Genomic DNA, 55,014 nt, shown 5'->3' with positions numbered 1-55,014 from the left:
CCACCGGTCCGGCATCGCCACACCTCTGCGCATTTTGTTTTCAAGCAGAATACGGCATACGAGTTCGGGGTCCGTCTCGTGGGCGTGGAGATGAGTCGGCGGCCGGGGTGGTGGTCTGCTCGGTGGCGGCCGGGGTGGCGGCGGCGTCGGCAGCCGGGGTGGCTTCGTCGGCCGGCTTGGAGCAGGCGGCGATCGCCAGGGTCAGGGCCAGCGGAAGCAGCAGCTTGGTGGTCTTGGTCATGTTCAGGACTCTCTCGATTTCAGTAAGGGAATGGACTGCAAACATCGACCCGTCCAAGCGGGACCGGCCGATTCAAACACAAACCCGGTTCAGACGATGCGAGCGGCTTCGTCGAAGGACAGGCGCGGCGAACGCGGGAACAGACCGGCGGTGTCGCCGTAGCCCAGGTTGACCAGGAAGTTGCTGCGCAGCGAGGTGCCGGCGAAGAACGCTTCATCCACCTTGGCCGGATCGAAGCCGGTCATCGGGCCGGCGTCCAGGCCCAGCGCGCGTGCGGCCAGGATCAGGTACGCGCCCTGCAGGCTGCCGTTGAGGAAGGCCGGCTTCTGGCGGTTTTCCTGCGGGCCGTCGAACCACGCCTTGGCATCGCTGTGCGGGAACAGGTAGGGCAGCTTTTCGTGGAAGTCCAGGTCGTGGGCGATGATCACCGTGACCGGTGCCGCCATGGTCTTGGCCAGGTTGCCTTCGGACAGTGCCGGGGCCAGCTTGGCCTTGCCTTCTTCGGAAGTGACGAACACGAAGCGTGCCGGGCTGGAATTGGCCGAGGTCGGGCCGAACTTCACCAGGTCGTACAGCGCGCGCAGCGTGGCCTCGTCCACCGGCTTGTCGTGGAAGTCATTCGCGGTGCGGGCAGTGCGGAACAACTGGTCAAGTGCGGCAGCGTCGAGTTCGTGCGACATGCATCCTCCAGGTAAAGAGCGTCAGCCCGTGCTGCCTGCCAACAGGCCTGCAGCCGGGTCCATGCGGGGCAGTGTAGAGTGTCGCGTCTGTTGCAACACCCAGCAGGGCTGAAACGAATTAATGCCAATCGTGAAACGATCGAGTGCGCCCTCGACGATTACCGATGGCCGCGCCGGCAACGTCCGGCAGGCCGTGGCGCTGGCCGGCGCGCTGCGTCTGGGCACGCACCAACCCCTGACGCTGGTGCCGCGTGCACCGTGGCGCTGGCTGTCGCCACGACGCCTGGCTGGTGACATCCGGTACGGTTACGGCGAGGCATTCGCGGCACTGTCGACGTCGCCTCCGTCACTGGCAATAGGCTGTGGACGACAGGCCGCCGGGGCATTGCGGGCACTGCGTGCGCGGGGAAGCCGGGTGGTGCAGATCCTGGATCCGCGCATCAGCGCGCGCCACTGGGACCTGGTGGTCGTGCCCGAACACGACCGCCTGCGCGGCGGCAACGTGCTGACCCTGCTCGGCAGCCTGAACCCGGTGGACGATGACTGGCTGTCGCTGGGGCGAGCCGCCTTTGCCGATTTCCGTGGCCTGCCGGGCCCACGTACCGCGCTGCTGGTCGGCGGGCCGACCGCCCACGCGGCATGGGACGAACAGGCCATGCGCGGGGTGTTCGAGCAGCTGGCCGCGCAGATCCGCGAACAGGGTGGCAGCCTGCTGGCGACCACCTCGCGGCGCACCCCGCCGGCACTGGCAGACGCGCTGCGTGACACGTTTGCCGATATCCCGAACGTGATCTGGGGCGATGGCGGTGACGGGGTGAATCCGTATGCCGGGCTGCTGGGCTGGGCCGACCGGGTGGTGGTATCGCCGGATTCGGTGAACCTGCTGTCCGAAGCCAGTGCCACGCGTGCACCGGTGATGGTGGCGCTGGCGGCCAGTGCACAGGGCCGCATGCAGCACTTCCAGCAGGCACTGCACGAACGCGGCCGGCTGCAGCCGCGCTGGCTGGACTGGGACCACGGGCCCATCGCGCCGCTGCGCGAAACCGGACGCATCGCCGCCGAAGTGAAACAGCGCCTGGCCCTGTAGTGACGGCCGCTGGCCGTCATCCCCCGCTGTGGTGGGTGACGACCGTTGGTCGTCATCCTCCGCCGTGGTGGGTGACGACCGTTGGTCGTCACGCTGTCCGCGCTGCACCCGCCGACCCTGCATCGGCACTACCGGTCTATGATGGCCGCGACATGGACCGTCCTTTCTTATCCCTCGCCCTGCTCCTGCTGCTGGCCCCGGCCACCGCCTGGGCCGACAGTGGCACCTGCCGCGAACGCTATCCCAGCCCGGCCGCCGAAGCGGCGATGTTCGACGTGGCGTGGACCACTGCCGAGCGCCTCGACGCCCTGCCCGACGTGGATGTGGTGATCGCCGCGCGCGGCGGCCAGGACCTCAGCCGCTACGGCCTGCGCCACAGCCACCTGGCCTTCCTGCTGCGCGACGACGACGGACGCTGGCGCGCGGTGCACCTGCTCAACCGCTGCAAGACCGACCGTTCGCTTCTGTATTACGAAGGCTTGGCCAACTTCATCGGTGAAACCGGCGGCCATACCGATCTGCGCATCGGCCTGCTCGAACCTGCGTTGGCCGCCCGCCTGAAGGCGATGCTGCAGTCGCCGGCCACGGCCGCGCACGCACTGCACGAACCCCGCTACAACGTGGTGGCCTATCCGTACCGCACCGATTTCCAGAACTCCAACGGCTGGGTGCTGGAAGTGCTGGCCGCGGCGATGGCCAGTGCCGATGGCGCCGCGCCCCTGCAGGACCGCGCCCAGGTGCAGCAGTGGCTGCGCGCCAACGGCTACCTGCCCAGCGTGCTGCATATCAGCCTGGGCAAGCGCGTGGGTGCGCGCGTGGCGGTGGCCAATGCCACCACGACCGACCACCCGGTGGCCGAGCGCGTGTCCGGCAACTATTCGGTGGTGAGCGTGGAATCGGTGTTCGATTTCCTGCGCGCCCGCCAGCAGCTGCCGCAGGAGCTTTCCATTCCGCATGTCCCCGTGGCCGGTGCCACGGCCGCTACGCCCTGACCCCCATTCCGCAGGAGACACGCATGTCCCGTTCCTTCGCCACGCCGGCACTCGCCCTGATCCTCGCCTCCTCCCTGCTGGCACCGCCTGCACGCGCCGGCGAGCTCAACAGCAGCGAAGCGACGGTGTTCATCTCCGTCGCGTTGACCCTGTCGATCCCGCTGGCCGCGTCGGCCGGGCTGGCGGGCCTGTCCGCGGCACCGTTCAAGGCCAGCGACCGGCACAAGGCCGCCAAGCGGGTGCCGGCCACGCCGCTGCCGGAAATGGAGGTGAAGGAGGTCACCCCCCTGCCCGACGGCGGCCGCCGCGTGCAGCTGCAGGTGCCGGGCAAGGATGACCAGACGGCCACCCTGGAATGGCCGGCGCGCGCGGATGATCCCGCCGCCGGTTTCGTGGTCGGGCAGACGGTGGCGTTCGTGCCTACCCCGGCCGGCGCCGGCTGGAACGTGCACGATGCCGCGGGCCGCCAGCTGGCCTACGTGCCCACCGCCTACGCCGCAGCCGACAGCAGCAGCACCACCTGGTGATGGCTGTCGGCTGAACGTCCCGGCTGGCCGCGTGCCCTGCCGGGGCGGATAATGCGCGCCTTCCTTTGAACTCCCTGGCTCGCCATGTCCGTGCGCCCTGTCCCTGTGTTTGCCCCGATGACCCTGCGCGCGCTGCTGCTGGCTGTGCTGGCGATGGGCGCGGTGGTGCTGGGTTCGAACGTACTGGTGCAGTACCCGATCAACGACTGGCTGACCTGGGGCGCCTTCAGCTATCCGGTCGCGTTCCTGGTCAGCAACCTGATCAACCGCCGCTTCGGCCCGGGCCCGGCCCGTCGGGTGGCATGGGCCGGCTTCGCGCTGGCGGTGGTGCTGTCGTTCTGGGTGGCCACGCCGCGTATCGCGGTGGCGTCCTGTTCGGCGTTCATCGTGGCGCAGTTGCTGGACATCACGGTGTTCGACCGGCTGCGTCGGGGCAGCTGGTGGCGCGCGCCGATGGTGGCCACTACCTGCAGTGCCACGGTGGATACCGCGATCTTCTGGAGCATCGCGTTTGCCGGTTCTTCGCTGCCGTGGATGAGCTGGGCATTGGGCGATCTGGCGGTGAAGCTGGCGATCGGCGTGTGCCTGCTGGCGCCGTTCCGCGCGTTGTTGTGGAAGATGGCGCCGGTGAAGAGCGCGGGTTGACGGCGAAGGCATGACGGCCAGCGGCCGTCACTACCGGAGGCGGGACCGGTAGCGCCGAAGGCAGCGGCAAGCAACGGCGTGACGACCAACGGTCGTCACCCACCAACGCCCGAGTCACCCACCAACGCCTGGGGCCCCCACGGCAAAGGCATGACGGCCAGCGGCCGTCACTACCGGGGTCACGTGTCGAACGGGAGCTTGGCGTCCACGCAGGCGGCGCTGATCGTGGCGCGTGCGTGTTCCAGTGTGTCGCTTGGCGCGGCCATGCGCGGGCGGCGGTCGAGCGTGCATGCCAGCCCCAGTTCCAACAGCGTGGCGTGCGCGGCCTGCAGTGCGCTGGCGCGTTCCGGCGGCAGCCAACCGCTCGCCGCCAGTGCGGCGATCAGCCCCGGCGTATCACGCGGTCCAAGCAGCGCCGGATGAGCGGACGCCGTGCCCAGTACACCCGCCTGCAGCAGGAACTCCAGGTCCGCCACGCCACCCGCGCCCTGCTTGAGGTCCATCCGCGCGGCATCGCTGCGGTCCAGTTCCGCGCGCATGCGCTGGCGCATCTTGACGATGTCCGCGTGCAACACCTCGCCGTCCCGCGGGCGGCCCACGGTCTGCGCGCGCACGTCTTCGAACGCCTCCAGCAGCCCGGGATCACCGGCCACGCCGCGTGCGCGGACCAGTGCCTGGTGTTCCCAGGTCCACGCACGTTCGCGCTGGTATTCACGGTAGCTGGCCAGCGATGACACCAGCGCGCCCTTGCCCCCATCCGGGCGCAGCCGCACGTCGATGTCATACAGCCGTCCGGCGGCGGTCACTGCGCCCAGCAAGGCCATCACCTTCTGCGCAAGCCGGGCGTACCAGCGCGCGGGTTCCAGCGGACGCGCGCCATCGCTGGCGTCCACCTCCGCCGGATTGTCGTGCAGGAACACCAGGTCCAGGTCCGAGCCGAAGCCCAGTTCCAGCCCGCCCAGACTGCCGTAGCCGATGATCGCAAAGCGCCCGTCCGGGATGTCGCCGTGCGCGGCGCGCATGTCCGCCTGTGCCAGCTGCAGCACCACATCCACCACCACCTGCGCCAGTTCGGCCAGCTGGCGCGTCGTCTCCACCGCGCCCTGGCGGCCATCCAGGCTGGCCATGGCCATGCGGAAGCTCAGGGCCAGGCGGATCTCGTTGAGCCAGCGCAGCGCCGATTCGGGGTCTTCCACCGCCAGCACCTGCGCGCACTCGGCCTGCATTTCCTCGCGGCTGGGCAGCGGCCCGGACACGCGCACGTCCAGCAGTTCGTCCAGCAGCAGCGGATAGGCTTCCAGCCGTTCGGCCAGCAGCGCGCTGCGTGCCAGCACGTCCACCAGCCGCGCCATGGAACTGGGCTGTTCGTCCAGCAGCGCCAGGTAGCTGGTGCGCCGCAGGATCGCCTGCAGCAGGCCCAGCACGCGCTTGAGCGCGGCATCGGGCTGCGGCGACCGCGTGGCGGCGTGCAGCAGCGCCGGCAGCACGCGATCCAACCGTGTGCGCGCCCCATCGGACAGCGACTTCACCCCGGACGACTGGGCGAAGTCGCGCAGCATCTGGTCGGCGCCGTGGGCATCGGCGAAGCCGGCATCCACCAGCAGCTGCGCATCGCCATGTGCGGGCAGCCCGCGCCAGTAACTGGCCACGGCATCCGGCGCGGCCTTGCCTTTACGCGGGGCCAGCAGCGCGCCGAATTCGGTACTGACGCGCTGCTGCTGCACGGCCAACGCATCGCGCAGGCTGTCGAAGTCCGGGTAGCCCAGGCCGATCGCGATGCGCAGCCGTTCCAGTGGATCGGCCGGCAAGGTGTGGGTCTGCGCGTCGCGCAGCATCTGCAGCCGGTTTTCCAGCCGGCGCAGGAACAGGTAGGCCTCGCGCAGCGCCGCGCCGTCTTCAGCGGCGATCTGCCCGGCGTCCACCAGCGCGGCCATCGCGTGCAGCAGGCGGCGCTCGCGCAGCACCGGTTCGCGACCGGCGCGGATCAACTGCAGCGACTGGCACAGGAACTCGATTTCGCGGATGCCGCCGGCACCGCGCTTGATGTCTTCGTGCATGTCACGCCGCGCCACTTCGGCGGTGATCGCCGCCTTCATGTCGCGCAGTCCATCCAGCGCGGTGAAGTCCAGGTAGCGTCGGTACACGAACGGGCGCAGCGACTTCAGCCACTCCTCGCCGGCATCGATGTCACCGGCCACGGTGCGGGCCTTCAGCCAGGCGTAGCGCTCCCAGTCGCGGCCTTCGCGCTGGAAATACTGGTCCATCGCCGCGAACGACATCGCCACCCGGCCGGCGCGGCCGAACGGACGCAGGCGCAGGTCCACGCGGTGGCTGAAACCATCGGCGGTGGTGTCATCGAGCAGCTTGGCCAGGCGCTGACCGACGCGTGCGAAGTACTCATCGGCATCCAGCGGCCGCGCGCCATCGGATTCACCGCGCTGGGCGAAGGCGTACACCAGGTCCACGTCGGAACTGAAATTCAGTTCACCGCCCCCCAGCTTGCCCAGCCCGAACACCACCAGCCGTTGCGCCTTGCCGGCATCGTCGCGGACCACGCCGTGGCGGCTGGCGAACTCGATTTCCAGCGCGCCCAGCGCCAGCTGCAGGCACTGTTCGGCCAGCTCGGTGGACCCGGCCAGGGTCTGCTGCACGCTGTCCATCCCGGCCAGGTCGCGCCATACCAGGCGGGTCGACATCGCCGCGCGGTAGCGCCGCAGCAGGCCGGGCCATTCGGCGGGCTGCTGCGGGGTGAGCTCCGGCAACGGCAACGGCGGGCAGTCGGGCTGGGTCAGGTGGGCGAGCAGCGCCGGCTGCCGGCACAGGGTATCGATGGCGAAGTCGCTGGCGACCGCCAGCTGGCGCAGGAAGGGTTCAAGCGGAGCGTCCGGCGCGCTGCCGAGGGCAATGGTCAGGCGTGCGAGGGCACGGTCGGCCAGCGGGACGAGGGCGTCGGGGAGCGGCGCGTAGGGTTGGGTCATGGGAGGATTGTAGGACGGTGCGGCGTGTTGACGGCCAGCGGCCGTCACTACCGGAGCGGGGCCGGTAGCGCCGAAGGCAGCGGCAGGAGCCGCTGCCAACGTCGTCTGCGACGGCCCGCAGGGTGCCGGTCAGGAGACCGGCATAGCCACGCTCGGCGAGCGCAGCGGCGGGCGACGGCGTGACGACCAACGGTCGTCACCCACCGGCGGCACGCGTCGTCACCCCACCGACGGCACGCGTCGTGACCCACCGACGGCACGCGTTGACGGCCAGCAGCCGTCACTACCGGTGCGTATTCAGCTGCGCGCTGCAGGCGTAAAAAAGCCCGCTTGCAGCGAACTGCCAGCGGGCTCTGCTCCCTCCCCCACGTCGGGATGCAGGGCCATCGTGCCGACTGCAAAAGCACATTGCACGCTGCACTGCAAAACAATACCGGAGGGTACAGAAGCCTTCACGCCGGAAGCGCCATCCCACCAAGGTCGCAGGCCCCGTACGGGTAGGTTTGGCCGATAATCGATCTTTCCCCCACGAAACATCGTCGTCATGCCTGCAGATCGCATCGCCAACGCGCGTCTCCGTGACCGCGTGGTCTCCGCCGAGGCCGCAGCCGCGCTCATCCAGCCCGGTGAAACCGTGGCCATGAGCGGTTTCACCGGATCGGGTTACCCCAAGGCCGTGCCGGTGGAACTGGCCCGCCGCATCGAAGCGGTGCACGCCCAGGGCCTGCCGTTCCAGATCAGCCTGATGACCGGCGCCTCCACCGCCCCGGAACTGGATGGCGCGCTGGCCAAGGCCGATGGCATCGCCATGCGCATGCCGTTCCAGAGCGACCCGGATGCGCGCAATCGCATCAACGAAGGCAAGCTGGATTACATCGACATCCACCTCAGCCACGTCGCCCAGCACGTGTGGTTCGGCTTCTATGGCGATATCGATACGGCGGTGATCGAAGTGTCGGCGATCCGCGAGGACGGCGCGCTGGTGCCGTCCACCTCGGTGGGCAACAACAAGACCTGGCTGGACCTGGCCAAGAAGGTGATCGTCGAGGTCAACGAGTGGCAGCCGGCCGGCGTGGATGGCATGCATGACATCTACTACGGCACCGCGCTGCCGCCGCATCGCAAGCCGATTCCGCTGGTGCACGCCAATGACCGCATCGGCGAAACCACGCTGCGTTGCGACCCGGACAAGATCGTGGCGGTGGTGCGCACCAACGGCCCGGACCGCAACAGTCCGTTCAGCCCGATCGACAGCACCAGCGAGCAGATCGCCGCGCACCTGATCGAGTTTCTCAAGCACGAGGTGGCCAAGGGCCGCCTGCCGGCCAACCTGCTGCCGCTGCAGTCGGGCGTGGGCAACATTCCCAACGCGGTGCTGGCCGGCCTGGCCAAGAGCGGCTTCCGCGACCTGGCCGCGTTCACCGAAGTGATCCAGGACGGCATGCTCGACCTGCTGCGCGACGGCGTGCTGAGCTATGCCTCGTGCACCGGCTTCGCGCTGAGCCCGCAGGCCAACGAGACGTTCAAGGAAAACATCGATTTCTACCGCGAGCGCATCATCATGCGCACGCAGGAAATATCCAACCATCCCGAGCTGGTGCGGCGCCTGGGCTGCATCGGCATGAACGGCATGATCGAAGCGGACCTGTACGGCAACGTCAATTCGACCCACGTGATGGGCACGCGGATCATGAACGGCATCGGCGGTTCCGGTGACTTCGCGCGCAACGGTTTCCTGTCGGCGTTCCTCAGCCCGTCCACGGCGAAGAACGGCAGCATTTCGGCCATCGTGCCGATGGTCAGCCATGTCGACCACACCGAGCACGACGTATCGGTGATCGTCACCGAACAGGGCCTGGCCGACCTGCGCGGGCTGACCCCGCGCAAGCGCGCGCAGGTGGTGATCGACAACTGTGCGCACCCGGATTTCCGCGCGCAGCTGCAGGATTACTTCGACCGCGCCAGCCGGGACAGCTATGGCAAGCACACCCCGCACCTGTTGCCGGAGGCGCTGAGCTGGCACCAACGGTGGCTGGATACGGGCAGCATGAAGGCCTGAGCCGCACTGCTGGCATCGCGGCACGTCACCGTGCCTGCCGCGTTGCACCAGCGGTGACCGCAACGTCCAGGCACCCGCACGCTGCCCGGCATGAACGCAAACTGCAAGCGGGTGGCGATGCCATCCGCTTTGATAGCGGCATGGACATCCCCTCCCCGCTTGGTTCCAGTCAACGTTCCGCCTTTGCAGTGATAACACCTGCAACATCGTCATCCCGGCAACCCGCCCTCACCGGCATCCGCAGCGTCAGCAACAGCAACAGCGCGGATACGCCTGCCACCCTGCCGCCCTTGCTCAAGCTGGACGACAGCGAGAAAGGCAGCGACCTGCTGGGCAGCCTGCGTCGGCGTTGCATGATCTACAGCGCACCGCGCGTGATCGACGCGGCGCTGGAGTTCGCCGGCTCGCTGCCGACGGAACAAGCCAGTGTGTTCCTGCGCACGGTGACCCTGGCACTGGCCGATGACAACCGCCTGTGCCTCGCACTCGCGGCGCAGCGGCAGCAGGGCGCAGGGCCGGCACCTGATGCCTCTGCGGCGGTACTGCCGCCGTTGCTGCAGGAGTACGTCACCGCACTGGGTGCATTGCTGCGTGCGGTAGCGGTGAATGGCAGGGTGATGGACGGTACGTACGGGTTCACGACCTATGTGTCGTACTGCCTGCACCGGATCGCCACCGCACCGGCACTGTATGTCGCCGAGACCGTGCTGAACGAAGCGCTGCACTGGCAACGTGGGGCACGGCTGGCCATCGGCGGAACCGACCTCAACATGGTCCCGCGCGCCGGAGACGATCCACTGGGTCCGGTGCTGCGGGCGTTTGCCCTGCGCGACCCGACGCCGGATGCGGCTGCCACGCTGGCCGAACTGCGGCAGTTTCATCCCGCGCCGTCGCCCGACCCGGCGCTGCCCGACGTGCGCTGACCCAGCCTGGCCAAGGCCAGCAGAGGCGCCTGTGCAGCCGCCAGTCGCGTTCTGTCATCAACTTCGAGACCCGCATGCTTCCCGTTTCATCGCAGCCCACGTCCACCCCATCCCACATCCCACCAACCCGCACCGTCAGTCCCCCGCAGCTGCACGCTGTTGGCAATGCCTGCCTTCCACCCGCGCCCTGCGCCTCACGCCCAGCGCCGGCGAGCGCAGCGCCCGCATTGCTTGGGCGGGCGCGACGGCTGTGCGTCACTGAAGGGTTGCCTTCAGCAATGACATGGCTTTCAGACACGCCTGCTGCACACGCGGCCGATGTGCATGGAAGGGTGCTGCAGACGATCATTCTTGCACTGGGAGACGATCGTCGATGGAAGGGGCTGTCCGCCTCGATCTCGTACCTGCGCAACCCTGGTGGGCTCAAGGATCCCGCACCGTTGAACCAGTACCGCGAGGCGCTCACGCAGTTGCACGACAAGGTCAGCCAGCTGGACCGGCGCGACCTTGCCGGGCTGGCAGCCTTTGAACATTGCAGCAGCACGGCGCTGGCAGTATCAGCTGGGTCGGCTGACAGCGATGACGCGCAGGCCCGCGCCGTGGTGCGCTGCATGGGCTGGCAGGAGGCCGCCTTCGAGCGGATTGCCGGTGCCCTGCAGGATGGTGGCCATGGCGAGGTGCGGACGCTATGGCACGCGCATGCACTGGATGCAGGGGGTCACATTGCCAACATCCAGGCCCTGCGCAGCTGGAAGCTGCTGGTTATCGGCGACTGGGTCAGGGGGCCCAACTCCAGCCACTACGTGGAACCCACGGCCGACCACTACGACGGTGTGCTGGTCCGCCAACTGCGCGCGGGCACGCCGGCAGCGACGTTGTTCAGCGACTACCCGCTGGACAATGCCGTGCTGCGGGAGTGGCTGGTTGAAAAGGCACCGGCCCTGCATCGTGGCAGCCGCCTGCTGCCTGCAGATTCGATCGACTGGAAAGCGGTCGGCGTACAGAAGTGGCAGGCAGGCCAGCGCGACGCCGGAACCTGAGGCCTGCGCGGCGTACCGTCAGCCGCGCAACGCCACCAGCGAGTCCTGCTGCAGCTGTTCGTACAACGCGAACTCGTCATGCACCCGCGCGCCCAGCGCGGTTTCAAAGGCATCGCGGTTGGCATGCGCCGCATACGCGCGCTGTTCGCCGCCGCCCAGGTTGGACTGGAAAATGCCTGCGGCGCTGACCGGCAGGAAGTCTTCGTAGATGATCGGATCGGCGGTCGCCAGGCCGTCGGCGATCAGCACTTCAGCCGGCAGTTCGGCCACGCGCTGCCGGGCTGCACGGCCGGCCTCGGTCAGCTGGTAACGGTAGTAGCCCAGGCCTTCGCTGCGCAGCGTGGCGTGGTCGTCCGGGAAGCCGGCAAACGCCGCCTGCAAGCGCTGGCCATAGTCACCGCCGGTGCTGCCGGCGCCCTCGGTTTCGCGCGCCTGCGCCAGCAACTGGTCGTACAGCGCGCGGCCCTTCGGGGTCAGCGCCAGACCGCGCTGTTCGATCTCGCCGAAGCGTGCGGTATGGGTGCCGGCATCGCCGCCGTGGTCCTTCGGGAAATGCACCGGCTCCTCCAGCGCCTTGAAGCTGGTCTGCCGCAGCAGGATCGGGCACGCACGGCGCGGCGGGCCTTCGATGACCGCCTTGGCGGCCATGCCACGTTCGATCATCGCCGTCTGCGCCGCATCGATGTCCAGCGTTCGCGGGGTGAGGTGGTTGATGTGCGGGCCACGGAAACTCACCACGTCGGCGATCAGCCGATGCGCATTGCCCAGGGCATGGTAGGTATCCAGCGCCACGGTGGCGTCGCTGTGCCAGCGGAAGGTTTCCAGTGCTTCGGCGACGAAGCGTTCGGCGTCGGCGGCGTGCAGGCCGCCCTCGCGCTCGGCCTGTTCGACCAGCGCCAATGCGTCGTCGGTGAAGATGCGCCGGTGCGCCAGGATCTGCTCAGCCTGCGCGCGCAGCTCCGCGTCTTCGATCAGCTCCAGCCGCAGCAGCGAGGTGAACACGCGGAACGGGTTGGCGGCCAGCGCCGCCGCGTCGATCGGGCGGAACGCGGTGGAATGCACCGGCACGCCGGCCACGCTGAGGTCGTAGTAGGCGACCGGATACATGCCCATCACCGCGAACAGGCGGCGCAGGGTGGACAGCTCTTCGGCGCTGCCGACCCGGATCGCGCCATGCCGCTCTTCATCCAGGCGTCCGCGGCCGTCGTTGCGCTCCAGCTGCGCGGCCAGGTCGGTGTCTTCGGCCAGCACCTGCGCGTTGATCTGCGCGACCAGGTCGACCAGGTCGCCATACAGCGGCACTTCGGTGCGATACATGCGCGACATGGCCTGTGCGAACAGGCGGCGGATGGCATCGGGCGAAACGAATTCAGCAGCGCTCATGGGGTATCCAGCAAGGAACACGGAACATGCGTTGGCAGGCATTGTCGCCGGGCCATCGCCGCTTTGAAACCCTGCCCATCCCCGCTGGCGCTGGTAGCGCCGAAGGCAGCGGTAGGAGCCGCTGCCAACGTCGCCAGCGACGGCCCGCAGGGTGCTGGTCAGGACGACCGGCATAGCCACGCTCGGCGGCAATCGGGCAGACCGCCGAGCATGGCTCGGCGCTACCGCTCCCCGCCCAGCTGGCGGCGCAGCGTGGCATCCAAGGTGATCGGGCGATCCCAATGCCGGTAGCTGGCCACGATGGCGTGGCGCAGCGCGCGCTTGTGCAGGTTGTCCGGCGGCACCGGCAAGGCTTCCACGGCCGCCTCCCAGCCGGCGTCGCGGTGGGCGCTGAACGCCCGTACCACCTCGCGGCAGCTCAACGTGATGGCCTTGGCCCAGAAGCAGGCAAAGTACACATCGGCCGCGTGCCAGCCGTGGTTGTTGACCAGCGCGGCGGCGTAACCGCGATCCACCCCGCTGTAGCGCGCGACCTCGTCCAGGAAACTGTCCGGATAGCGTTCGGCGTAGTGGTTGATGTCGGCCAGCCAGGTGTCGATCCACGCATCACCGGTGTCCACCGCGTAGGTGGCCGATTTTTCCGCTGTCTGCTGGGCCAGCGTGATCGCCGGCACCAGCAGCACGGACAGCAACAGCAGCGTTTTCAGCAGGCGCATCATGCTGGGATTGTGACCCAGCCGGGCCGCCGTGTCAGGTCAGCCGTTCCAGGCCAGCCGCTTCAGGCGGCCGCGGCCTTGGCTTCGATGGCCTGCAGCGCGGCCGGCCAGTCCCACGCCGTATCGGCGGTGACCATGCGCGGTTCATCGTCGGCCACGCCGTGTTCGGTTTCGTGCGCCCAGGTCACCGCGTAAGGCGTGTGCACGCCCCAGCCACCGAGGGTCACCACCGGTTCGATATCCGAGCGCAGCGAGTTGCCGACCATCACGAACTGGTTGATCGGCAGGTCGAATTCGGCCAACACGCGGGCATAGGTCTGCGGATCTTTCTCCGACACGATTTCGATGCGCGGGAACAGGTCGTGCAGCTGGGCCACCTTGATCTTGGCTTCCTGGTGGAACAGGTCACCCTTGGTGATCAGCACGACGGGATACTGTTCGGCGATCCGGGCCACCGATTCGCGGACGCCGTCGATGAGCTCCACCGGATGGCGCAGGGTGTCGTGGCCGATGTCCAGCATGCGCTGGATGTGCGTTGCGCTGACCCGGCTGTCGGTGATGTCGATGGCCGCTTCGATCATCGACAGGGTCATCGCCTTGACGCCATACCCGAATACCGCGAGGTTGCGCCGCTGCACGTCGAGCAGGTGCCGCGCGGTCTGCGTGTCATGCACGTCGATGTAGTGCGAGAGCAGGTCGAGGTAATCCTGTTCGGCCTTGCGGTAGTAATCCTCGCTCTTCCACAGCGTGTCGTCACCGTCAAAACCAACCAGGCCGATGGCGCTGCTGCGCGCGGGCGTGGATATTTTCATGCGTGAAGAATAACAGGGCGGCCCACGCACTGGCCTGCGTGGGCCGCCCTGGCTGTTGCGGCGCCGACGCAGGGTCGGCGCCTGATGCTGCCGCGCGGTGCGCTCGCCGAGCGTGGCCCGGCGTTACGCAGGTGTTGCCGGGCTTAGTTGCCCTGCGCGCCGGCGGCGCCCTGCTGGGCCTGCACGAAGGCTTTGTATTCATCGGCCGACAGCTCGCCGTCCTTGTTGGTGTCGGCCTGGTCGAAGACCTGCGCGAGGCCGGCGTTCACCTGCGCCTCGGTCTTGCTGATGGTGCCGTTGCCATCGGTATCGATGCTGGCCCAGGTCTGGCCGCCCCCGTTGGCCTGTGCTGCAGCCTGGCCGGCGGCATGGGTGGCCTGGTCTGCGGCATTGCCTGCTTCAGCCGCCTGGTTGCCGGCCGCAGCTGCTGCCTGCTGTGCCTGCACAGCCTGCGCCTGTGCAGTGGCCGCCTGTTCCTGTGCGGCGCTCTGCGCCATGGCCGGAAGGGCGAACACACTGCCGGCGGCAACGAGGAGGGCGATCAGCGGCTTGCGGTTACGAAGAGTCATTGGGTGGTCTCCTTGGATGTGATGTTGCACGGCCATGTGTTCCGTACGGGGCCTACGTTGGCAGCGCGCCGATGAACGCAAATTGGGGCGCGATCGGCCTTCATACGCAGCATTAACCACTGCGGGCCGGGCATCGGCTACGGGCTTGGTTAGAAGGCAGTGAGCGGAAAGTAAGGTGCGCATTCAGCGGCCGGGGATTTAACGAGGCGCGAACGAAATTCAGCCTGCGTCACTACGTTCCGGCGCTGACCGCGAACTGAACAGCACCCAGCCGAGCGCGACGCCGGACAACGCCCCGATGATCTCCAGCACCACGCGGCTGCCCAGTTCGTTCGGATCGTGGATGGTGGACAGGTAGAGGCGCGCGTAGAACGGCGATTCCATCCGCACGATGCCCATGTAGAACAGCTTCCACATGTCGATGCCGGCGCCGATGACCACCGCGATACCGCTGGCCCAGCCCAATGCGTGGCCGTGGGTCCAGCGCAGCACGCGTGCGATGTGGTGGAACAGGAAATACACCAGCAGGCCCACGAGCAGGGCGATGCCCGCAGCTTCCAGGGTGCCGAGCAGACCGAAATGGAGGGGAAGGTTCATGGCCACAGTGTAATGGCCGGGCACCCTGCGCGAATCAGTCCACCGGCACGTCGTAGGCGGTGTGCGGATCCGGTTCGGGCTGGAAGGTGTAATGCCACCATTCCTTCGGGTAGTTGGCGAAACCGGCGGCGGCCATCGCCTGCAGCAGATAGGTCCTGTTGGCCTGTTGCAGCGTGCTGAGTCTATCGGCAGCGGTGTGCGCACGCACGCCGAAGAAATCGAAGTCGGTGCCCATGTCCAGTGGCGTGCAGCGCCCGGCTTCGCACTGCATCAGGCCCACGTCCACGGTGGCGGCGCGACTGTGGCCGGACTGCTCGGCGATGTAGCCCTCGGCGAACAGGCGGGACTTGTCCACGCCCGGATACTGCATGGCCTTGCGCGAGGTTTCGTGCGGGTCCCGCGCCCAGGCCACGAAGGCCTGCACCGAACGCACCGGGCGGTAGCAGTCATGCACCTGCAATGCATGGCCCTGGCTGCGCAGCTGGCGTTCCACCTTGGCCAGGGCATCGGCGACCGGCGGCAGCAGATAGCAGGCAGCTGCCTCATAGCCGGGCACCGGGCGGCCGGTGAAGTTGTTGGAGGTGGCGTAGCGGATGTCCAGCGCGATGCCGGGCGCGCGCGTGCGGATGTCTACCAACCCGGCCTCGGCGGCGCTGCGCGCAGGCGATACGGTCGGTGCTTCAGCGGCGCCGGCGCTGGTTGCCAGGGCAATCGCCAATGCGAGTGAAATGCAGGTCCTGGTAGTCATAGCTGAAGTCGATATCCGGGTCGATGGCACGCAGGTCCAGCGTAGGGACCGGCGTGTCGTTGGGCTGCAGCCACGCCTGCGCGGCCGGTTCCAGCGTATCCCAGCGCAGCACCCAGCGCGGTCCGGCCTGCACGACATCGGCCTGCAGCCGCGGCGATTTGTCCACGCTGAAGCGCAGTCTTCCCTGCTGCGGGCACAGCGACGCCTCGCCCAGCCACGGATCGCGATAGCGGCCCTGCAGCGCTGCCAGCGCGGTTGCCGGCGCCGGCACTGTGGTGCGGGTATCGGGCAGCGGATCGGCCTCTGTCGGCGATGGCGCGCGTGCCTGCGCCAGTTCGTCCAGCCAGCCATCCACCCCCTGCGTGCCGCCCGGGGCGGTGTAGTGCTTCAATGCGGCCTGCATCAACGCGGTGCGCGCATCTTCGCCTTCACCGTTGATCAGCAGCACCACGCCGACCTTGCGGTCCGGCAGCAGCGCCAGCGAGGAATACATGCCGGACAGCGTTCCGGTATGCGCCACCTTCCACTGCCCGTCCAGGTCGGACAGGCGCCAGCCGTATCCGTAGCCGGCGAAGTGCGCGTTGTCCCAGCGCCGTTGTCGCTCGCCCAAGGGCATCGGCATCTGCAGCGTCCACAGTTGGCGGCGCTGTTCACTGCCCAGCCAGCCCGGCACCTGCGACGGATCCAGCAGCACCTGCATCCAGCGCAGCATGTCGTTCAACGAGCAGCGGATGCCGCCGGCCGCCATCGACGGCGAATCCGGGCTAGTGACGCCGTCCGCAGCGATCACCACGTTGCGCCCCTCGCGGCGCACGTGGGGCTGGGCGATGTTGCCCACGGCCGGGGGAGACCACGCGCCGACCTGGCAACGTGACAACCCCAGCGGGATGAACACCTGTTCGCGCATCAGCTGGTCATACGGTTTTCCACCAGCTGCGGCGGCCACTTCACCGGCGACCACGTACATGAGGTTGTCGTAGGCATAGCCACTGCGGAAGCTGGTGACCGGCTTGAGGTGGGCCAGCCCGGCGATGATGTCGGCGCGCGTGAAGTGGTTCGGTTCCGGCCACAGCATCAGGTCGCCGGCGCCCAGGCCGAGTCCGCTGTTGTGGATGAGCAGGTCGCGCACCTGCATCTGTTCGCCCACCCAGGGATCGAACATCGTGAAGGACGGCAGGTGCCTGCGAACCGGATCGTCCCAGCGCAGCTTGCCCTGTTCCACCAGGCGGGCGAGCAGGGCGGCGGTCATCGCCTTGCTGTTGGAGGCGATCTTGAACAGCGTATCGGCGTCGATGCGGGCGTCGGGGGTATCGCCGCGGCTGCCTTCGGCGCGGCGGTAGACCACCTTGCCGTCGTCCACCACGCCCATGGCGATGCCGGGCAGCTGCTCACGCTGCATCGTGCGTTCGAACATGGCGTCGAACGGTGGGGCTGCCAGGGCGAACAGCAGCAGGGGCGCGAACATGGGATCAACCTTCAGCGTGGGCGGGTAGCGCCGAAGGCAGCGGCAGGAGCCGCTGCCAACGTCGCTTGCGACGGCCCGCAGGGTGTCGGTCAGGACGACCGACATAGCCATGCTCGGCGAGCGAAGCGGCAGGAGCTGAAGCGTGACGACCAACGGTCGTCACCCACCAGGGCAAAGGCGTGACGGCCAGCGGCCGTCACTACCAGGGCAAGAGCGTGACGACCAACGGTCGTCACCCACCAGGGCAAGAGCTGACGGCCAACGGCCGTCACTACCGGGGCCGTCGGCCGTCGATGCCGGGCTAGAAATTCCAGGCCACCACCAGTTGCGCGTAACGCGGTGCCTGCCAGCGGGTGCCGGTGTTGAACGTGGCTTCGCGGTACACGCCCGGCTGGCTTTCATAGCGCTGGTGCACGTTGATGACGGTCTGGTTGTTGAACAGGTTGTAGACCGACAGCCGCGCGCTCAGGTCGATGCCGTCCACCGGCAACCGCCAGGTCACGTTGGCGCCCATGGTCCACGTCCACGGCAGGTTGCCGAACGCACCGCGGGCGGTAGGCTCGAACACGCGCTGGTCGTAGCTGCCGCTGCAGTTGGCCACGCACAGCCAGCCGGTGCCGCCCCCGCTGCCTTCGCTGGAGGTACTGCCGCCGGCCACCGTGTCGCCCGGCCACATCACGCCGAAGGCGGTGATCGGGCCACCGGACTGCACCTGCAGCGTCGTGCCGAACGACCACTGTTCGTTCAACGCATACGCCGCACGGAACTTGAACTGGTGGCGGAAGTCGTTGAACAGCGACCCGTAGCGTTCGTTGTTGGAAGGGTGGTCCCAGTGCTGGACCATGCCGGTGTCGCCGTAGTTGGTGTCCGAGTTCACCGGGCCTTCGAAATTGCCCTCGCTCTTGGACCACAGGTAGGACGCGTTGAACATCCACTTTTCGTCCCACGCACGGTCCAGCTGGAACTCCAGCGCCTTGTAGGTGCGCTTGGGCTTGGAATAGCCGACCACGTCGCCACTGCCGCCCTTGCGGTAGCCGCTGTTGGCGGTGTCGATGGTGATCCAACCTTCCTCGGCGCAGCCGATGCTGGAATCGCCCCAGATGGTCAGGCTCTCGCCGGGGTTGGCGATCGGCCACAGGGTGCTGCCGGTCGGACCGCACGGGGTGTAGTTCAGGCGCATGTCGTCCAGCGCGCGGGTCATGCGCCGGTAGGTCCCGTTGACGCCCCACGACCAGGCCTGGTTGATCATGGTCTGGAAGCCGAGGATGTATTCGTCCTGGTAGACCGCCTTCAGGTCCTTGTCCACGCTTTGGCGCAGATCGGCCGCGCCGGTGTTCATGCGGGTGTCGGTGGGACCGACCTGCTGGCCGATGACCGGCGCCATGTACGGCGCACCAGTAACCGGGTTGCTCTGCTGCTGCCAGCCGTTGAGCACGTAGTAGGTGTATTCGTCGGTGAGCCCGCCGGCGAAATTGACGTTGATGTTGTTGGTCACCGGCAGGTAATAGCGGCCGGCGTTGCCGAACAGCTTGGTGCTGCCGTCACCCTTCATGTCCCAGGCAAAGCCCACGCGCGGTGCGATCAGGTCGTCCATCTTGATGAAGGCATCGCCATCGGCGGTGCGGTTCTCGAAGCGGTCCCAGCGCACGCCCAGGTTCAACATCAGGGTGGAGGTGACGTTCCAGATGTCTTCCAGGTAGAAGGCATTGGCCTCGGTTTCGAAGGTGCCGCCGGACACGCGGTTGCGCGCGCGCAGCATCTGGTTGACCCCGGCCGGCACGTAGGCGTTGGCGCCGTCCCACACCTCATCGCCGGGCCGCGCCGCGTACGCGGTGTAGGTCATCTGGCTCGGGCCCGGGTAGCGCGTGGACTGCTCGGTGGTCATCAGTTCGCGGTCCACGCCGAAGCGCAGCAGGTGGCGGCCGAGTGCCCATTCGAAGTCCAGCCGCGCGGCATCGCGGGTGTCATCGCGTTCGGCGATGGCGGTGCCGGTGGGATGACAGCCGGCGCGCAGGCCGTTCAACTGGCCCAGGTAGGGTGCATAGGTGGCATCGGTGAACACGGCATCGCAGTACAGGTCCAGCGTGGAGTTGGAGAACGCCCGCTGGTTGTTCTGGCCGACCATCGCCTTGGCGGTGAAGCTTTCGCCGAAGCGGCCGGTATAGGTGGCCGACCAGTTCTTGCCGCCGCCGTCGGTCAGCGTGTCGCCGCCCCACTGGCCCAGCGTGCGGGTGTCCCAGGTGTAGCCGGACGAGGCCTGGGTGGTTTCGGTCTCGTCGGAGAACGCCAGCAGTTCCAGGGTGTGGTTGTCGGTGATGTTCCAATCCAGCTTGGCACCCCAGAAATCATCGTTGCCACTGTTGTCGAACCACGTGCGGCCATCGGATGACGTGTTGTTGCCATCGGTATCGCGCTTTTCGTACATCGCGAACAAGAACAGCCTGTCCTTCACCAGCGCGCCGGAACCCCAGACGTTGGTCTTGGTGAACGAGGTGGCGTCGGTGCTGGCGTAGGCGTGCGGCGAGCCGTCGCGGTGGAAATGGTCGCGTGCCGCCGAGCGCCAGGCATTGGGTTCGAAGGTGACTTCCGCGCCGCCTTCGAACTCATTGCTGCCCGAGCGGGTCACCGCGTTGATCACCCCGCCGGTGGAGCGGCCGAACTCCACCGAATAACCGCCGGTCTTGACCTGGAATTCCTGGAAGAAGCCGAACGGTGCGCTGGAGAAGCCCCGCCGGGTGTACATGTCGGTGACGTTGAGCCCGTTGATGTAGACCGCGTTTTCGGCCACGGAGGAACCGGCAAAGGACAGCCCGCCGAACGACGAGTTGCCCCCGACCACGCCCGGCGCCAGCAGGGCGACGGCGGACAGGTCCTGCGCCACCGGCAAGCGCGAGATTTCCTGGCGGTTGACGTTGAATGAGGTCTCGGTGGAATACACGTCCACCCGGTTGATCACCCGCGAACCGACCACCTGCAGGGCATCCAGGTTGACCACCCCGCCACCGCTGGCCAGGTTCACCGTGGTGGTGCCACCGACGGCGACGCTGACGCTGACCGGCTCGCCCAGGGCGGCGCCGTCGCGGCTGAGCTGCAGGGTGTAATCGCCCACCGGCAGCTGGCCCAGGCGGTAGCTGCCATCGCTGGCGGTGGTGGCCGAACGGGTCAGCCCGGTACCGCGATTGACCACGGTGACCAGGTCACCGGCGGTGGCCCGGCCGGCAACTGCGCCGGAAACCGTCTGTGCCGTTGCGACGCTGGGCACGATCATGCCCAGGCACGCGCCCAGGGCGACGGCCAACGCCGCCCGCTTGATGCTGATTGCCTTCATCCCCTGCTCTCTCCTGCAGAAATTGAACGGTGTGGTTGACTAGGGTGTCGCGCTGGGTTTGCCGCCTGCAGGCCGTACCGTCCACTGGAACTGGTCGTCCCACTGGTCGAAGTACAGGTTGCCGCCTGCCCACTCGGCCTCGCCGCGCTGCGAGTCCACCGTTTCCGAGCGGAAGTGCTGTTTGGCCGGCACGAAGGCCTGGCCGAAATCATCGTTGAAGGCGATCCGGTAGCCGTCGATGCCACCGAGATAGAAGTCGCGCAACGCCGGCTGGTCACTGTCCAGTGCACCGGTGGTGACGTCCATCGGCAGCCAGCCGTACGGCGCCAGGTACACCGCGCCCCAGTCGTGCAGGTTGCTGTAGCCGATCGCGTTGTCGGAGAACACGCGGCCGGATTGCCAGCGCGCCGGGATGCCGTTCATGCGCAGCAGGGTGATCAGCAGCAGGGTCTGCTGGCCGCAGTCGGCATGGCCGGCCTGCAGCGCATGTTCGCTGATGTTGCTGATCGTGGAATATTCGCGCGCGCCGGCCCACGGGATCTGGTCAACCGCGTGATACAGCAGCCGCACCACTTCAAGCGGCCGCGTCTCACCCTGCAGCACGCGTTCGGAATAGGCGCGCAGTGCCGGGGTGAAGCGCACGTGCGGTGGCTGTTCGGCCAGGTACGGTGCCAGCGCCGCATCTTTCGGCGTGGGCTGCACCGCAGCAGGATCAATCGCGGTGTGGCGGGCGCTGACGGTCAGCGCGTAGCGGATCTGGAAACGGGTCGGCTGCCCGGCCACGGCCGGCGCTTCCAGGTAGGCGGTGCGCTGCAGCGTGCTGGCCGGTGCCAACTGCGTGCTGGCCGGTGCCAACTGCGCGCCGGACGGCGAACTGCCGATCCACTGCAGCTGCTCCTGCTGGCCGGGGATTTCGCGCGGATACGGAATCCAGGCACGCACGGTCTCGCCGGCCGGCACCGCATCGGCCTTCACCACCAGGGACTGGGTGACCTCCACGCGTTGCGGCAGCACCGAATCGGCGCCGCTGCGCGCGGCCGCAGCCACCACCTGCGCGTGGTACGGGGCCAGCCTTTCGTACGGGCCATCGGCCGGCATCGGGGCATCGGCACGGCGGCGTGCGCGGGCCTCGCTGCTGAGGCGGAACAGGTTGGCCGGGGCACGGTTGAAGTACCGCCGCTCGCCATCGATATCCAGGTGCTCGATCAGCCCTTGTGAATCCCAGCGCGCGAACTCGTCATCGCGCAGGTCGGGGATCCAGTGCCGCAGTTTCTGCTTGGCGGCCGCTTCATCCAGGCTGAAGTCCAGACGTATGCGCCGCATGCGCTCCTGCTGGAAGGTCAGCGCATCCCGATCGACGCCACCGGGAGGGCGCGCCAGCCACGCATCAAGCAGCGCGTTGGCCTCGGCGAATCGCCCCTGGTCGATCATCGCGATCACCGCCGCATCGGACGCCGCAGCGGGTATCGGCGTGGCCGCGTCGGCTGCAGGCTGCGCCCACGCCACGGCCGCGCACAGGCAGGCAGCAGCAGGCAGCAACAGTTTGCGAACGACCGGATCCACAGCGACACTTCCCCAGCGCGGGTGGTAACCGCTGTGTAACACGCAGCGAGATGAGGGTCAATAATTTATTCTTGCGTTCCGCGACGAAAGGAATAACTATTCCGACAGCTTTCCAAGAGGGTCACTGCCGCATGTTCCTGGCTCCCCGCAGCACCCGCCGTGTCCTGATGCTGGCCCTGTGCCTGGCCTTGGGCAGCAGCGCGGCATCAGCGCTTACGCGCGCGCCGGCCGCCACGCCGGATCCCGGCCCCGCCCTGCCCTATGTCATCGGCCTGCACGAGGCCTATCTGACGCCGCAGTACTGGGCCGCGCGGCTGCCCGATGCCGATGCGCTGATCCTGGACCGCACCCAGATCGCCGCGCAGAACACGCGCATGCGCGCTGAAGACCCGCACATCCAGGACATCGCGGCTTTGCCCGCGTCGCTGCCCGCCGCCACGCTGCGCGAATCGATCACCGCGCTGTCGCGCTGGCCGACGCGGGCGCTGTATGACGCCCACGGCACCGCGATCCCGGCCGGCCAGCGTGCCGACATCGAAGCCAACCTCGCGCTGGACAGGCTGCCCGCCCGCACCGCGCCGCAGTACGGGCTGGTGGTGCACCGCGCGGCGCTGCGCACCTTCCCGACCCGGCAGCGTGTTTTCAGCAGCACCGAAAACACCGACATCGACCGGTTCCAGGAATCGGCGCTGTTCCCCGGCGACAAGGTCGCGGTGGTCCACCGCAGCGCCGATGGCGCGTGGCTTTTCGTCCACAGCGAGCGTTACAGCGCGTGGATCGAAGCGCAGTACGTGGCCACCGGCAGCAGGGACACGGTGCTGGGTTACGCCGCGACCGGCCCGTACCGGGTGATCACCGGCGCGGTGGCGCATACCGCGTTCACGCCGGAAGAGCCGCGCGTTTCGCGCCTGCAGCTGGACATGGGCGTGCGCCTGCCAGTGCTGGCGCAGTGGTCGCCGGCACAGGCGGTCAACGGCCAGCAGGCGCACGCCAGCTGGGTGGTGCAACTGCCCGTACGCGAAGCCGATGGCGCGCTGAAGCTGGTGCCCGCGCTGCTGCCGCGTTCGCAGGACAGTAGCGCCGATTACCTGCCGCTGACCCCACGCACTCTGCTCACCCAGGCGTACAAATTCCTGGGCGAGCGCTACGGCTGGGGCCACGACTACGACACCCGCGACTGCAGCGGCTTCGTTTCGGAGATCTACCGCAGCGCCGGCGTGCTGCTGCCGCGCAATACCAGCGCGCAGGGCATCAGCCCGGCGCTGGATCGCATCGCCTTCACCGAAAAGGACGGCGCCGCCCGACGCGAGCGCGCCGTGGCCGAACTGCAGGTGGGCGACCTGGTGTACATCCCCGGCCACGTGATGATGGCGATCGGCCACGTCGACGGCCGTACCTGGGTGATCCATGACACCGCCGGCGGCAGCTGGAAAGGCGAGGACGGCACCCGCATCCAGGCGCACTTGAACGGTGTATCGGTCACCCCGCTGGAGCCGATGATGGCCAGCGATGACCTGCGCTACATCGACCGCATCACCAACATCCAGCGGGTGCGCCCGCAGAGCACGCGACAGACGCCTTGATGAAAATCACCGATATCGAACTGGGCATGCTGCGCGTGCCCCTGAAGACACCCTTCAAGACCGCGCTGCGCACCGTCGACACCGTCGAGGACGTGGTGGTGATGATCCGCACCGACACCGGCCACACCGGCTACGGTGAAGCGGCGGCGACCGCGGTGATCACCGGCGATACGCACGGGTCGATCATCGAAGCGATCCGCCACTTCATCAAGCCGCGGCTTGTCGGCCAGGACGTGGCCAACCTCAACCGCCTGTGCGCCCTGGTGCAGTCGTCGATGGAGCGCAACAGCAGCGCCAAGGCCGCGGTGGAAATCGCCCTGTACGACCTGTGGGCGCAGCTGCACGACGCGCCGCTGTACCAGATGCTGGGCGGTGGCGATCCGGTGATCACCACCGACATCACCATCAGCGTGGACTACATCGACAAGATGGTCGCCGACTCCCTGTCCGCGCTGGATCGCGGCTTCGAATCGCTGAAGATCAAGGTCGGCAAGGACATCGGCCTGGACATCGAACGGGTCAAGGCCATCCACGCCGCCGTGCAGGGCCGTGCGCTGCTGCGGCTGGATGCCAACCAGGGCTGGACCGCCAAGCAGGCGGTGCAGGCGATGCAGGCACTGGAAGAGGCGGGGGTGGTGCTGGAACTGCTGGAGCAGCCGGTCAAGGCCGCTGACATCGCCGGCCTGAAGTACGTCACCGACCGGGTCAACACGCCGGTGATGGCCGATGAGAGCGTGTTCAATCCCAGCCAGGTGATCGACCTGATCCAGCAGCGCGCCGCGGACATCGTCAACATCAAGCTGATGAAGACCGGTGGGCTGTCCAATGCGATCCGCATCGCCGACATCGCCGCCATCCACGGTGTGCCGTGCATGATCGGCTGCATGATCGAATCCAGCATCAGCGTGGCCGCCGCGGTGCACCTGGCGGTGGCCAAAAGCGATGTGATCACCAAGGTCGATCTGGATGGGCCGTCGCTGGGCCAGTTCGACCCGGTCAGCGGCGGTGTTACCTTCAACGAATCGGAAATCAGCATCAGCGACGCGCCGGGGCTGGGCATCACCGAAGTACGTGGACTGGAGATGCTGGCGTGAGTGCGGTCCGCTGCGGTAACGCCCTGGATGCTGTTGCATGCCGCCGCTGCTGAAGATCCGCGCCGAGCGCGGACAGATGTCGGCGATCGAGCGCCGCATCGCGGATTTCATCCTTGAGAACGCGCACCTGCTGCGCGATTACTCCTCGCAGCAGCTGGCCAGCGCGCTGGGCATCAGTCAGTCCAGCGTGGTCAAGTTCGCGCAGAAGCTGGGTTTCAGGGGCTATCCGGACCTGAAATTCTCCATCGGCCAGGACGTGGCCCGCAGCGGCGCCGCTCCGGCCTCACCGCCTGCGCTCGCCGAAGGGCTGGACGGGTACCTGCGCATTGCCCAGGCGCTGCAGGCCAGCAAGGCGGCAGCCGAGGACGAAACGCGTGCGGCCAATCCGCAGGCGGACGTGGAGCGCATCGTCGCCCTGGTCGATGCGGCGCCCAAGCTGTTCGTGTACGGGCTGGGCGACGATGGCCTGTACGCGCGCGAATTCGCGATGCGGCTGTCCCTGCTGGGCATGCTGGTGGTGCACCACGCCGATCCGATCCTGATGCTGGCCAACCTGTCCGCTGCGCGCCCCGGTGATGTGATGCTGGTGTTCTCCGAGTTCGGCAAGCTGCCACAGCTGTCGATGCTGTCGCGGCAGTTCCAGGACCTGGGCGGCAAGGTCGTGTCGATCACCCGGCACACCGCCAACCCGCTGCGTGCCCATGCCGATGCCTCGCTTGCGGTATGCGCCGAAGACCGCGCGCCGCACATGGCGCAGGTGCTGTACCGTGCGTCCTTGCAGTCCCTGCTGGATTTTGTTTTCGTGCTGTTGTGCGACGCCAATCCGGATCGCAACCGCCAGTTGGCGGTGAACCTGGAACGCATCGAACACCTGCTGGATACCTGACCGGAGCCGCCCATGAAGTCGCTGTTGCGTTGCCTTGCCGTTGCAGCCCTGTTACTGGCCGGTCCGGCGTGGGCAGTCAGCCCGCTGGACGGTGCCAGGCAGGTGGTGGTGGTCACCAGCGAAGGCTGGAACAGCACGCAGGGGCGCCTGCAGGCGTTCGCCCGCACCGACCACGGCTGGAAGCCGGAAGGCGCCGCGTTCGACGTGGCCCTGGGCCGCAGCGGCAGCGCCTGGGGCATCGGTCTGCATCCAGCGACGGACGCGCTGCCGAGCAAGCGCGAAGGCGATGGGCGCAGCCCGGCCGGGGTGTTCGCGCTGGGCACCGCGTTCGGTTACGCAGCGCAGGCGGACACCGCCCTCCCCTGGCAGCCGATGCAGGAAAGCAGCTACTGCATGGACGTGCCGGATTCGCCGTACTACAACCGCTTCGTCGATGCCGGGCGGGTCGGCGCCGAGGCCGTGGAAGGGTCTACCGAACCGATGCGGCTTGACCTGCACAACCACGGCGACGTGCGCTACCAGCAGGGCTTCGTGATCAACCACAACCCGCGCAACGTGCCCGGCCAGGGCAGCTGCATCTTCGCCCACCTGTGGCGCAGGGAAGGCGAGGCCACCGCCGGCTGCACCGCGATGACCGCCGCGCACATGCACCAGCTGCTGGCCTGGCTGGATCCGCGCAGCGCACCGGTGTTCGTGCTGCTGCCGCGCGACGAATACGCGCGCCTGCAGCAGGCATGGCAGCTGCCTGCCCTGCCCGCTGCCAACGGCCACGCCCGGTGAGCGCGCCGGACACCCAGCCCACCCCCAGCCTGCAGCGCGCGGTCAGCCGCTGGCAGATCGTCGGCCTGTCCATCAACGATGTGATCGGCAGTGGCATCTACCTGCTGCCGGCCGCCACGGTGATGCTGCTCGGGCCGTTCAGCCTGTGGGGCGTGCTTGCTGCCGGCGTCGTGGTCGCGCTGCTGGTGCTGTGCTACGCGCAGGCCGCCAGCTACTTCGACGAACCTGGCGGCAGCTACCTGTATGCCCGCGAGGCCTTCGGCCGCTTCGCCGGTTTCGAGATCGGCTGGATGATCTGGCTGACCCGCATCAGTTCGGCGGCGGCCCTGAGCAACGCGCTGGCCGATGCGGTGGCGCGCTTCTGGCCGCTGGCCGGCAGCGGCGGTGGGCGCATCGCGGTGATCGTGCTGTCGCTCGCCTTCCTGACCGGGGTCAACATCATCGGCGTGCGCTCGGCGGCACGCACCGGGGTGGTGCTGGTGATCGGCAAGCTGGTGCCGCTGCTGCTGTTCGTGGCCATCGGTGCGTTCTACATCGACCCGCAGCTGGCGTTCTCCGGGCAGCGTCCGGACCCGCACGACCTGCAGCGCATGGGCGAGGCGGCGCTGCTGCTGCTGTATGCCTATGCCGGCTTTGAAAACATCCCGGCCGCCGCGGGCGAGTACCGCAATCCGCGGCGTGACATCCCGTTCGCCCTGATCACCATGATCATCACAGTCACCGTGATCTACGCCGCGGTGCAGATCGTGGCGCAGGGCACCCTGCCCGGCCTGGCCGGCTCGGCCACGCCGCTGGCCGATGCCGCAGCGGGCTTCGGCGGCGAGGCCCTGGCGCTGATCCTGACCGTGGGCGCGACGATCTCCATCCTGGGCACCAACAGCAACACGATGATGATGGGCCCGCGCTTCCTGTATGCACTGGCCGCCGATGGCTATGGCCCGAAGGTGCTGGCCCACGTGCATCCGCGCTTCCGCACGCCGGCGGCGGCGATCCTGTGCCAGGGCATCATCTCGCTGCTGCTGGCGCTGAGCGGTTCGTTCGTGCAACTGGCGCTGCTGTCGATGACCACGCGGCTGTTCGCCTATATCGGCACGGCCGCCGCGGTGCTGGTGCTGGCCAAGCGCTACGCCGACCGCCCCGGCGCGCTGAAGATGCCGGGAGGGCCGCTGATTCCGGTCCTGGCGCTGGTGCTGTGCCTGGCGCTGTTTGCCAGCGCCAGCTGGGCGAACATCCTGGCCGCGCTGGCCGCCTTCGCCGTGGGCGCGGTGATCTACCTGTTCCCGCGCAAGGACGGTTGATGCGTCGGTGGCCGGCGGATCGGCTCTACGCTGCGCTCACGCGCCGGGTCCGGGCCGTTAACCGGCTCGTTGTCAGGATGGAGCCTCATCCAACGACCACAGACGGAGCCGACGAATGAGCCCCGATTACCAGATCCCCGGCCGCGTGCCGGAAGACGGCGTACAGCGCGAAGCCTTTGCCAACTACTGGCGTGAGCGCTATCCGAGCGAGCCCTATTACGATGCCAGCTCGTCCTTCGATGACTACGAACCCGCCTACCGGCTGGGCCACCAGTCACGCGCACAGGATGTCATCCGTGCGTATGAAGAAGTGGAGCGCGAGCTGCAGACGCGCTGGGCAGCCGAACGTGGCGAAAGCCGACTGGAGTGGTTGCAGGCGCAGCATGCGGTGAAACGCGGCTGGGAAGATGCGCTGCTTGCCGATCCGCGGTTGGACAAGGGCCCGACGCGCGGCATCTGATGCGTCGCACCTGATCCATCGCAAGCCGCAGCGTCCCACCATTCAGGGGGACGCTGCGGCGTGCACGGTCGCAATGGTATACAGAGGGGGTTGGCCATCCGCATCCCCGCCTGGAGATACCCATGACCCGTAAGTTGCTTCTCACCCTGGCCATCGGCCTGACCCCGATGCTTGCCACCACGGCCTGTGGCGCCGCTAGCCAGGACGCGCCCGCGCCTGCGGCCGTTGCCCCGGCGCAGAAATCCTTCAGCGCGTTCAACGCCACCGAGTTCGCCACGTTCGACGAACCGTGGGCGATGACCTTCCTGCCTGATGGCAGCCTGCTGGTCACCGAAAAAGCCGGGCGCCTGCAGCACCTGGATCTCACCAGCAGGACCAAGCATGAAATCACCGGTGGCCCGAAGGTTGCCTACGGCGGCCAGGGCGGCTTCGGTGACGTGGTGCTTCACCCGGACTTCGCCAGCAACCAGCTGGTGTACCTGAGCTACGCCGAAGAAGGCAGCAACAACACCCGCGGCGCCGCGGTGGCGCGCGCCAAGCTGGTGCTCGATGCCAGCGGTGCCGGCACCCTGCAGGACCTTTCGGTGATCTGGCGGCAGGACGCGAAAGTCAGCGGCAACGGCCACTATGGTCATCGCATCGCCTTCGGTCCGGACGGCAAGCTGTGGATCACTTCCAGCGAACGGCAGAAGTTCGACCCCGCACAGGACATGGCCAGCAACCTCGGCAAGCTGATCCGCCTGAATGACGACGGATCGGTGCCGGCTGACAATCCGTTTGCTTCGCAGGGCGGGGTCGCAGCGCAGGTGTGGTCGCTGGGCCATCGCAACATGCTGGGCATCGCGTTCGATGCCAACAACAAGCTGTGGGTGCACGAGATGGGCCCGGCCGGTGGCGATGAGTTGAACCTGATCACCCGCGGCGAGAACTACGGCTATCCGATCGTATCCAACGGTGACCACTACGATGGCCGCCCGATTCCGGACCATTCCACCCGTCCTGAATTCGCCGCCCCCAAGGTGACCTGGAACCCGGTGATCTCGCCGGCTGGCTTCATCATCTACAGCGGGGACCTGTTCCCGCAGTGGAAGGGCAGCGGCTTCATCGGCGGCCTGTCATCGCAGGCGCTGGTGCGCGTGAGCTTCGACGGCGAGAACGCACGCGAAGCCGAACGTTTCGACATGGGCGCACGCATCCGTGAGGTGGAACAGGGCCCCGATGGCGCGGTGTGGGTGCTGGAAGACGGCAAGAACGGCAAGCTGCTGAAGCTCACCCCGAAGGGCTGACCCGGTAGTGACGGCCGCTGGCCGTCACGCCCTTGGTGGGTGACCACCGTTGGTGGGTGACGACCGTTGGTGGGTGACGACCGTTGGTGGGTGACGACTCTTGGTGGGTGACGACCGTTGGTCGTCACGCCGTTGCCCTTGCCGCTGCGCTCGCGCTACCGGTCATTCCTGCAGGGCGACCACCTTGACGTCGGTGCGGCTGCAGGCCTTGTCCAGGCACGTGCCGTTCAACCAGGCCTGGCCGTTGCCGATCATCACGCCCTGCTGGTTGGCGAACACGGTGTCGAAGGACTGCGCGCTGATCGCACGGGCCACCGGGGCGGTGATGATGCGCTCGTATTCGCGCTGGAACGTCGCCGCATCGGGCACTTCGCGCTTGCTGCCGCCGGTATCCACGCGCAACGGATAGCGCATCAGCGCCGCCACGGCCGCGCGGTCATCGCCGGCGACACCCTGCTGCAACGCCTTGAACACGGTTTCGTACTGGTCGGCATCGCCAAGCACGCGCTCGATCCGCCCGCGTGCATCGCCGGTACCCGGCGCGGCCGCGTCGGCCGGTGCGTTCGGGCCGGATTCGGCCGGCGGCGCCTGGGCGGCATCGGCCGGCACGAACGGGGCGGTCGGCTCGTTCGGAGACGGTGCCACGATCGGGTCATCCGGCGTTTCACTCGGGCCTGCAGCAGCGGACATCGGCGGCGGCGCAGCATCGGCAGGCGCGGCAGGCGCATCTGCCTGCGAACAGGCGACCAGCCAGAACGGGGTGGCCAGCAACAGCGGCAAGGTGAATGAACGGGACAGGCGCATGCACGACTCCGGCAGGAACGAAGACACCCAGCCTAGCGGCGCCAACGTGAGCCGGGCATGCATGGCCCGCGCAGGCCCGGTCCCAGGCCCATTCCAGGCAACAACCAGCGCGTCCGGACAGGCCGGACGCGTCAGCACCCTCAGTCGGCGAGCAGCTCGAACTGCACCGGGGAGCCGCTGATCGCCGATGCGCACACCCACAGGTCGAACAGGCCCGCTTCGGCACGCAGCACGCCATCGCGGCCGGTGAAGGCCAACTGCGAGCGCTGCACGCTGAAGCTCACCTCGGTCGATTCACCGGGCTGCAGCATCACCTTGCGGAAGTCCTTGAGCTCGCGCACCGGCCGCACGCGGCTGGCCACGCGGTCGTGGATGTACAGCTGCACCACTTCTTCGCCGGCCACGCTGCCGGTGTTGGTCAGCGTGGTGGTGATGGTCAGCGTGTCATCCCATCCCAGCCGGGTGCTGCTCAGCTGCGGCACGCCGTAGGCAAAGCTGGTGTAGCTGATGCCATGTCCGAAGGCATACAGCGGCTCGTTGGGGATCTCGCGCCAGCGTGCCTTGAACTCGGACATGGTCGGCAGTTCCGGACGACCGGTACGCGGATGGTTGTAGAAGTACGGCTGCTGGCCGGACACCTGCGGGAAGCTCACCGGCAGGCGCGCGGACGGGTTGTAATCCCCGAACAGCACGTCGGCCACGGCGTGCCCGGTCTGGGTGCCCAGGTACCAGGTGATGGCCACCGCCTGCGCATTGCGCACCGCGCCCTGCAGGGCCAGCGCCCGGCCATTGCGCAGCAGCACCACCATCGGCTTGCCGGCCATCGCGACCGCTTCGGCCAGCGCCTGCTGGGCCGGCGGCAGGGTGATTTCCACGCGCGACTGGGCTTCGCCGCTGTAACGCTGCGGTTCGCCCAGTGCCAGCACCACCACGTCGGCGCGCAGCGCGGCGGCCACGGCCGCTTCGATGCCACCGGCGATGCCGCTTTCCAGTTCGCAGCCCGGCACCACTTCCAGCAGTGCTTCATCGCCGATGGCGGCGCGCACGCCGGTTTCCAGGTCCACGTAGCGGCTCTTGTCGCCGAACAGGGTCCAGCAGCCTTCGATGTTTTCGCGGTCCTGCACGAACGGGCCGATCAGCGCGATCTTCTGCCCGTCGCGGCGCAGCGGCAGCGCCGACTGTTCGTTCTTCAGCAGCACGATGGAGCGACGTGCCGCATCGCGCGACAGCGCTTCATGCGCGGCGATATGCGAATTGTCCGCTTCGCGCGCCGGGTCCAGCGAGCGGTAGGGATCATCGAACAGGCCGATGGTTTCCTTCAGCCACAGGATGCGGCGCACGCCTTCGTCCAGCACCGCCATCGGCACCTCACCACTTTCCACCAGGCCCGGCAGGTGTTCGGCGTAGAAGCCGCTCTGCATGCTCAGGTCCAGGCCGGCAGTGAACGCCTTGGCGGTGGCATCGCGGTCATCGGCGGCATAGCCGTGGGCGACCAGTTCCATGTCGGCGGTGTAATCGGAAATCACCACGCCGGGGAAGTTCCACTCACCGCGCAGGATGTCGGTCAGCAGTTCGGCGTTGGCACTGGCCGGCACGCCGTTGATGTCGTTGAAGGAGGACATCACGGTGATCGCGCCGGCATCGAAGGCAGCCTTGAACGGCGGCAGGTGCACGTCGCGCAGGGTCTGCGGCGAAATGTCCACCATGTTGTATTCCATGCCGGCCATCACCGCGCCATAGGCGGCGAAATGCTTGGGCGTGGCCAGCAGCGCATCGTGCGCACGCAGGTCATCGCCCTGGAAGCCGCGCACGCGGGCGGCGGCGAACGCACAGCCCAGCACCACGTCTTCGCCGGCGCCTTCCGCGCCACGGCCCCAGCGCTGGTCGCGGGCGATATCCACGGCCGGTGCGTAGGTCCAGTGCAGGCCGGCCGCAGTCGCTTCCACGGCGGTGGCACGGGCGGTGCGGCGCGCCAGTTCCGGTTCGAAGCTGGCCGCTTCGCCCAGCGGGATCGGGAACACGGTACGCATGCCATGGATGACATCGGCGGCCAGGATGACCGGGATGCCGAGGCGGCTTTCTTCGATCGCCACCTGCTGGATGCGACGGCCCAGGTCGGCGCCGACGCCGTTGAACAGCGAGCCGACCTTGCCGTCGCGCACCTGCTGCAGCACCTGGTCAGCGTTGCTGACGTTGGCTTCCGGGTTCACGTCCGGGGCAAAGGGACGAACCATGTCGGCGAACACGCCCAGCTGACCGACCTTTTCTTCCACGGTCATCTGCGCAATGAGGGATTCGATACGTTCGGAAGCCACCGGGTGTCCTTGATGTAAACGTTTTCAGTGCCGGCATTCTAAAGGTACCGGGCACAAAAGTGCGCATCTTCTGCGTTCATGTTTTCCGCCCGCGCTGAGTGCGACGGCGCGGCCGGGGTCAGCTTAAAGCATGCCGGGCGCCGGGGTGGCGGGTGGGGTCGACGGCTGTTCCGGGGCTGCCAGGCGGCCCACGTCGGCGCTGCGGGCCCGGGCGTCCATCAGCATCGCGTCGCTGGAAGCCTGGAACACGCGCAGCCCGAAGGCCGGCAGGATTGCCAGCAGGTGGTCGAAGACATCCGACTGCACGCTTTCGTACTCGGCCCAGGCCACGCTGCGGGTGAAGCAGTACAGCTCCAGTGGCAGGCCTTCGGTGGTGGGCTGCAACTGGCGCACCAGCAGGGTCATGTCGGTGTTGATCCCCGCGTGGCTGCGCAGATAGCGCTCGACGTAGGCGCGGAAGGTGCCCAGGTTGGTGACCCGCCGGCTGTTGATCTCACCGGCTCCCTGCGCGCGCAGCTGCGCGTTCCACTGGTCCAGCTCGGCATCTTTTTCGTGCAGGTAATCGGCCAGCAGGGCGAACTGGCCGACCCGCGCGCGTGCCTCGGCGTCCATGAAACCGACGCTGTGCTGGTCCAGGAACAGCGCGCGCTTGATCCGGCGGCCGCCGGACTCCTGCATGCCACGCCAGTTCTTGAACGATTCGGTGACCAGCTTCTTGGTCGGGATGGTGGTGATGGTCTTGTCGAAGTTCTGCACGGTGACGGTGTGCAGCGCGATGTCGATGACGTCGCCATCGGCGTTCTGGCTGGGCATCTCGATCCAGTCACCCAGGCGGATCCGGCCATCGCCGCTGATCTGCACGCTGGCCACCAGCGACAGGATGGTGTCCTGGAAGATCAGCATCAGCACCGCGGTAGCCGCGCCCAGGCCGGTCACCAGGTAACGCAGTTCCACGCCGGCGAGCGTCGCCACGATCGCCAGCCCGGCAATCGCGAAAATGACGATCTTGGCGACCTGCAGGTAGCCCTTGATCGGCTTGTTGCGCGCGTCCGGCCGGCGCTCGTACAGATCGTTGGCGGCATCCAGTGCATGCGACAGTGCCATCGAGACGGTCAGGATGGCCCAGGCCTGGCAGGCCGCGACGATGAACGCCACCAGCCCGCCGGGCAGGTCCGGCACGTAGGTGATGCCCGAGGCGATGACCTGGCTGGGCACCACATTCGACAGCCGGGAGATCACCCGCATCACATTGCTGCCGCGGCCGGAATCAGCCCCCGGCAGGCGGGCGAGCAGGCGGCGCAGGCCACGCAGCAGGATGCGCTTGGTGACCCAGTTGGCCAGCGCGGCGGCGATCACCAGCGCCGACAGCATCAGCGCGAGATAGGCACCGGGATACGGCGCCAACGAATCCTGCAGGCTGTCCAGCCAGTTCACCACCACTACCGCATCCACCACCAGGTCGCCTCCTTCTTGTAGGTCGTTTTTTGGTTTCCGGTAGCCGACCGGGGCCGGCACTGCCGGGTTACAGGGCCCGTTCGCGCTCGATGATCACGCCGACGGCGCGCGCACCGCGTACGGCACCGGGCTTGCTGAGCTTCAGCCGCAGCCACTGCACGTCGAATTCCTGCAGCACGATCTCCGCGCAGCGCTCGGCCAGGGTTTCCACCAGGCCGAAGTCCGAGGCCCGCACGTACTCCTGCAGCCGGTTGCTGACGGCCTTGTAATTGAGGGTGTGCTCGATGTTGTCGGTGGCGGCCGGACGACGGTTGTCAAAGCCCATTTCCAGGTCGAACACCAGCGTCTGGCGGATCCGTCGTTCCCAGTCGTAGATACCGATCAGGGCGTCGATTTCCAGCCCTTCGATGAATACCTTGTCCATGATGCCTGCCACACGAAAGAGGCGGTCATGGTAACGGGACAGGCCGCGGGGTGCAGGGACGTGGGATGAACAGCGGGGCCCGTGCCTGCTCAGTGGTTCGCAGGCACGGCTGGGAGATCCCCGGCCCCCGGGCGTAGGGGCGGGTCGCTGGGCCTTGAAATGACGTGGTATCCAAAAACATCGGCCACGAGATTGCCGAAACCAATACGCGACCCGTAGAGAACCACTGCCAGCACCGCGACACAGGCCGCTGCCAGCAGGTTGGCCGCAAGATTCTCGGCAACAGCGCGGATGAACGACCTGCTGCGGGCAAGTTGGCGGCAAAGCTCGCGCTGATAGAGCCGTGCGATTTCCCCTGTCGACTCCTCCAGCACCTCCTGAACGAACACCTCAAGTGATCGCTCAGCCTCAGACCGATAGGCCGACACACGCAGGTCAAGGTTGGCGGTGACGATGAATGCATCAAGCTCCTCGTCCCTCGGGAGCCGCCCCTTGTCCAGGCGAAATGTCTCGATGAAGGTCAACTTGTCACGCGTGTACAGCGCATAGGCGACATGACCGGCCATATCGCCCTCATCGTTGACCAGCCTTGCGAAGGTCAGACGATCGGACATCACCACATCAACCGTGCTTCAACGACCCGAGCGCAATCCTACCGGCGCGATCGATCATCTCGCGGCTCAACCTCAAGGGAAGCCGCGGTGGCGCCTCTGCGCCGCGAAGGGAAGATCGTGCTATCAGGCGAGCATTGGCATCGCGCACCATCTGCCGTGTCACGACGATTTTCGGATGGACCATGAGCATGAGGCTTTCCTCGGTTCGGTCAGGCATGAAGGAGTATTGCACTCACGCAACCATCAACCAGCGTCCAAGCGGCCATTATCAGAACATTCAATGGCCGGTGCGCTGCCGATCACACCGCCGGCAGCGTCGCCATGTCCCAGCGCGGGGTGACGTCCACGCGCGGCGGATTGTGCTGCCCGGCCTGCAGGCGCAGTGCGCCGGCAAAGGCGATCATCGCGCCGTTGTCGGTGCACAGCGCCGGGCGCGGGAAGCATGCCCTGCCCCCCAGCTTGGCGGCCATTTCCTGCAGGCGCACGCGCAGGCGCTTGTTCGCCCCGACCCCGCCGGCCACAACGATCACATTGGTGCCGGCCGCTTCCAGCGCGCGCCCACATTTGATCACCAGCGTCTCGACCACGGCATCTTCGAAGCCACGTGCGATGTCGGCGCGGGTCTGCTCGCTCTGGTCGCTGTCGCGCCAGGCCAGCAGTACCTGGGTCTTCAGTCCGGAGAAGCTGAAATCCAGCCCCGGGCGGTCGGTCATCGGGCGCGAGAAACGGTAGGCGCCCGGACGGCCCTGTTCGGCCAGCGCGGCCAGCTGCGGCCCCCCCGGATATGGCAGGCCCATCATCTTGGCGGTCTTGTCGAAGGCTTCGCCGGCGGCATCGTCCAGCGTCTCACCCAGCAACCGGTATTTACCGATGGCATCCACCGCCACCAGCTGGGTATGGCCACCGGACACCAGCAACGCCACGAACGGCGCCTGCGGCGGGTCATCTTCCATCAGCGGCGCCAGCAGGTGGCCTTCCATGTGGTGGACACCCACGGCCGGCACCTCCAGTGCCCAGGCCAGCGAACGCGCCACGCCGGCACCGACCAGCAGCGCGCCGACCAGGCCGGGACCGGCGGTGTAGGCCACCCCGTCGATGTCGCCGACCGTCATGCCGGCTTCGTCCAGCGTCTGCCGGATCAGCGGCAGCAGCTTGCGCACATGGTCACGGCTGGCCAGTTCCGGCACCACGCCGCCGTACTCGGCGTGCAGCGCGATCTGGCTGTACACCGCGTGGGCGCGCAGGGCTTCGATGCCGGCCAGGTCGGTGTCATACACCGCCACGCCGGTCTCATCGCACGATGATTCAATACCAAGTACTCGCATGTGGTGTATTATGCGCCCCCTGCGTGCTCCTCAGGGGCGATGCAGGCCCTTGAGATGCAAGAAAACCGGCCCGTATTCAGGCCGGGATGCTTGCAGTTTGTCGAAGCGCCGCTATAATGTGCGGCTCGCCGGGTATAGACCCGGTTCTACACAGTGTCCGGAGATTCCATGCCCAGCGTCAAAGTCCGCGAGAACGAACCTTTTGAGTTTGCTCTTCGCCGCTTCAAGCGCACTTGCGAAAAGGCCGGTGTGCTGGCCGAAACCCGTAAGCGCGAGTTCTACGAAAAGCCGACCCAGGAACGTAAGCGCAAGGCTGCTGCTGCAGTGAAGCGTCAGCTGCGCCGTTCGTCGCGCGACGTCACCAAGCGTCAGCGCCTGTACTGATCGGACGCACTCATGGCGACAGGTTCTGCCTGTCGCGGTGGGGAAGAAGCCGGCACGCGCAAGCGTCGCCGGCTTTTTGCGTTCCCGGGCCGCCGCCACGGCGTCCCCCATTTGCCTGACTTACGACACACGAGGTGCTCCATGAGCATGAAGCTGAAGCTGACCGACGACATGAAGGCCGCCATGAAGAGCGGCGACAAGCACACCCTGGGCGTGGTCCGCCTGATCAAGGCCGCCGTCCAGCAGAAGGAAGTGGACGAGCGCATCGAGCTGGACGACACCGCCGTGGTCGCCGTGCTGGACAAGATGGTCAAGCAGCGCAAGGACTCGATCAGCCAGTACGAAGCGGCCAACCGCGAAGACCTGGCGCAGATCGAGCGCGAGGAAATGGTGGTGATCGAGCGTTACCTGCCGGCCAAGATGGGCGAAGCCGAGATCGTCGCCGCCATCCAGGCCGCCGTGGCGGAAACCGGCGCGACCAGCCCGGCCGACATCGGCAAGCTGATGGGCGCGCTGAAGCCGAAGGTCGCCGGCAAGGCCGACATGGGCCTGGTGTCCAAGCTGGTCAAGCAGCAGCTCGCAGGCTGACGCGAACGCCTGCCCCGGTTGCGCCGAGCCCCGCTCGGCCGACCGCATTGCAACGCCGTAACAGGAAGCCGCCGGGCATGGCTTGGCGCTCCCCTGCCCCTCGCTTCACCCTTTCTTCGACCTGCCGCTGGTAAAACAGCCCGCATGTCCGATCCGACCAACGCCCCCGCCGCCGCCGCCGATCCGCACCGCGGTGTCCCGCATGCCATGCGCAAGTACGTGGACCGGCTCAACCGCAGCTTCCCGATGGCGGTGCTCAACCGCTTCATCGAAGTGGACGTGCTGAGCCAGGCCGCTGCGGTGTCTTTCTACGCCCTGTTGTCGATGGCGCCGCTGCTGGTGCTGCTGCTGTGGCTGACCGCATCGCTGTACCCGCCGGCCCAGCAGGCATTGGTCGACCAGATCGGCACCGCTGCCGGCAGCAGCGTGGCGGTGGTCGCCGAAACCGTGTTGAAGAATGCCGACCAGCAGCCCAGCATCGGCTCGCTGGCCGGCATCTGGAGCACCCTGCTGCTGTTCATCGGTGCCACGGCGGTGTTCGCCCAGTTGCAGGGCGCGCTGAACCTGATTTTCCGTACCAGCGGCGAGCGCCTGGACGGGCTGGCCGCGTGGCTGCGCAAGCGCGTTTTTTCCTTCGGCGTGGTGCTGGCGCTGGGCCTGCTGCTGGTGGTGTCGATGACCGCCACCACCATGCTGCAGGTAGCCTTCGCGCAGCTGCCTTCGCTGCTGCCCGCGCTGGGCTACATCAGCACGTTGCTGCTGTACACGGTGGCGTTCGCCTTCATGTACCACTACCTGCCGGACCGGCGCGTGGCGTGGCGCCAGGCCTTCATCGGCGGCGCCATCACCTCGGCGTTGTTCGCGCTGGGGCGCTATGGGATCGGCGTGTACATCGCGCAGGTGGCGCCGGGCAGCGCGTACGGCTCGATGGGCGCGCTGGTGATTTCGCTGGTGTGGATCTACTACGCCATGGTGGTGTTCTTCGTCGGCGCGCTGATGACCTCGGTGATCGACGAGAGGCTGCGGGCAGAGCACCACCTGGCTGCCGCGGGCATCGAGCCGCCCAAGCCGGGCGCGGCCACCGGCAACGGGTAAACTAGGCGGACTTTCCGTTCGCCCGCACTGCCTTCCGGCGGTGCCCTGCCGGTTGCCATGGCCCGCATTCCAGACGCTTTCATTGATGACCTGCTGGCCCGCTCCGACATCGTCGAGGTGGTGGGCAGCCGCGTTCCGCTGAAGCGCCAAGGCAAGGAATATTCGGCGCGCTGTCCGTTCCATGACGAACGCTCGGCCTCGTTCACCGTATCGCCCACCAAACAGTTCTACCACTGCTTCGGCTGCGGCGCGCACGGTACCGCGATCAGCTTCCTGATGAACTACGACCGCCTCGAATTCCTCGATGCGGTGGACGAACTGGCCAAGCGGGTCGGCATGGAAGTGCCGCGCAGCGAGAACCCGCGCAACGCCCAGCAGCAGGACGAAGGCCGCGAACTGTATTCGGCGCTGGATGCGGCCGCGCGCTTCTTCCAGAAGAACCTGGAGGACAGCGAAAAGGCCCGCACCTACCTGGACGGGCGCGGCGTGGACGAAGCCAACCGCACGCGTTTCCAGATCGGCTACGCGCCGGATGGCTACAGCGGGCTGCGCGACACGTTGGGCAAGGACGAGCGGCGGATGAAGCTGCTCGACCGCGCCGGCCTGTTTTCCAAGAACGACCGCGGCCACGTCTACGACAAGTTCCGCGACCGGGTGATGTTCCCGATCTTCGACCGCCGTGGCCGGGTGATCGCCTTCGGCGGCCGCGTGTTCGAGAAGGACGACGGCCCCAAATACCTCAATTCGCCGGAGACCGCGCTGTTCCACAAGGGGCGCGAACTGTACGGCCTGTGGCAGGTCCGCCAGGCCAACCAGAAGATCGAACGGTTGATCGTGGTCGAAGGCTACATGGACGTGGTCTCGCTGTTCCAGTTCGGGGTCACCCAGGCGGTGGCTACGCTGGGCACGGCGACCACCCCGGACCATGCCGAGTTGCTATTCCGCAACGCCCCGGATGTGTTCTTCTGCTTCGATGGCGATGCGGCCGGCCGGCGCGCCGGCTGGAAGGCGCTGGAATCGGTGCTGCCGCGCATGAAGGATGGCCGCCAGGCGTTCTTCCTGTTCCTGCCCGATGGCGAAGACCCGGACACCATCGTGCGCAAGGAAGGCGCCGCCGCCTTCGACGAGCGCCTGAAACAGGCGACGCCGCTGTCGCAGTTCTTCTTCGACGAGCTGACCCGCGAGATCAACCTGGGCACGCTGGATGGCAAGGCACGGCTGGCCGAACGGGCCCGGCCGATGCTGGCGCAGATTCCCGATGGCGCCTTCGGTGACCTGATGAAGCAACAGCTGGGCGTGCTGACCGGGCTGGGCGGCAACTCCGCCCAGCGTGCGCAACCGGCCGCACGCGCAGCGTCGGGCCGCCCGGTGACCCCGGTGGCCAAGCGCAGCCTGGTCCGCGCGGCGATCGCGATCCTGCTGCAGCAGCCTTCGCTGGCGATGTCGCTGGGCGGCCAGCACCATTTCCATGGCCTGCGCCTGCCCGGCATCGAGCTGCTGCTGGAGCTGCTGGCACTGGTGGAACAGCGCCCGGACATCAGCACCGGCGCGCTGCTGGAACACTTCGATGGCCGCGAAGAGCAGGCATCGCTGCATACGCTGGCCGCGCAGACGCTGGCCGGCGACGAAGCGAAGTGGACCGAAGAGCTGCACGATGCGGTGGGCCAGCTGGAAAAGCAGCTGCTGTTCCAGCGCATCGAAGACCTTAACGCCAAGCAGCGACAACACGGCTTGGACGATACTGACAAGTTCGAAATGCGCGAGCTGCTGAAGGCCCGCGCCAGCCTGCGCATCTGATCGCGTGGGCGCCCGCCAAGGAGCCTGCCCGACATGACACGCTGGTGGTCGCGACTGCGACCGGACAACTTCACCCTCGCCCTGCTTGGCACTGTACTGCTGGCCTCGCTGCTGCCGATGACCGGCCCCGCCGCACTGGTACTGGACGATGTCACCAACGTGGCGATCGGCCTGCTGTTCTTCCTGCACGGCGCGCGCTTGCCGCGTGAGGCAGTGATCGGCGGCCTGCTGCACTGGCGCCTGCACCTGCTGATCCTGGCCTGCACCTTCGTACTGTTCCCGCTGCTGGGCCTGTTGTTCCATCCGCTGTCCGGCTGGCTGCTCACCCCTGAGCTGTACCTGGGCGTGCTGTTCCTGTGCACCCTGCCCTCCACCGTGCAGTCGTCGATCGCGTTCACTTCGATGGCGCGCGGCAACGTGCCCGCGGCAGTGTGCAGCGCGTCGCTGTCGTCCATTCTGGGGGTGTTCCTGACGCCGCTGCTGCTGACCGCGCTGGCCGGCACCCAGGGCGGCATCCACAACCCGCTGCAAGCCATCGGCGGCATCATGCTGCAGTTGCTGGTGCCGTTCGTGGCCGGCCACCTGCTGCGTCCATGGATCGCCGGCTGGGTGGAACGCCAGCGTGGCCTGCTGCGCTACACCGACCAGGCCACCATCCTGCTGGTGGTGTATTCGGCGTTCGGCGCGGCGGTGACCGAAGGGCTGTGGTCGAAGACCCCACTGATCTCGCTGGCCGCGGTCGCGGTGGTAGCGGCGGTGCTGCTGGGCATCGCGATGCCGCTGATCACGCTGGCCGCGCGCAAACTGCATTTCAGCCGCGAAGATGAGATCGCGATCGTGTTCTGCGGCTCCAAGAAGAGCCTCGCCACCGGCATCCCGATCGCCAAGGTATTGTTCGCCGGCGGCAGCCTCGGCGCCATCGTGCTGCCGGTGATGATCTATCACCAGATCCAGTTGATCGTGTGCGGCATCATCGCCCAGCGCTACGCCAAAGAAGCACGGTAAGCCCGGTAGTGACGGCCGCTGGCCGTCAGCGCTCGCCCCGGTAGCGCGGCGCCATGCTCGGCGGCTTTCTGCAGCGGTGCCGGAAACATTCCGCCGAGCGTGGCTCGGCGCTACCCAGGTCAGAGGCACCGCACGCGTCGGTAGTGACGGCCGCTGGCCGTCAATCAAACAACCGCGCCACGCTGATTTCCGGCATCCACACGGTCAGGTCGTACATGCGATTTTTGGCTGTTTCCACGCGCGGCAGCCGCGCCGCCCGTGCACGCAGCGGCAGCGCCTGGCAGCGTTGCAGGCATGCCCAGAACTCACCCTGCACGGCCTCCAGCCGGACACTGTACACGTCAAGATCAACGAGCTGCGAAGCCATCGGTCGCTGTTGCATTTCCTTTGGCGCATCCATCGGTCGATGACGCATGGCGTGCACGTTGCCGGCCAGCACCAGCATCGTCCCATCCACGGGCAAGCGCCGGTATGCGCGTCGAAGTTCGGCGGCCAGTGCGTCGTCCCGGACCTGGTTGCTCCCGTCGCTGAAATCCACGTCGTAGCCCAGCACGGACACACTGCGGCCATGCTCCTTCAGCACGCGTACGGCTTCGATGAGATCGAGCATGTCGCGGCTGCGACGGCCATCATGCTGGTCGTCACGCACGGTCCAGAAGCCGCTGGTGCGTAGTGCATCGCGCGCCGAGACATCACCGTTCGATTCCACGTAGTCCGCCAGCAACCGATTCTCGCCGCGCGGCAATTCCAGCGCCAGCACCACCGGCGCGCCCTCATGGCTGTAGTCATTGACCAGCTGCCTCACCAGCAACGGCGTTTCACGCGTGCCGTGGTACTCGCCAATCACCAGCAGGCGATGTTCGCCGGCATGCTGGCGGATCTGCGCGGCAGTCGTCTCATCGGCCAGCGCGGGACTGGCCAGCAACAGGCTCAACAGCAGCGTGCAGGCGCTACGCATCCATCGGTGCATCGGTGCCACCTCGCTTCCTTCGGGTAGGTACGGAGGCGATGGTGGCGTACTGCGCGCAATTCAAGGCAGCCCGGCGGTTGTCCCATCCAGTATCACCAACGCTGCAGCATTCCGCCGAGTCTGGCGTGGCGCTATCGGTCTATGCCCTCTGCAATCTGCATCAGCAGCCCAGCACCCTTTTCTATCGACGCACCATCATCGGTCACCAGCCTCAGTTGGAACGACTTTTCAGGCGTTACCCAGGACAGGACTGCCATTCCCCTTCCATCGACAGAGCGCTCCATGTGGGACATGGCGGGTGTATCACCCACCGTTGCGTTGAGCGCTTCCTTGAACTGAATGATTTTTCCTGCGCCCAAGCGATAACTGTCCTCACTGAACTCTATGAAGCCCGTCCCCTCCAGGAGGTAGATCCGGCTTAGCCCGGTAGCGTTGATACCACTGCGGGTTCCCCACCAATCCGTGTTGACGAGCCGGGCAGCCCGTAGCGGCGTGCCAGCAATGCCAGCCGGCGGGACGGGCAGCCGTTCACGAAGCATCTGGTCAGACAGCACCCGGACCGGCGTTTGAGCCATCAGTGCAGCGACCGATGGAATTGTGCCCATCGCTACAGTCATCACGCCTGCGTACCGCGCGACTGCCTCGTCCTGGAAATGTGTCTTCACTATCGGGGGTGCGTCCAAGTCCGCGATGGATTGCACGACGTAGGCCCCCTCAGCGCTGGGCGCATCCTGCAGCAACGCTTCCTGCTGGCGGGCAACGCCTTCTTCAGTCAGATCCCGTAGCCACTGGCCTATCGCGTCTACGTTCGGCGCTGCTTGCGCAGACACCTCCGGGCACGCACCACAAGCAAGAATCAAGAGCGAATTTCCAGCGGATGCTGTAGGCGCCAGAATCGGTAGTGCTGGAGAAATTAGTGCCCACACTGCACTCATGCGCTTCTGCATGGAGGCTTCCCGCGTCGCGCACGGACATTCGTGCATCACCGTTATCCCTTCCTGCACGCGCTTGAGCTCTCGCGCCAGAGGGAAAGTACGATGCTCATCACGCAGCTCAGGGCAGGACACTGGCTTGTCCGTGTGCCACCTTCCAAGCTCCTGACGAACCGCGAGCGTTTGGAAGGGTTGGAGGTGCCAGATGACGGTAGCGCGGCGCCATGCTCGGCGGCTTCCTGCAGCGGCGCCGGACACATTCCGCCGAGCGTGGCTCGGCGCTACCGAAGCAGGTGGTGCACTATCCGCGGCGGGCGTGACGACCAACGGTCAGCGCGCGCCGGTAGTGACGGGCGCTGGCCGTCAGCGCTGTTGCCGGCCGGGCATTACAACCCGGGCAGGATCCAGTGATCCACCAGCAGGAAGGCGAACAGCGCCATCAGGTAGACCACCGACCAGTTGAACATCTTCATCGAGAACAGTTCGTCCGGCGGGTCCTGCATGCGCCACGCGTACCAGAGGAACACGGCATTGAGCACGATCGCCCCGCCGAGGTAGAACGGTCCGCTCATGCCGACCACGTACGGCAGCACGCAGATGATCGCCAGCACGATCGAATAGGCCAGGATCTGCCTGCGCGTATGCACCACGCCATGGGTGACCGGCAGCATCGGGATCTTCGCCTTGGCGTAGTCTTCGCGGCGGAAGATCGCCAGCGCCCAGAAATGCGGCGGGGTCCAGATGAAGATGATCAGCACCAGCAGCGCCGAATACCACCAGTCCGCCGAGGTCTGCATGCCGGTGACCGCGGCCCAGCCGAGCATCGGCGGCATCGCGCCGGCCAGTCCGCCGATGACGATGTTCTGCGAGGTGGCACGCTTGAGGTACACGGTGTAGATCACCGCATAGCCGATCAACGAGGCGAAGGTGAGGATGGCGGTGATGACGTTGACCCACACCACCAGGATCGTCATCGACAGCACGATCAGCGCACCGGCGAAGGCCAGCACCTGCCACGGCTTGACCTTGCCCACCACCAGCGGGCGCCACGAGGTGCGCGCCATCTGCGCATCGATCTTGGCATCCAGCAGCTGGTTGATCGCTGCGGCAGCGGAGGCCGACAGCCAGATGCCGAAGAAGCCGAGCGCGCCCAGGCGCACCTGCTCCCAGCTGGGTACGCCGGGAATGGCGAGCACCATGCCGACCAGCGCAGTGAACACGATGAGGGCGACGACCTTGGGCTTGGTCAGGTCCCAGTACTGACGATAATTGGCCATGGCGTCAGTCCGGTGCCCGCAGGCGGGCCAGCAGGCTGACCATCACGAACAACAGCAGCACCGCGCCGCCGTTGTGCAGCACCGCCACCGGCAGCGGCAGTGCCATCTTGACGTTGGCGATGCCCAGGCTGACCTGTGCGATGAGGCCGACGATCAGGGCGACCGCCCAGCCGCGCATGCTCGGCGTACGGAACAGGCGCACGCCCAGCCAGAGCAGGTACGCCGCCACCACGATGGCGAACATGCGGTGGCCCATCTGGATGGCGATGCGCGAGGCGCCATCCAGGATGCCCCCTTCGTAATCCACGCCGATGCCGCGCCACAGGGTGAAGCCTTCGGCGAAATTCTGCTGCGGCCACCACTGGTTGGCACAGCGCGGGAAATTGTCCAGCGACAGGCTGCCGCCGCCGCAGGCGAGCGCGGCGTAGTTGGCGCTGACCCAGCCGCCGAGCGCGATCTGCGCGGTCAGCACGGCGATGCCGATGCGCAGCAGCCACTTCAGCTTCGGTGCTTCGGCCAGGGTGATCGGCAGGTGGGTCGCGCGCCAGGCCATCCAGGCCAGCATCGCGAACATCAGCATGCCGCCCAGCAGGTGGCCCATCACCACGATCGGCTTGAGCAGCCAGGTAACGGTCCACATGCCCAGCAGCGCCTGGAAGATCACCACGGCCAGGGTCATCACGGCGGCGCGGGCGAGGTCGCTGTTGCTCCAGCGGAACGCGGCGACCAGCAGGATCACCTCGCCGAGCAGCGCCAGCACGCTGGCGGTGGCATGCCAGCCCATCATGTACAACGGGATGCCCGCGGCCACCAGCACGCAGGCGGTGACCACCGCGGCGCTGCCGAAGCGTCGGCGGCGCGTGGCCAGCAGCGCCAGGGTGAGGATTTCGATGCCCAGCGCGCCGGCCAGGAAGCGGTGCACCTGCTCGCGCCACGCCTTGTGCGTTTCCAGCGGGCGGATGTCCGCGGCCGGATGGCCGATGGTCTCTTCCACGTGCTGCGGCCAGGTGGCCTGGCCATAGCAGGTCGGCCAGTCAGGGCAGCTCAGGCCGGCATCGGACAGGCGCACGAAGGCACCGAACAGGATGGTGCTCGCGGTCATGATCATCGCGAACCACGCCAGGCGGTGGAAATTGCGGTGCAGCGCCGGACGCGCGGAAAGGCTCATCAAACAGGGCTCACTTCAGTTTCAGCAACGTGGACAGGTCCTTGCGCAGGCCACCGAGGTCGGTGCCGGGCGCATGGCGCATGATCACGAAGCCGTTCGGATCAACGATGTAGACCGGCACGCCGGCCGGGTCGTCGACACCGGGCAATGCAGCGCGCAGTGCCGGCGATGGTGCCAGCGCGCGCAGTGCAGGGGTTCCAGCCAGGGGCGCCGGCGGCGTTCCCAGCCAAAGGATCTTTACATTATCGGCGTTATGGCCGAACAGCTGCCACACCTTGGCCAGTCCCTGCGACAAAGTGACGCACTGTTCGGCGCACGCGGCGGGCGGCGCGACCAGGATGCGCCAGATCTTTTCTTCGCTCTTCCAGGCGTACGGCGCGCCGCTGGCCAGCACGGGCGGCTGCAGGCGCAGGTCAACCGGCGGCTGCAGCAGCTGGCCGACGTTCTTGTGGGCGGCCGGCTGCCAGCCGGAGAAACGCAGCACCCCGGCCAGTGCCATCGCGCCGAAGAACAGGACGAACAGCAGCACCAGGGTGCGGCGACCCTTGCCGCGCGCGGTGTCCTGCGGTGACGTAGCAGCGTTCATGGGCAGCATTTTCTCATGTTGGGGAAGGGTGTGCCGGTGGGAGGAGTGGTGGGTTCGGTGGTGGGTTCGGTGGGTGACGACCGTTGGTCGTCACGCTTCTGCTGCCGGCAAGAGCGTGACGACCAACGGTCGTCACCCACCAGCGACCAGCGGCCAGCGGCCAGCGGCCGTCACTACCGCCGGCGGCGGCGCCATTCCAGCACCAGCGCCACCACCAGCACGGTCAGGGCCAGGCCGAACCACTGCACCGCATAGCCGAGATGACGCTGCGGCGGCAGCGTGTTGGGCAGCAGGTCCAGGTCGCGCTCGTCGCCGAACGGCAGCGCGGGATCCAGCCGCAGCACGCGCGTGGGCAGGCCGGGCAGGCCCAGCAGAGGGGCCAGCGCGTCGGACTGCAGGCGGCTGGCCAGCCAGCGTTGCGGACCGGCCGGGCTCGCCACCGGCCCCAGCGCCAGCCCTGGCGCCGGCGCGGGCGCCAGCAGGCCGCGCACGGCCACCGGGGAGGGCGGCGGCGGGATCACCGGCAGCGTGCGATCGGCAGGCAGCACGCGCCAGCCCAGGTCCACCAGCAGCAGCGCGCCCTCGTCGCTGCGGAACGGGCGATAGACCTTCACCCCGGCGCGGCCGTGGCGCATCTGGTTGTCCAGCAGCACCAGCCCCGTCAGGAAGCGGCCGTGGTCGACGATGCCGTGCACGGGGCCGGCGGCGGCCAGCGCGCGCGACAGGGTGCTGGAAGGTTGTGCGGCCGCCGCGGCCTGCGCCTGCAGCAAGGCCTGCTTCTGCTGCATGCGCTGCAGCTGCCAGCAGCCGAGCAGGCAGAACACCGCCATCGCCACCAGGGCCAGCATCCAGCCCAGCAACCGCGTGTGCCGTCGCATCATGACAAACGGCCGCAAACGCGGTCAGATAGGCCCATCCGCCCCGCCATCGAGCCGCGCATGAACGATTCGCTGAAGACCCTGCTGGTGATTGCGTTCCTCATCGTCATCGTCTGGAACCTGGGCGCCGGCCTGTACTACCTGCTGGTGGATCGGGGCCAGACCAAGCGCACCGTCAATGCACTGACCCGGCGCATCGCGGTGTCGGTGGCGCTGATCCTGCTGGTGGTCATCGGCATCTGGGGCGGCTGGATCCAGCCGCATGGCATCGCCCGCTGAGGCAAGCGTTACGTGAATCAAAGCACGTAGACGAACAGGAACAGCATCAGCCACACCACGTCGACGAAGTGCCAGTACCAGGCCGCGGCTTCGAAGCCGAAATGGTTGTCGCGGGTGAAGTGGCCCTTGGCCGCGCGCAGCCACATCACCGCCAGCATGATCGTTCCCAGCAGCACGTGTGCGCCATGGAAACCGGTCAGCATGAAGAACGTGGACCCGTAGATGCCCGAACCGAGGGTGAGGTTGAGCTCGGTATAGGCGTGGATGTATTCCTCCGCCTGCAGGGTCAGGAACACCAGCCCCAGCACCACGGTGATGCCCAGCCAGGTCAGCAGCTGGCGGCGATGGCCGGCCTTCAGCGCATGGTGGGCGATGGTCAGGGTGACGCCGGAGGTCAGCAGGATCAGCGTGTTGATCAGCGGCAGGCCCCACGCCGGGATGGTCTGGAACTGACCACCGATCGCGGCGGGGCCGTTGGTCGGCCAGCCCGACGAATAGCCCTGCCACAGCAGTTCGTTGGTCATCACCCCGTCGCCCTCGCCGCCCAGCCACGGCAGGCCCAGCGCGCGGGTATAGAACAACGCGCCGAAGAAGGCGCCGAAGAACATCACTTCGGAGAAGATGAACCACACCATTCCCATCCGGAACGAGCCGTCCACCTGCTGGTTGTAGTGGCCCGCCTGCGATTCGCGCACCACGTCGCTGAACCACCAGAACAGGGTCAGCACCAGCATCGCCAGCCCGGTGAAGAAGCTCCACTTGCCCCACGTCGCGTCGTTGAGCCAGCTGGCCACGCCGACCATGGTCACCATCATCGCGATGGAGCCGATGAACGGCCATCGGCTGTGGGTCGGCACGTAGTACACGTTGGCGTCGGAAGGAAGCTGGGCCATGGTCGTTGTCCGGTTCGGTGGCGCGCTCAGGGCGCGGCGTGCGCATCGGCCGGCACACTGGCCGGTGCAAGGCGCGCGGAGAGCGCGTCGTTCTTGTAGAAGGTGTAGGACAGGGTGATGGTGCGGATCTCCGGCGGCAGCGACGGATCGACGATGAAACGCACCGGCATGTCGCGCTTCTCCCCGGCCTGCAGGGTCTGTGCGGTGAAGCAGAAGCATTCGGTCTTGCTGAAATAGCCGGACGCGCGCGCCGGGGCCACCGACGGTACCGCGCTGCCGACGATGGCGACCTTGCCGTCGTTGCGCGCGAAATACAGCGCTTCGTTGAGCTCGCCGGGCACCACGTCCATGGTCAGCTGTTCTGGATGGAAGGCCCATGGCAGCTGCGAGTTCACCCCGCCGTCGAATTCCACGCGCACGGTGCGCTTGCCGGCCGCGGCGCCGACGCTGGCCTGCGCGCCGGGGCCGCGTTCCAGGCGTACGCCGAACACCTTTTCGCAGGCGATGCGGTACAGCGGCACCAGCGAGAAGGTCAGCAGGAACACCGCCACCGCCACGCCGATCAGGCGCGGCAGGCCGGCATGCCGGGACGGGGCGGTAGCCTGCGGCGCGTTCATCGGCCGATCACCCCACTGAGGATGAAGCCCACATACACCAGCACCGCAACCGCCCCCACCCATTGGGCAGTGCGGCGTGCGCGCTGGCGGCGCAGGGCCATGTCATCGCGGACCGGGTTGGCATCGTGCATGGGCACCTCAGTGGCTGATGTCATCGTGGGCCAGATCGCCCGGGCGGATCACCGGCGGGGTGGTGAAGGTATGCGCCGGCGCCGGTGACGGCACCGTCCATTCCAGCCCGCGCGCGCCTTCCCAGCTGCGCGCTTCGGCCTTTTCACCGTTGCGCAGCGAGGCCAGCAGGATCGCGGCCATCATGAAGGGCGTGGCGAACATGCCGAACGCACCGATCGAGCTGATCAGGTTCCAGTCGGCGAAGGCCACGCTGTAATCCGGGATGCGCCGGGGCATGCCGGCCAGGCCGAGGAAATGCTGCGGGAAGAACAGCAGGTTGACGAACACGATCGACCACCAGAAATGGAACTTCGCCCACTTTTCGCTGTACATCCGGCCGGTCCACTTCGGCCACCAGTAGTACACCGCCGCGATCAGCGCGAACACCGCGCCGGTGACCAGCACGTAGTGGAAATGCGCGACCACGAAGTAGGTGTCGTGGTACTGGAAATCCGCCGCGACGATGGCCAGCATCAGGCCGGAGAAACCGCCGATGGTGAACAGGATGACGAACGCCACCGACCACAGCATCGGCGCTTCGAAGGTGAGCGAACCGCGCCACATCGTGCTGACCCAGTTGAACACCTTCACCCCGGTCGGGATGGAGATCAGCATGGTGGCGAACATGAAGTAGATCTCGCCACCCAGCGGCATGCCCACGGTGAACATGTGGTGGGCCCAGACGATGAAGGACAGGAAGGCGATGGCGGCCGTGGCGTAGACCATGGCCTGGTAGCCGAACAGAGGCTTGCGGCTGAAGGTGGGGATGATTTCGCTGACCACGCCGAACGCCGGCAGGATCATGATGTACACCTCCGGGTGCCCGAAGAACCAGAAGATGTGCTGGAACATCACCGGGTCACCGCCACCGGCGGCGTTGAAGAAACTGGTGCCGAAGAACTTGTCGGTCAGCAGCATGGTGACCGCACCGGCAAGCACCGGCATCACCGCGATCAGCAGGAAGGCGGTGATCAGCCAGGCCCAGCAGAAGATCGGCATCTTCAGCAGGTCGATGCCCGGTGCGCGCATGTTGAGCACGGTGGCGATGATGTTGATCGCGCCCATGATGGAACTGATGCCGGCCACGTGGATGGCGAACACGGTGAACGCCACGTTGTAGCCCCCCTGCAGCGACAGCGGCGGATACAGCGTCCAGCCGCCGGCCGGTGCGCCACCGGGCAGGAACAGGGTCAGCAGCAGCATGCCGAAGGCTACCGGCAGCAGCCAGAACGACCAGTTGTTCATGCGCGGCAGCGCCATGTCCGGCGCACCGATCTGCAGCGGGATCATCCAGTTGGCCAGGCCGACGAAGGCCGGCATCACCCCGCCGAAGATCATCACCAGCGCATGCATGGTGGTCATCTGGTTGAAGAATTCCGGCTTGACGAACTGCAGGCCGGGCTGTGCCAGTTCGGTGCGGATGACCACGCTCATCGCCGCGCCGATGATGAACATCACGAAGCTGAAAAGCAGGTACAGCGTGCCGATGTCCTTGTGGTTGGTGCTGAACAGCCAGCGCTGGAAAAAGCCCTGTGCATGACCGTGGTGTTCGTCGTGCCCAACTGCCGAGTGCGCCATTGCAAAACACCTCTCAGATCGATTTGTCACGGTGGCCGCGGTGCGGCCACGGGCGGTTGGGTCAGGCGTCGGTGGTGGGCGCCGGGGCCGGTGCAGCAGCAGGCTCGGCCGGGGTCACCGGTTGCCGGGGCGCGCTGCCATCGCCGGGCGGCGTGGTGGTCTCCGGCGCGTTCGGCGTGGCAGGTGCGGCGGCAGGCGCCGGCTTCTTCTGCGCCAGCCACTGCTTGAAGTCTTCCTTGGACACCGCTTCGACCACGATCGGCATGAAGCCATGGTCCTTGCCGCACAGTTCGGCGCACTGCCCGCGGTAGACGCCGGGGGTGTCGATGCTGGTCCAGGCCTCGTTGATGAAGCCCGGGATGGCGTCCTGCTTCCAGCCCAGCGCCGGCACCCACCAGGCATGGATCACGTCATCGGAGGTGATGACGAAGCGCACCTTGGTATCGACCGGCAGCACCAGCCGGTTGTCCACGTCGAGCAGGTAGTGCGGATTGCTTTCGCGGGTGGGCACCTTGCCGCTCTGGCGCACGCGGTCGGACTCGCGGTCCAGCCGGCTGGTGAAGTCCACGCCTTCGCCCAGGTATTCATAGCGCCACATCCACTGGTAACCGGTGACCTTGACGGTCATCTCGGCATCGCGGGTGTCGTACATCTTGATCAGGTTGGCGGTGGCCGGCCACGCCATCACCACCAGGATCACCACCGGGATCACCGTCCAGATGATTTCGGCCTTGGTGTTGTGGCTGAAGGTCGCCGCGACAGCGCCCTTGGATTTGCGGAACTTGAAGATGGCATAGGCCATCGCGCCGAACACGATCACGCCGATGACCGTGACCACGATCAGCGAGAGCATGTTCGATTCCCAGGCCAGTCGCGAGGTCTGGGTAACCCCCCGGCCCATGTTCAACTGCCATGGCTTGGGATCGGCGGACTGCGCCCACCCCAGTGCCGGAAAAGCCATTCCGGCCGCCATCATGGCGATCCCGGACACGCACCTGCCGCCCCACGCGCTGCTTTGCTTCATTGCCTAGACCCTTGACGTCATCGGTGACCGCCATCGCTGGCGGCGAGCAAGCTTTCAAGCTGGTCCCGGGCATCAAGCGTCCGTGGGGGACACCGTCGCCGTTGCGTATTCAGATCCCCCGCAGCGCGTTCGGCGCCCTGATCCTGTCGCAACTGCGTTCCTGCCGCGAGTTACGTCTCGATGGTAGCCCTGCCCTCTCGACACTTACAAGGTCCATTCACGGTAAATGCGATGCTGCAGCACAGCAATGTGTCGTCGGCCGATTTGCCGATTTCGGCATAATTCGAGCCATGCCTGTCGATCCAGCTGAATCCTTTACAGGGCGGTGCTATCAGGAATCCCGTGAGGGGCGATCAGGGGGCTATCCGCAGGCCAAAAAATGATTAAAATCGCCAAGTTTTCCACTGGCCGGACCGGCATGAACGCACCTACTCTTTCGCCCGCTGCCCCCGGCTTCACGCCGCCGGCCGACGCGCTGCTGTCGCCGGAACTGCCGGCATCTCCCTCCCCCTTCCGCCAGGCGATCACCGATGCCTGGTTGAAGGACGAGGCGACCCACGTGTCCGAGCTGCTGGCGCAGGCGCGCCTGCCGGCCGACGAACAGGCCCAGGTGCAGGCGCTGGCCGCCGACCTGGTGGCCCGGGTGCGCGTGCGCGCCAAGGACCAGGGCGCGATCGAAGCCTTCATGCGCCAGTACGACCTGGGCAGCGAGGAAGGCGTACTGCTGATGTGCGTGGCCGAAGCGCTGCTGCGCATTCCGGACCAGGACACCGCCGACAAGCTGATCCGCGACAAGCTGGCCGATGCGGACTGGAAGAAGCACATGGGCGGCAGCGATTCGGTGCTGGTCAATGCGTCCACCTGGGGCCTGATGCTGACCGGCAAGCTGGTGCAGATCAACGACGTCACCCGTGCCGACGTACCGGGCGCGTTCAAGCGCCTGATGGGCCGCGTGGGCGAGCCGGTGATCCGCCTGGCCGTGCGCCAGGCGATGAAGATCATGGGCCACCAGTTCGTGATGGGCCGCACCATCGGCGAGGCGCTGGAGCGTTCGCACAAGGGTGACAACGCCAGCTACCGCTATTCGTTCGACATGCTCGGCGAAGGCGCGCTGACCATGAAGGATGCCCTGCGTTACCTGGAGGACTACCGCCGCGCGATCCATGCCATCGGTGGTGACCACAAGGCCCGCGGTGGCCGCCCGGAGGGCGACGTCAACAACGCCCCGGGCATCTCGATCAAGCTGTCGGCGCTGTACCCGCGCTACGAGCACGCCAAGCGCGCCCGCGTGCTGCAGGACCTGGTGCCTGGCGTGCTGGAGCTGGCGCAGCTGGCGAAAAGCTACGGCATCGGCTGCACGGTGGACGCCGAAGAGGCCGACCGCCTGGAACTGTCGCTGGACATCATCGATGCGGTGTTCTCCGATGCCTCGCTGGCCGGCTGGGATGGCTTCGGCGTGGTGGTGCAGGCGTACCAGAAGCGCACCCCGTACACGATCGATTTCCTCGCCGACATGGCCCGCCGCAACGGCCGTCGCCTGCAGGTGCGGCTGGTCAAGGGCGCGTACTGGGATGCGGAGATCAAGCGCGCGCAGATCGAAGGCTATCCGGGCTATCCGGTGTTCACCCGCAAGCAGAACACCGACGTGTCCTACCTGGCCTGCGCCAAGCGCCTGTTCGGCCATAGCGATGCGATCTACCCGATGTTCGCCACGCACAACGCGCACACCATCGCGGCCATCCGCACCATCGCCAAGGGCGGTGTGTACGAGCACCAGAAGCTGCACGGCATGGGCGATGACCTGTATGCCGAAGTGGTCCCGGCCGACCGCCTGGGCCTGCCCTGCCGCGTGTACGCGCCGGTCGGTTCGCACGAAGACCTGCTGCCTTACCTGGTGCGTCGCCTGCTTGAGAACGGCGCCAATTCCAGCTTCGTCAACCGCATCACCGACGACCGCGTGGCGATTGCCGAGCTGGTCCGCGATCCGGTGGAAATGGTCAGTGCCTTCGCCGCCGTTTCGCCGTCCAACATCGCCCACCCCAAGATCCCGCTGCCGGTGAACCTGCTGCGCAGCCAGAACCACGACAGGAACAATTCCATGGGCATCAACCTGGCCAACGACAACGCCCTGCGCGCCCTTGCCGAGCAGCTCAATGCCGCGGTGAAGCCGTGGACTGCCGCACCGCTGGTGCCCGGCGCCACCGTCACCGGCGCCTCGCTGCCGGTCACCAACCCGGCCGACACCCGCCAGGTGGTGGGTCACTGGCAGGCCGCCGATGCGGCGACCGTGCAGAAGGCCCTGGCCAATGCCGTCGCCGCGCAGCCGGCCTGGAACCGCACCCCGGCGACCAGCCGCGCGGCGATCCTGGAACACGCCGCCGACCAGCTGGAAGCGCGCATCGCCGAGTTCATGGCGCTGTGCGTGAAGGAAGCCGGCAAGAGCCTGCCCGACGGCGTGGCCGAAGTGCGCGAAGCGGTCGACTTCCTGCGCTACTACGCCAAGCAGGCACGCGAGCAGTTCGCGCACGCCGAGAAGCTGCCCAGCCCGACCGGTGAATCCAACGAACTGCAGCTGCATGGCCGCGGCGTGTTCGTGTGCATCAGCCCGTGGAACTTCCCGCTGGCGATCTTCCTGGGCCAGGTCGCTGCGGCGCTGGCGGCGGGCAACAGCGTGATCGCCAAGCCGGCCGAACAGACCAACCTGATCGGCTACTACGCAGTGAAGCTGCTGCTGGATGCAGGCGTACCGGAAGGCGTGCTGCAGTTCCTGCCGGGCGACGGCGCCACCGTCGGTGCGGCGCTGACTGCCGACCCGCGCGTGGCCGGCGTGGCCTTCACCGGTTCCACCGACACCGCCCGTGCGATCAACCGCGCGATGGCCGCACGCGATGCCGCGATCGGTGTACTGATCGCCGAGACCGGCGGCCAGAACGCCTTCATCGCCGATTCGTCGGCGCTGCCGGAACAGCTGGTCAAGGATGCGATCGGTTCGGCGTTCACCTCGGCCGGCCAGCGTTGTTCGGCCGCCCGCGTGCTGTTCGTGCAGGACGACATCGCGGACAAGGTGATGACCATGCTGGCCGGCCGAGGTGAAC

Annotated in this window: 50 protein-coding genes and 1 pseudogene; 22 read left to right on the top strand and 29 right to left on the bottom strand. The window is 67.2% G+C overall.

Annotated features, from left to right (window positions below; translation table 11 throughout):
• Window positions 1-88: 88 nt before the first annotated feature.
• Window positions 89-241 (bottom strand): annotated as a pseudogene (locus tag ABB28_RS18450) (YceI family protein); the annotation flags it as partial.
• Window positions 242-330: 89 nt separating this feature from the next.
• Window positions 331-921, bottom strand: coding sequence for a malonic semialdehyde reductase (locus ABB28_RS08560; protein WP_057508229.1), 591 nt, complete (start codon window positions 919-921; stop codon window positions 331-333).
• A 121-nt stretch (window positions 922-1,042) separates the two neighbouring features.
• On the opposite strand from ABB28_RS08560, the gene ABB28_RS08555 reads away from it, so the two are divergent.
• The 4 genes from ABB28_RS08555 to ABB28_RS08540 all read left to right on the top strand — a co-directional run bounded on the left by ABB28_RS08555 (window position 1,043) and on the right by ABB28_RS08540 (window position 4,172).
• On the top strand, window positions 1,043-2,008 hold the full coding sequence (locus tag ABB28_RS08555) for a mitochondrial fission ELM1 family protein (RefSeq protein ID WP_057508228.1): 966 nt from the start codon (window positions 1,043-1,045) through the stop codon (window positions 2,006-2,008).
• Between the two features lie 152 nt (window positions 2,009-2,160).
• Window positions 2,161-3,000: a DUF2145 domain-containing protein gene (locus ABB28_RS08550; protein WP_057508227.1), complete on the top strand. Its 840-nt coding sequence runs from the start codon at window positions 2,161-2,163 to the stop codon at window positions 2,998-3,000.
• A gap of 23 nt (window positions 3,001-3,023) precedes the next feature.
• Window positions 3,024-3,527, top strand: coding sequence for a hypothetical protein (locus tag ABB28_RS08545; protein ID WP_057508226.1), 504 nt, complete (start codon window positions 3,024-3,026; stop codon window positions 3,525-3,527).
• 84 nt (window positions 3,528-3,611) lie between these two features.
• Entirely contained in the window at window positions 3,612-4,172 is a 561-nt protein-coding gene (locus ABB28_RS08540) for a queuosine precursor transporter (RefSeq protein ID WP_057508225.1), read from the top strand.
• A gap of 179 nt (window positions 4,173-4,351) precedes the next feature.
• Here the strand turns inward: ABB28_RS08540 and glnE are convergent, their stop codons facing one another.
• A complete protein-coding gene (glnE, locus tag ABB28_RS08535) occupies window positions 4,352-7,150 on the bottom strand; it encodes a bifunctional [glutamate--ammonia ligase]-adenylyl-L-tyrosine phosphorylase/[glutamate--ammonia-ligase] adenylyltransferase (protein ID WP_057508224.1) in 2,799 nt (932 codons plus the stop codon).
• 544 nt (window positions 7,151-7,694) lie between these two features.
• Between glnE and scpC the strand changes: the two genes are divergently transcribed.
• The 3 genes from scpC to ABB28_RS08520 all read left to right on the top strand — a co-directional run bounded on the left by scpC (window position 7,695) and on the right by ABB28_RS08520 (window position 11,172).
• Entirely contained in the window at window positions 7,695-9,209 is a 1,515-nt protein-coding gene (gene scpC, locus ABB28_RS08530) for a succinyl-CoA:acetate CoA-transferase ScpC (RefSeq protein WP_057508223.1), read from the top strand.
• 140 nt (window positions 9,210-9,349) lie between these two features.
• Window positions 9,350-10,132: a hypothetical protein gene (locus tag ABB28_RS08525; protein ID WP_152983427.1), complete on the top strand. Its 783-nt coding sequence runs from the start codon at window positions 9,350-9,352 to the stop codon at window positions 10,130-10,132.
• Between the two features lie 332 nt (window positions 10,133-10,464).
• Window positions 10,465-11,172: a hypothetical protein gene (locus ABB28_RS08520; protein WP_152983426.1), complete on the top strand. Its 708-nt coding sequence runs from the start codon at window positions 10,465-10,467 to the stop codon at window positions 11,170-11,172.
• A gap of 18 nt (window positions 11,173-11,190) precedes the next feature.
• Here ABB28_RS08520 and hglS read toward each other — a convergent pair whose 3' ends face one another.
• The 9 genes from hglS to ABB28_RS08475 form a co-directional block, all read right to left on the bottom strand.
• Complete coding sequence (gene hglS / locus ABB28_RS08515) at window positions 11,191-12,555, bottom strand: 2-oxoadipate dioxygenase/decarboxylase HglS (RefSeq protein ID WP_057508220.1); 1,365 nt, start codon at window positions 12,553-12,555, stop codon at window positions 11,191-11,193.
• 221 nt (window positions 12,556-12,776) lie between these two features.
• The gene (locus ABB28_RS08510) at window positions 12,777-13,271 is read right to left on the bottom strand and encodes a hypothetical protein (protein WP_057508234.1); all 495 of its coding nucleotides are present in this window, start codon (window positions 13,269-13,271) and stop codon (window positions 12,777-12,779) included.
• 62 nt (window positions 13,272-13,333) lie between these two features.
• Entirely contained in the window at window positions 13,334-14,083 is a 750-nt protein-coding gene (locus ABB28_RS08505) for an HAD family hydrolase (protein ID WP_057508219.1), read from the bottom strand.
• 143 nt (window positions 14,084-14,226) lie between these two features.
• Complete coding sequence (locus ABB28_RS08500) at window positions 14,227-14,652, bottom strand: EF-hand domain-containing protein (protein WP_057508218.1); 426 nt, start codon at window positions 14,650-14,652, stop codon at window positions 14,227-14,229.
• A gap of 219 nt (window positions 14,653-14,871) precedes the next feature.
• Window positions 14,872-15,249 (bottom strand): hypothetical protein, encoded by a 378-nt coding sequence (locus tag ABB28_RS08495; RefSeq protein WP_057508217.1) that lies wholly within the window; start codon window positions 15,247-15,249, stop codon window positions 14,872-14,874.
• A 34-nt stretch (window positions 15,250-15,283) separates the two neighbouring features.
• Window positions 15,284-15,997, bottom strand: a complete 714-nt coding sequence (locus ABB28_RS08490; RefSeq protein ID WP_057508216.1) for a M15 family metallopeptidase — start codon at window positions 15,995-15,997, stop codon at window positions 15,284-15,286.
• Complete coding sequence (locus tag ABB28_RS08485) at window positions 15,930-17,411, bottom strand: serine hydrolase domain-containing protein (protein WP_425479535.1); 1,482 nt, start codon at window positions 17,409-17,411, stop codon at window positions 15,930-15,932. The genes ABB28_RS08490 and ABB28_RS08485 overlap by 68 nt, the downstream gene beginning before the upstream one ends.
• 352 nt (window positions 17,412-17,763) lie before the next feature.
• Window positions 17,764-20,790 (bottom strand): TonB-dependent receptor, encoded by a 3,027-nt coding sequence (locus ABB28_RS08480; protein ID WP_057508215.1) that lies wholly within the window; start codon window positions 20,788-20,790, stop codon window positions 17,764-17,766.
• Window positions 20,791-20,829: 39 nt separating this feature from the next.
• Window positions 20,830-22,353 (bottom strand): transglutaminase-like domain-containing protein, encoded by a 1,524-nt coding sequence (locus ABB28_RS08475; protein WP_057508214.1) that lies wholly within the window; start codon window positions 22,351-22,353, stop codon window positions 20,830-20,832.
• Between the two features lie 131 nt (window positions 22,354-22,484).
• On the opposite strand from ABB28_RS08475, the gene ABB28_RS08470 reads away from it, so the two are divergent.
• The 7 genes from ABB28_RS08470 to ABB28_RS08440 all read left to right on the top strand — a co-directional run bounded on the left by ABB28_RS08470 (window position 22,485) and on the right by ABB28_RS08440 (window position 29,740).
• Window positions 22,485-23,936, top strand: a complete 1,452-nt coding sequence (locus ABB28_RS08470) for a C40 family peptidase (RefSeq protein ID WP_057508213.1) — start codon at window positions 22,485-22,487, stop codon at window positions 23,934-23,936.
• Window positions 23,936-25,030 carry a dipeptide epimerase gene (locus ABB28_RS08465; RefSeq protein WP_057508212.1) on the top strand — a complete coding sequence of 365 codons (1,095 nt, stop codon included), beginning with the start codon at window positions 23,936-23,938 and terminating at the stop codon, window positions 25,028-25,030. Before ABB28_RS08470 ends, ABB28_RS08465 begins: the two co-directional genes overlap by 1 nt.
• 37 nt (window positions 25,031-25,067) lie before the next feature.
• Window positions 25,068-25,916, top strand: a complete 849-nt coding sequence (locus ABB28_RS08460; RefSeq protein ID WP_057508211.1) for a MurR/RpiR family transcriptional regulator — start codon at window positions 25,068-25,070, stop codon at window positions 25,914-25,916.
• A gap of 12 nt (window positions 25,917-25,928) precedes the next feature.
• Window positions 25,929-26,696, top strand: a complete 768-nt coding sequence (locus tag ABB28_RS08455; RefSeq protein ID WP_057508210.1) for a L,D-transpeptidase family protein — start codon at window positions 25,929-25,931, stop codon at window positions 26,694-26,696.
• On the top strand, window positions 26,693-27,994 hold the full coding sequence (locus tag ABB28_RS08450) for an APC family permease (protein ID WP_057508209.1): 1,302 nt from the start codon (window positions 26,693-26,695) through the stop codon (window positions 27,992-27,994). The genes ABB28_RS08455 and ABB28_RS08450 overlap by 4 nt, the downstream gene beginning before the upstream one ends.
• 115 nt (window positions 27,995-28,109) lie before the next feature.
• Window positions 28,110-28,454 (top strand): hypothetical protein, encoded by a 345-nt coding sequence (locus tag ABB28_RS08445; protein WP_057508208.1) that lies wholly within the window; start codon window positions 28,110-28,112, stop codon window positions 28,452-28,454.
• A gap of 122 nt (window positions 28,455-28,576) precedes the next feature.
• A complete protein-coding gene (locus tag ABB28_RS08440; protein ID WP_057508207.1) occupies window positions 28,577-29,740 on the top strand; it encodes a PQQ-dependent sugar dehydrogenase in 1,164 nt (387 codons plus the stop codon).
• A gap of 162 nt (window positions 29,741-29,902) precedes the next feature.
• Here the strand turns inward: ABB28_RS08440 and ABB28_RS08435 are convergent, their stop codons facing one another.
• The 6 genes from ABB28_RS08435 to tsaD all read right to left on the bottom strand — a co-directional run bounded on the left by ABB28_RS08435 (window position 29,903) and on the right by tsaD (window position 36,677).
• Window positions 29,903-30,544: a hypothetical protein gene (locus ABB28_RS08435; RefSeq protein ID WP_057508206.1), complete on the bottom strand. Its 642-nt coding sequence runs from the start codon at window positions 30,542-30,544 to the stop codon at window positions 29,903-29,905.
• A 140-nt stretch (window positions 30,545-30,684) separates the two neighbouring features.
• A complete protein-coding gene (locus ABB28_RS08430) occupies window positions 30,685-32,859 on the bottom strand; it encodes a glycoside hydrolase family 3 N-terminal domain-containing protein (RefSeq protein WP_057508205.1) in 2,175 nt (724 codons plus the stop codon).
• Window positions 32,860-32,982: 123 nt separating this feature from the next.
• Window positions 32,983-34,314 (bottom strand): mechanosensitive ion channel family protein, encoded by a 1,332-nt coding sequence (locus ABB28_RS08425; RefSeq protein ID WP_083491977.1) that lies wholly within the window; start codon window positions 34,312-34,314, stop codon window positions 32,983-32,985.
• A 67-nt stretch (window positions 34,315-34,381) separates the two neighbouring features.
• Complete coding sequence (gene folB / locus ABB28_RS08420; protein ID WP_057508231.1) at window positions 34,382-34,738, bottom strand: dihydroneopterin aldolase; 357 nt, start codon at window positions 34,736-34,738, stop codon at window positions 34,382-34,384.
• An 89-nt stretch (window positions 34,739-34,827) separates the two neighbouring features.
• The gene (locus ABB28_RS08415) at window positions 34,828-35,352 is read right to left on the bottom strand and encodes a hypothetical protein (protein WP_057508204.1); all 525 of its coding nucleotides are present in this window, start codon (window positions 35,350-35,352) and stop codon (window positions 34,828-34,830) included.
• 299 nt (window positions 35,353-35,651) lie between these two features.
• A complete protein-coding gene (gene tsaD / locus ABB28_RS08410) occupies window positions 35,652-36,677 on the bottom strand; it encodes a tRNA (adenosine(37)-N6)-threonylcarbamoyltransferase complex transferase subunit TsaD (protein ID WP_057508203.1) in 1,026 nt (341 codons plus the stop codon).
• A gap of 168 nt (window positions 36,678-36,845) precedes the next feature.
• On the opposite strand from tsaD, the gene rpsU reads away from it, so the two are divergent.
• From rpsU to ABB28_RS08385, 5 genes are all read left to right on the top strand, one after another.
• On the top strand, window positions 36,846-37,061 hold the full coding sequence (gene rpsU / locus ABB28_RS08405; RefSeq protein WP_002808376.1) for a 30S ribosomal protein S21: 216 nt from the start codon (window positions 36,846-36,848) through the stop codon (window positions 37,059-37,061).
• A gap of 141 nt (window positions 37,062-37,202) precedes the next feature.
• Window positions 37,203-37,649 carry a GatB/YqeY domain-containing protein gene (locus ABB28_RS08400; protein ID WP_057508202.1) on the top strand — a complete coding sequence of 149 codons (447 nt, stop codon included), beginning with the start codon at window positions 37,203-37,205 and terminating at the stop codon, window positions 37,647-37,649.
• Between the two features lie 207 nt (window positions 37,650-37,856).
• On the top strand, window positions 37,857-38,744 hold the full coding sequence (locus ABB28_RS08395; protein WP_245625314.1) for a YihY/virulence factor BrkB family protein: 888 nt from the start codon (window positions 37,857-37,859) through the stop codon (window positions 38,742-38,744).
• Window positions 38,745-38,801: 57 nt separating this feature from the next.
• Complete coding sequence (gene dnaG / locus ABB28_RS08390; RefSeq protein ID WP_057508200.1) at window positions 38,802-40,541, top strand: DNA primase; 1,740 nt, start codon at window positions 38,802-38,804, stop codon at window positions 40,539-40,541.
• A 33-nt stretch (window positions 40,542-40,574) separates the two neighbouring features.
• A complete protein-coding gene (locus ABB28_RS08385) occupies window positions 40,575-41,546 on the top strand; it encodes a bile acid:sodium symporter family protein (protein ID WP_057508199.1) in 972 nt (323 codons plus the stop codon).
• A 160-nt stretch (window positions 41,547-41,706) separates the two neighbouring features.
• On the opposite strand, the gene ABB28_RS08380 is transcribed toward ABB28_RS08385, so the two are convergent.
• From ABB28_RS08380 to ABB28_RS08355, 6 genes are all read right to left on the bottom strand, one after another.
• Window positions 41,707-42,516: a hypothetical protein gene (locus ABB28_RS08380; protein ID WP_057508198.1), complete on the bottom strand. Its 810-nt coding sequence runs from the start codon at window positions 42,514-42,516 to the stop codon at window positions 41,707-41,709.
• Window positions 42,517-42,647: 131 nt separating this feature from the next.
• Window positions 42,648-43,463, bottom strand: a complete 816-nt coding sequence (locus ABB28_RS08375; RefSeq protein WP_152983425.1) for a hypothetical protein — start codon at window positions 43,461-43,463, stop codon at window positions 42,648-42,650.
• Window positions 43,464-43,834: 371 nt separating this feature from the next.
• Window positions 43,835-44,725, bottom strand: a complete 891-nt coding sequence (gene cyoE / locus ABB28_RS08370) for a heme o synthase (RefSeq protein ID WP_057508196.1) — start codon at window positions 44,723-44,725, stop codon at window positions 43,835-43,837.
• A gap of 4 nt (window positions 44,726-44,729) precedes the next feature.
• A complete protein-coding gene (locus tag ABB28_RS08365; RefSeq protein WP_057508195.1) occupies window positions 44,730-45,893 on the bottom strand; it encodes a COX15/CtaA family protein in 1,164 nt (387 codons plus the stop codon).
• 10 nt (window positions 45,894-45,903) lie between these two features.
• On the bottom strand, window positions 45,904-46,479 hold the full coding sequence (locus ABB28_RS08360; protein WP_057508194.1) for a hypothetical protein: 576 nt from the start codon (window positions 46,477-46,479) through the stop codon (window positions 45,904-45,906).
• A 173-nt stretch (window positions 46,480-46,652) separates the two neighbouring features.
• Window positions 46,653-47,360, bottom strand: coding sequence for an SURF1 family cytochrome oxidase biogenesis protein (locus ABB28_RS08355; RefSeq protein WP_057508193.1), 708 nt, complete (start codon window positions 47,358-47,360; stop codon window positions 46,653-46,655).
• Between the two features lie 57 nt (window positions 47,361-47,417).
• Between ABB28_RS08355 and ABB28_RS08350 the strand changes: the two genes are divergently transcribed.
• A complete protein-coding gene (locus ABB28_RS08350) occupies window positions 47,418-47,636 on the top strand; it encodes a twin transmembrane helix small protein (protein ID WP_042611977.1) in 219 nt (72 codons plus the stop codon).
• 17 nt (window positions 47,637-47,653) lie between these two features.
• On the opposite strand, the gene ABB28_RS08345 is transcribed toward ABB28_RS08350, so the two are convergent.
• The 5 genes from ABB28_RS08345 to coxB all read right to left on the bottom strand — a co-directional run bounded on the left by ABB28_RS08345 (window position 47,654) and on the right by coxB (window position 51,919).
• On the bottom strand, window positions 47,654-48,529 hold the full coding sequence (locus tag ABB28_RS08345; RefSeq protein ID WP_057508192.1) for a cytochrome c oxidase subunit 3: 876 nt from the start codon (window positions 48,527-48,529) through the stop codon (window positions 47,654-47,656).
• A 26-nt stretch (window positions 48,530-48,555) separates the two neighbouring features.
• A complete protein-coding gene (locus ABB28_RS08340) occupies window positions 48,556-49,146 on the bottom strand; it encodes a cytochrome c oxidase assembly protein (RefSeq protein ID WP_057508191.1) in 591 nt (196 codons plus the stop codon).
• On the bottom strand, window positions 49,143-49,277 hold the full coding sequence (locus ABB28_RS18445; protein WP_259170104.1) for a hypothetical protein: 135 nt from the start codon (window positions 49,275-49,277) through the stop codon (window positions 49,143-49,145). Before ABB28_RS18445 ends, ABB28_RS08340 begins: the two co-directional genes overlap by 4 nt.
• A gap of 7 nt (window positions 49,278-49,284) precedes the next feature.
• Entirely contained in the window at window positions 49,285-50,895 is a 1,611-nt protein-coding gene (ctaD, locus tag ABB28_RS08335) for a cytochrome c oxidase subunit I (protein WP_042611980.1), read from the bottom strand.
• Window positions 50,896-50,956: 61 nt separating this feature from the next.
• On the bottom strand, window positions 50,957-51,919 hold the full coding sequence (gene coxB / locus ABB28_RS08330; RefSeq protein WP_057508190.1) for a cytochrome c oxidase subunit II: 963 nt from the start codon (window positions 51,917-51,919) through the stop codon (window positions 50,957-50,959).
• 23 nt (window positions 51,920-51,942) lie between these two features.
• Between coxB and ABB28_RS17985 the strand changes: the two genes are divergently transcribed.
• Window positions 51,943-52,302 (top strand): hypothetical protein, encoded by a 360-nt coding sequence (locus tag ABB28_RS17985; protein WP_152983424.1) that lies wholly within the window; start codon window positions 51,943-51,945, stop codon window positions 52,300-52,302.
• Window positions 52,303-52,337: 35 nt separating this feature from the next.
• Window positions 52,338-55,014 (top strand): bifunctional proline dehydrogenase/L-glutamate gamma-semialdehyde dehydrogenase PutA (gene putA / locus ABB28_RS08325; protein ID WP_057508189.1); only part of this gene is annotated, 2,677 nt, incomplete at its 3' end.

Origin of the sequence: Stenotrophomonas chelatiphaga (assembly GCF_001431535.1) — a bacterium.
Classification (GTDB): Bacteria; Pseudomonadota; Gammaproteobacteria; order Xanthomonadales; family Xanthomonadaceae; genus Stenotrophomonas; species Stenotrophomonas chelatiphaga.
This window is presented reverse-complemented; position numbering and strand designations above follow the sequence as displayed.

What these genes read in the sequence shown, in the direction of transcription:
- ABB28_RS08560 (WP_057508229.1), bottom strand. Translation starts at nt 921, where the DNA reads ATGTCGCACGAACTCGACGCTGCCGCACTTGACCAGTTGTTCCGCACT.
- ABB28_RS08555 (WP_057508228.1), top strand. Translation starts at nt 1,043, where the DNA reads ATGCCAATCGTGAAACGATCGAGTGCGCCCTCGACGATTACCGATGGC.
- ABB28_RS08550 (WP_057508227.1), top strand. Translation starts at nt 2,161, where the DNA reads ATGGACCGTCCTTTCTTATCCCTCGCCCTGCTCCTGCTGCTGGCCCCG.
- ABB28_RS08545 (WP_057508226.1), top strand. Translation starts at nt 3,024, where the DNA reads ATGTCCCGTTCCTTCGCCACGCCGGCACTCGCCCTGATCCTCGCCTCC.
- ABB28_RS08540 (WP_057508225.1), top strand. Translation starts at nt 3,612, where the DNA reads ATGTCCGTGCGCCCTGTCCCTGTGTTTGCCCCGATGACCCTGCGCGCG.
- glnE (WP_057508224.1), bottom strand. Translation starts at nt 7,150, where the DNA reads ATGACCCAACCCTACGCGCCGCTCCCCGACGCCCTCGTCCCGCTGGCC.
- scpC (WP_057508223.1), top strand. Translation starts at nt 7,695, where the DNA reads ATGCCTGCAGATCGCATCGCCAACGCGCGTCTCCGTGACCGCGTGGTC.
- ABB28_RS08525 (WP_152983427.1), top strand. Translation starts at nt 9,350, where the DNA reads ATGGACATCCCCTCCCCGCTTGGTTCCAGTCAACGTTCCGCCTTTGCA.
- hglS (WP_057508220.1), bottom strand. Translation starts at nt 12,555, where the DNA reads ATGAGCGCTGCTGAATTCGTTTCGCCCGATGCCATCCGCCGCCTGTTC.
- ABB28_RS08510 (WP_057508234.1), bottom strand. Translation starts at nt 13,271, where the DNA reads ATGCGCCTGCTGAAAACGCTGCTGTTGCTGTCCGTGCTGCTGGTGCCG.
- ABB28_RS08505 (WP_057508219.1), bottom strand. Translation starts at nt 14,083, where the DNA reads ATGAAAATATCCACGCCCGCGCGCAGCAGCGCCATCGGCCTGGTTGGT.
- ABB28_RS08500 (WP_057508218.1), bottom strand. Translation starts at nt 14,652, where the DNA reads ATGACTCTTCGTAACCGCAAGCCGCTGATCGCCCTCCTCGTTGCCGCC.
- ABB28_RS08495 (WP_057508217.1), bottom strand. Translation starts at nt 15,249, where the DNA reads ATGAACCTTCCCCTCCATTTCGGTCTGCTCGGCACCCTGGAAGCTGCG.
- ABB28_RS08490 (WP_057508216.1), bottom strand. Translation starts at nt 15,997, where the DNA reads ATGACTACCAGGACCTGCATTTCACTCGCATTGGCGATTGCCCTGGCA.
- ABB28_RS08485 (WP_425479535.1), bottom strand. Translation starts at nt 17,411, where the DNA reads ATGTTCGAACGCACGATGCAGCGTGAGCAGCTGCCCGGCATCGCCATG.
- ABB28_RS08480 (WP_057508215.1), bottom strand. Translation starts at nt 20,790, where the DNA reads ATGAAGGCAATCAGCATCAAGCGGGCGGCGTTGGCCGTCGCCCTGGGC.
- ABB28_RS08470 (WP_057508213.1), top strand. Translation starts at nt 22,485, where the DNA reads ATGTTCCTGGCTCCCCGCAGCACCCGCCGTGTCCTGATGCTGGCCCTG.
- ABB28_RS08465 (WP_057508212.1), top strand. Translation starts at nt 23,936, where the DNA reads ATGAAAATCACCGATATCGAACTGGGCATGCTGCGCGTGCCCCTGAAG.
- ABB28_RS08460 (WP_057508211.1), top strand. Translation starts at nt 25,068, where the DNA reads ATGCCGCCGCTGCTGAAGATCCGCGCCGAGCGCGGACAGATGTCGGCG.
- ABB28_RS08455 (WP_057508210.1), top strand. Translation starts at nt 25,929, where the DNA reads ATGAAGTCGCTGTTGCGTTGCCTTGCCGTTGCAGCCCTGTTACTGGCC.
- ABB28_RS08445 (WP_057508208.1), top strand. Translation starts at nt 28,110, where the DNA reads ATGAGCCCCGATTACCAGATCCCCGGCCGCGTGCCGGAAGACGGCGTA.
- ABB28_RS08440 (WP_057508207.1), top strand. Translation starts at nt 28,577, where the DNA reads ATGACCCGTAAGTTGCTTCTCACCCTGGCCATCGGCCTGACCCCGATG.
- ABB28_RS08435 (WP_057508206.1), bottom strand. Translation starts at nt 30,544, where the DNA reads ATGCGCCTGTCCCGTTCATTCACCTTGCCGCTGTTGCTGGCCACCCCG.
- folB (WP_057508231.1), bottom strand. Translation starts at nt 34,738, where the DNA reads ATGGACAAGGTATTCATCGAAGGGCTGGAAATCGACGCCCTGATCGGT.
- ABB28_RS08415 (WP_057508204.1), bottom strand. Translation starts at nt 35,352, where the DNA reads ATGTCCGATCGTCTGACCTTCGCAAGGCTGGTCAACGATGAGGGCGAT.
- tsaD (WP_057508203.1), bottom strand. Translation starts at nt 36,677, where the DNA reads ATGCGAGTACTTGGTATTGAATCATCGTGCGATGAGACCGGCGTGGCG.
- rpsU (WP_002808376.1), top strand. Translation starts at nt 36,846, where the DNA reads ATGCCCAGCGTCAAAGTCCGCGAGAACGAACCTTTTGAGTTTGCTCTT.
- ABB28_RS08400 (WP_057508202.1), top strand. Translation starts at nt 37,203, where the DNA reads ATGAGCATGAAGCTGAAGCTGACCGACGACATGAAGGCCGCCATGAAG.
- ABB28_RS08395 (WP_245625314.1), top strand. Translation starts at nt 37,857, where the DNA reads ATGCGCAAGTACGTGGACCGGCTCAACCGCAGCTTCCCGATGGCGGTG.
- dnaG (WP_057508200.1), top strand. Translation starts at nt 38,802, where the DNA reads ATGGCCCGCATTCCAGACGCTTTCATTGATGACCTGCTGGCCCGCTCC.
- ABB28_RS08385 (WP_057508199.1), top strand. Translation starts at nt 40,575, where the DNA reads ATGACACGCTGGTGGTCGCGACTGCGACCGGACAACTTCACCCTCGCC.
- ABB28_RS08380 (WP_057508198.1), bottom strand. Translation starts at nt 42,516, where the DNA reads ATGCACCGATGGATGCGTAGCGCCTGCACGCTGCTGTTGAGCCTGTTG.
- ABB28_RS08375 (WP_152983425.1), bottom strand. Translation starts at nt 43,463, where the DNA reads ATGCAGAAGCGCATGAGTGCAGTGTGGGCACTAATTTCTCCAGCACTA.
- cyoE (WP_057508196.1), bottom strand. Translation starts at nt 44,725, where the DNA reads ATGGCCAATTATCGTCAGTACTGGGACCTGACCAAGCCCAAGGTCGTC.
- ABB28_RS08365 (WP_057508195.1), bottom strand. Translation starts at nt 45,893, where the DNA reads ATGAGCCTTTCCGCGCGTCCGGCGCTGCACCGCAATTTCCACCGCCTG.
- ABB28_RS08360 (WP_057508194.1), bottom strand. Translation starts at nt 46,479, where the DNA reads ATGAACGCTGCTACGTCACCGCAGGACACCGCGCGCGGCAAGGGTCGC.
- ABB28_RS08355 (WP_057508193.1), bottom strand. Translation starts at nt 47,360, where the DNA reads ATGATGCGACGGCACACGCGGTTGCTGGGCTGGATGCTGGCCCTGGTG.
- ABB28_RS08350 (WP_042611977.1), top strand. Translation starts at nt 47,418, where the DNA reads ATGAACGATTCGCTGAAGACCCTGCTGGTGATTGCGTTCCTCATCGTC.
- ABB28_RS08345 (WP_057508192.1), bottom strand. Translation starts at nt 48,529, where the DNA reads ATGGCCCAGCTTCCTTCCGACGCCAACGTGTACTACGTGCCGACCCAC.
- ABB28_RS08340 (WP_057508191.1), bottom strand. Translation starts at nt 49,146, where the DNA reads ATGAACGCGCCGCAGGCTACCGCCCCGTCCCGGCATGCCGGCCTGCCG.
- ABB28_RS18445 (WP_259170104.1), bottom strand. Translation starts at nt 49,277, where the DNA reads ATGCACGATGCCAACCCGGTCCGCGATGACATGGCCCTGCGCCGCCAG.
- ctaD (WP_042611980.1), bottom strand. Translation starts at nt 50,895, where the DNA reads ATGGCGCACTCGGCAGTTGGGCACGACGAACACCACGGTCATGCACAG.
- coxB (WP_057508190.1), bottom strand. Translation starts at nt 51,919, where the DNA reads ATGAAGCAAAGCAGCGCGTGGGGCGGCAGGTGCGTGTCCGGGATCGCC.